The 56,029-nt window shown below is 58.5% G+C and carries 55 protein-coding genes, 1 tRNA gene and 1 pseudogene (2 of these 57 running past the window's edge); 23 read left to right on the forward strand and 34 right to left on the reverse strand.

Going from position 1 to position 56,029, the window contains the following annotated elements; genetic code table 11:
- The 12 genes and pseudogenes from trpA to cobA form a co-directional block, all read left to right on the forward strand.
- Positions 1-175, forward strand: the 3' portion of a protein-coding gene (trpA, locus tag AC13DJ_RS13730; protein ID WP_094624052.1) for a tryptophan synthase subunit alpha. Its footprint begins 635 nt before the window's first position; only the last 175 of its 810 coding nucleotides appear in the window; the start codon falls outside the window, past its left edge; its stop codon occupies positions 173-175.
- Positions 176-213: 38 nt separating this feature from the next.
- Positions 214-1,143 (forward strand): acetyl-CoA carboxylase, carboxyltransferase subunit beta, encoded by a 930-nt coding sequence (accD, locus tag AC13DJ_RS13735; RefSeq protein WP_286816751.1) that lies wholly within the window; start codon positions 214-216, stop codon positions 1,141-1,143.
- Complete coding sequence (gene folC, locus AC13DJ_RS13740) at positions 1,124-2,434, forward strand: bifunctional tetrahydrofolate synthase/dihydrofolate synthase (protein WP_474539107.1); 1,311 nt, start codon at positions 1,124-1,126, stop codon at positions 2,432-2,434. Before accD ends, folC begins: the two co-directional genes overlap by 20 nt.
- Before the next feature lie 90 nt (positions 2,435-2,524).
- Complete coding sequence (locus AC13DJ_RS13745; RefSeq protein ID WP_482933491.1) at positions 2,525-3,184, forward strand: SPOR domain-containing protein; 660 nt, start codon at positions 2,525-2,527, stop codon at positions 3,182-3,184.
- A 103-nt stretch (positions 3,185-3,287) separates the two neighbouring features.
- On the forward strand, positions 3,288-3,857 hold the full coding sequence (locus AC13DJ_RS13750) for a CvpA family protein (RefSeq protein ID WP_289101733.1): 570 nt from the start codon (positions 3,288-3,290) through the stop codon (positions 3,855-3,857).
- Between the two features lie 34 nt (positions 3,858-3,891).
- On the forward strand, positions 3,892-5,415 hold the full coding sequence (gene purF, locus AC13DJ_RS13755; RefSeq protein ID WP_289101732.1) for an amidophosphoribosyltransferase: 1,524 nt from the start codon (positions 3,892-3,894) through the stop codon (positions 5,413-5,415).
- A gap of 21 nt (positions 5,416-5,436) precedes the next feature.
- On the forward strand, positions 5,437-6,660 hold the full coding sequence (locus tag AC13DJ_RS13760) for an O-succinylhomoserine sulfhydrylase (protein WP_232901083.1): 1,224 nt from the start codon (positions 5,437-5,439) through the stop codon (positions 6,658-6,660).
- A 23-nt stretch (positions 6,661-6,683) separates the two neighbouring features.
- On the forward strand, positions 6,684-9,260 hold the full coding sequence (locus tag AC13DJ_RS13765; protein WP_474539109.1) for a DNA translocase FtsK: 2,577 nt from the start codon (positions 6,684-6,686) through the stop codon (positions 9,258-9,260).
- A 34-nt stretch (positions 9,261-9,294) separates the two neighbouring features.
- Positions 9,295-9,948: an outer membrane lipoprotein periplasmic chaperone LolA gene (gene lolA / locus AC13DJ_RS13770; protein WP_058340856.1), complete on the forward strand. Its 654-nt coding sequence runs from the start codon at positions 9,295-9,297 to the stop codon at positions 9,946-9,948.
- Positions 9,948-11,282 carry a replication-associated recombination protein A gene (locus AC13DJ_RS13775; protein WP_482933492.1) on the forward strand — a complete coding sequence of 445 codons (1,335 nt, stop codon included), beginning with the start codon at positions 9,948-9,950 and terminating at the stop codon, positions 11,280-11,282. Before lolA ends, AC13DJ_RS13775 begins: the two co-directional genes overlap by 1 nt.
- Positions 11,283-11,400: 118 nt before the next feature.
- The gene (serS, locus tag AC13DJ_RS13780) at positions 11,401-12,675 is read left to right on the forward strand and encodes a serine--tRNA ligase (protein WP_094624044.1); all 1,275 of its coding nucleotides are present in this window, start codon (positions 11,401-11,403) and stop codon (positions 12,673-12,675) included.
- A 38-nt stretch (positions 12,676-12,713) separates the two neighbouring features.
- Positions 12,714-13,529: pseudogene (gene cobA / locus AC13DJ_RS13785) on the forward strand (uroporphyrinogen-III C-methyltransferase); the annotation flags it as partial.
- A gap of 71 nt (positions 13,530-13,600) precedes the next feature.
- On the opposite strand, the gene AC13DJ_RS13790 reads toward cobA, so the two are convergent.
- The 8 genes from AC13DJ_RS13790 to gloB all read right to left on the reverse strand — a co-directional run bounded on the left by AC13DJ_RS13790 (position 13,601) and on the right by gloB (position 23,946).
- On the reverse strand, positions 13,601-14,674 hold the full coding sequence (locus AC13DJ_RS13790) for a 3-deoxy-7-phosphoheptulonate synthase (RefSeq protein WP_473801324.1): 1,074 nt from the start codon (positions 14,672-14,674) through the stop codon (positions 13,601-13,603).
- Positions 14,675-14,791: 117 nt separating this feature from the next.
- Positions 14,792-15,577, reverse strand: coding sequence for an enoyl-ACP reductase FabI (locus tag AC13DJ_RS13795; protein WP_482933493.1), 786 nt, complete (start codon positions 15,575-15,577; stop codon positions 14,792-14,794).
- A gap of 69 nt (positions 15,578-15,646) precedes the next feature.
- The gene (locus AC13DJ_RS13800; RefSeq protein WP_474539116.1) at positions 15,647-17,245 is read right to left on the reverse strand and encodes an ABC transporter ATP-binding protein; all 1,599 of its coding nucleotides are present in this window, start codon (positions 17,243-17,245) and stop codon (positions 15,647-15,649) included.
- Position 17,246: 1 nt separating this feature from the next.
- Positions 17,247-18,269, reverse strand: coding sequence for an ABC transporter permease (locus tag AC13DJ_RS13805; protein ID WP_058340863.1), 1,023 nt, complete (start codon positions 18,267-18,269; stop codon positions 17,247-17,249).
- Positions 18,269-19,354, reverse strand: a complete 1,086-nt coding sequence (locus tag AC13DJ_RS13810) for a microcin C ABC transporter permease YejB (RefSeq protein ID WP_289101724.1) — start codon at positions 19,352-19,354, stop codon at positions 18,269-18,271. The genes AC13DJ_RS13805 and AC13DJ_RS13810 overlap by 1 nt, the downstream gene beginning before the upstream one ends.
- Positions 19,355-19,400: 46 nt before the next feature.
- Complete coding sequence (locus tag AC13DJ_RS13815; protein ID WP_289101723.1) at positions 19,401-21,233, reverse strand: extracellular solute-binding protein; 1,833 nt, start codon at positions 21,231-21,233, stop codon at positions 19,401-19,403.
- Positions 21,234-21,245: 12 nt separating this feature from the next.
- Positions 21,246-22,985 (reverse strand): LysM peptidoglycan-binding domain-containing protein, encoded by a 1,740-nt coding sequence (locus AC13DJ_RS13820; RefSeq protein WP_482933494.1) that lies wholly within the window; start codon positions 22,983-22,985, stop codon positions 21,246-21,248.
- A 166-nt stretch (positions 22,986-23,151) separates the two neighbouring features.
- Positions 23,152-23,946: a hydroxyacylglutathione hydrolase gene (gene gloB, locus AC13DJ_RS13825; RefSeq protein ID WP_482933495.1), complete on the reverse strand. Its 795-nt coding sequence runs from the start codon at positions 23,944-23,946 to the stop codon at positions 23,152-23,154.
- 118 nt (positions 23,947-24,064) lie between these two features.
- Here gloB and AC13DJ_RS13830 point away from each other — a divergent pair, with 118 nt between their 5' ends.
- From AC13DJ_RS13830 to AC13DJ_RS13845, 4 genes are all read left to right on the forward strand, one after another.
- Positions 24,065-24,865: a methyltransferase domain-containing protein gene (locus AC13DJ_RS13830; protein WP_482933496.1), complete on the forward strand. Its 801-nt coding sequence runs from the start codon at positions 24,065-24,067 to the stop codon at positions 24,863-24,865.
- Positions 24,866-25,309, forward strand: coding sequence for a ribonuclease HI (gene rnhA, locus AC13DJ_RS13835; protein WP_199457563.1), 444 nt, complete (start codon positions 24,866-24,868; stop codon positions 25,307-25,309). It abuts the gene before it with no gap.
- 44 nt (positions 25,310-25,353) lie between these two features.
- Complete coding sequence (gene dnaQ, locus AC13DJ_RS13840; protein ID WP_482933497.1) at positions 25,354-26,064, forward strand: DNA polymerase III subunit epsilon; 711 nt, start codon at positions 25,354-25,356, stop codon at positions 26,062-26,064.
- 132 nt (positions 26,065-26,196) lie between these two features.
- A complete protein-coding gene (locus AC13DJ_RS13845; protein ID WP_482933498.1) occupies positions 26,197-27,903 on the forward strand; it encodes a FimL-related protein in 1,707 nt (568 codons plus the stop codon).
- A gap of 87 nt (positions 27,904-27,990) precedes the next feature.
- Here the strand turns inward: AC13DJ_RS13845 and AC13DJ_RS13850 are convergent, their stop codons facing one another.
- Entirely contained in the window at positions 27,991-28,305 is a 315-nt protein-coding gene (locus AC13DJ_RS13850) for an SCP2 sterol-binding domain-containing protein (protein ID WP_058340870.1), read from the reverse strand.
- A gap of 177 nt (positions 28,306-28,482) precedes the next feature.
- Between AC13DJ_RS13850 and sohB the strand changes: the two genes are divergently transcribed.
- Entirely contained in the window at positions 28,483-29,547 is a 1,065-nt protein-coding gene (gene sohB, locus AC13DJ_RS13855) for a protease SohB (RefSeq protein ID WP_482933499.1), read from the forward strand.
- 9 nt (positions 29,548-29,556) lie between these two features.
- On the opposite strand, the gene AC13DJ_RS13860 is transcribed toward sohB, so the two are convergent.
- The 4 genes from AC13DJ_RS13860 to metH all read right to left on the reverse strand — a co-directional run bounded on the left by AC13DJ_RS13860 (position 29,557) and on the right by metH (position 36,009).
- Positions 29,557-30,063 carry a DUF934 domain-containing protein gene (locus AC13DJ_RS13860; RefSeq protein WP_058340872.1) on the reverse strand — a complete coding sequence of 169 codons (507 nt, stop codon included), beginning with the start codon at positions 30,061-30,063 and terminating at the stop codon, positions 29,557-29,559.
- Positions 30,056-31,708, reverse strand: coding sequence for a nitrite/sulfite reductase (locus AC13DJ_RS13865; RefSeq protein ID WP_482933500.1), 1,653 nt, complete (start codon positions 31,706-31,708; stop codon positions 30,056-30,058). Before AC13DJ_RS13865 ends, AC13DJ_RS13860 begins: the two co-directional genes overlap by 8 nt.
- 343 nt (positions 31,709-32,051) lie before the next feature.
- On the reverse strand, positions 32,052-32,294 hold the full coding sequence (locus AC13DJ_RS13870; protein ID WP_289101714.1) for a DUF2970 domain-containing protein: 243 nt from the start codon (positions 32,292-32,294) through the stop codon (positions 32,052-32,054).
- A 16-nt stretch (positions 32,295-32,310) separates the two neighbouring features.
- Positions 32,311-36,009, reverse strand: coding sequence for a methionine synthase (metH, locus tag AC13DJ_RS13875; RefSeq protein ID WP_482933501.1), 3,699 nt, complete (start codon positions 36,007-36,009; stop codon positions 32,311-32,313).
- A gap of 243 nt (positions 36,010-36,252) precedes the next feature.
- Between metH and nfuA the strand changes: the two genes are divergently transcribed.
- Both nfuA and AC13DJ_RS13885 read left to right on the forward strand, forming a co-directional pair.
- Complete coding sequence (nfuA, locus tag AC13DJ_RS13880; RefSeq protein WP_058340876.1) at positions 36,253-36,840, forward strand: Fe-S biogenesis protein NfuA; 588 nt, start codon at positions 36,253-36,255, stop codon at positions 36,838-36,840.
- A 183-nt stretch (positions 36,841-37,023) separates the two neighbouring features.
- Positions 37,024-38,175, forward strand: a complete 1,152-nt coding sequence (locus AC13DJ_RS13885; RefSeq protein ID WP_482933502.1) for a DUF445 domain-containing protein — start codon at positions 37,024-37,026, stop codon at positions 38,173-38,175.
- Positions 38,176-38,188: 13 nt separating this feature from the next.
- On the opposite strand, the gene AC13DJ_RS13890 is transcribed toward AC13DJ_RS13885, so the two are convergent.
- The 5 genes from AC13DJ_RS13890 to AC13DJ_RS13910 form a co-directional block, all read right to left on the reverse strand.
- The gene (locus AC13DJ_RS13890; protein ID WP_289101711.1) at positions 38,189-38,515 is read right to left on the reverse strand and encodes a TusE/DsrC/DsvC family sulfur relay protein; all 327 of its coding nucleotides are present in this window, start codon (positions 38,513-38,515) and stop codon (positions 38,189-38,191) included.
- Between the two features lie 3 nt (positions 38,516-38,518).
- The gene (gene tusB / locus AC13DJ_RS13895) at positions 38,519-38,809 is read right to left on the reverse strand and encodes a sulfurtransferase complex subunit TusB (protein WP_473801333.1); all 291 of its coding nucleotides are present in this window, start codon (positions 38,807-38,809) and stop codon (positions 38,519-38,521) included.
- A gap of 12 nt (positions 38,810-38,821) precedes the next feature.
- Positions 38,822-39,172: a DsrE family protein gene (locus AC13DJ_RS13900; protein WP_482933503.1), complete on the reverse strand. Its 351-nt coding sequence runs from the start codon at positions 39,170-39,172 to the stop codon at positions 38,822-38,824.
- 2 nt (positions 39,173-39,174) lie between these two features.
- Positions 39,175-39,582: a sulfurtransferase complex subunit TusD gene (tusD, locus tag AC13DJ_RS13905; protein WP_482933504.1), complete on the reverse strand. Its 408-nt coding sequence runs from the start codon at positions 39,580-39,582 to the stop codon at positions 39,175-39,177.
- Between the two features lie 102 nt (positions 39,583-39,684).
- Positions 39,685-40,386 (reverse strand): Bax inhibitor-1/YccA family protein, encoded by a 702-nt coding sequence (locus AC13DJ_RS13910; RefSeq protein ID WP_058340882.1) that lies wholly within the window; start codon positions 40,384-40,386, stop codon positions 39,685-39,687.
- Positions 40,387-40,642: 256 nt separating this feature from the next.
- On the opposite strand from AC13DJ_RS13910, the gene AC13DJ_RS13915 reads away from it, so the two are divergent.
- Together AC13DJ_RS13915 and AC13DJ_RS13920 are read left to right on the forward strand one after the other, a co-directional pair.
- Positions 40,643-40,733, forward strand: a tRNA-Ser gene (locus AC13DJ_RS13915).
- A 114-nt stretch (positions 40,734-40,847) separates the two neighbouring features.
- Positions 40,848-41,072: a hypothetical protein gene (locus tag AC13DJ_RS13920; protein WP_199457552.1), complete on the forward strand. Its 225-nt coding sequence runs from the start codon at positions 40,848-40,850 to the stop codon at positions 41,070-41,072.
- A 34-nt stretch (positions 41,073-41,106) separates the two neighbouring features.
- Here AC13DJ_RS13920 and AC13DJ_RS13925 read toward each other — a convergent pair whose 3' ends face one another.
- Genes AC13DJ_RS13925 through AC13DJ_RS13945 form a run of 5 tightly spaced genes read right to left on the reverse strand, consistent with a single transcriptional unit; the run spans position 41,107 to position 44,368 of the window.
- Positions 41,107-41,844 carry a 5-oxoprolinase subunit PxpA gene (locus AC13DJ_RS13925; protein ID WP_482933505.1) on the reverse strand — a complete coding sequence of 246 codons (738 nt, stop codon included), beginning with the start codon at positions 41,842-41,844 and terminating at the stop codon, positions 41,107-41,109.
- A 29-nt stretch (positions 41,845-41,873) separates the two neighbouring features.
- Positions 41,874-42,986, reverse strand: a complete 1,113-nt coding sequence (hemH, locus tag AC13DJ_RS13930; RefSeq protein WP_482933506.1) for a ferrochelatase — start codon at positions 42,984-42,986, stop codon at positions 41,874-41,876.
- 23 nt (positions 42,987-43,009) lie between these two features.
- Positions 43,010-43,438, reverse strand: a complete 429-nt coding sequence (locus AC13DJ_RS13935; RefSeq protein WP_482933507.1) for a protein tyrosine phosphatase family protein — start codon at positions 43,436-43,438, stop codon at positions 43,010-43,012.
- Positions 43,439-43,458: 20 nt separating this feature from the next.
- Complete coding sequence (locus AC13DJ_RS13940) at positions 43,459-43,926, reverse strand: DUF6691 family protein (RefSeq protein WP_482933508.1); 468 nt, start codon at positions 43,924-43,926, stop codon at positions 43,459-43,461.
- A 4-nt stretch (positions 43,927-43,930) separates the two neighbouring features.
- On the reverse strand, positions 43,931-44,368 hold the full coding sequence (locus AC13DJ_RS13945; protein WP_482933509.1) for a YeeE/YedE family protein: 438 nt from the start codon (positions 44,366-44,368) through the stop codon (positions 43,931-43,933).
- A gap of 355 nt (positions 44,369-44,723) precedes the next feature.
- Between AC13DJ_RS13945 and AC13DJ_RS13950 the strand changes: the two genes are divergently transcribed.
- Positions 44,724-45,146 carry a phasin family protein gene (locus AC13DJ_RS13950; RefSeq protein ID WP_058340887.1) on the forward strand — a complete coding sequence of 141 codons (423 nt, stop codon included), beginning with the start codon at positions 44,724-44,726 and terminating at the stop codon, positions 45,144-45,146.
- A gap of 3 nt (positions 45,147-45,149) precedes the next feature.
- Here the strand turns inward: AC13DJ_RS13950 and AC13DJ_RS13955 are convergent, their stop codons facing one another.
- From AC13DJ_RS13955 to AC13DJ_RS14000, 10 genes are all read right to left on the reverse strand, one after another.
- Positions 45,150-45,779, reverse strand: coding sequence for a TetR/AcrR family transcriptional regulator (locus AC13DJ_RS13955; protein WP_022988201.1), 630 nt, complete (start codon positions 45,777-45,779; stop codon positions 45,150-45,152).
- Between the two features lie 18 nt (positions 45,780-45,797).
- Complete coding sequence (xthA, locus tag AC13DJ_RS13960) at positions 45,798-46,610, reverse strand: exodeoxyribonuclease III (RefSeq protein WP_289101705.1); 813 nt, start codon at positions 46,608-46,610, stop codon at positions 45,798-45,800.
- Between the two features lie 78 nt (positions 46,611-46,688).
- Positions 46,689-47,426 carry a hypothetical protein gene (locus tag AC13DJ_RS13965; protein WP_482933510.1) on the reverse strand — a complete coding sequence of 246 codons (738 nt, stop codon included), beginning with the start codon at positions 47,424-47,426 and terminating at the stop codon, positions 46,689-46,691.
- Positions 47,423-47,947: a DUF2878 domain-containing protein gene (locus AC13DJ_RS13970; RefSeq protein WP_022988204.1), complete on the reverse strand. Its 525-nt coding sequence runs from the start codon at positions 47,945-47,947 to the stop codon at positions 47,423-47,425. Before AC13DJ_RS13970 ends, AC13DJ_RS13965 begins: the two co-directional genes overlap by 4 nt.
- On the reverse strand, positions 47,944-49,218 hold the full coding sequence (locus tag AC13DJ_RS13975; RefSeq protein ID WP_482933511.1) for a class I SAM-dependent methyltransferase: 1,275 nt from the start codon (positions 49,216-49,218) through the stop codon (positions 47,944-47,946). The genes AC13DJ_RS13970 and AC13DJ_RS13975 overlap by 4 nt, the downstream gene beginning before the upstream one ends.
- Positions 49,206-50,102 carry a DUF1365 domain-containing protein gene (locus AC13DJ_RS13980; RefSeq protein WP_482933512.1) on the reverse strand — a complete coding sequence of 299 codons (897 nt, stop codon included), beginning with the start codon at positions 50,100-50,102 and terminating at the stop codon, positions 49,206-49,208. Before AC13DJ_RS13980 ends, AC13DJ_RS13975 begins: the two co-directional genes overlap by 13 nt.
- Before the next feature lie 2 nt (positions 50,103-50,104).
- Positions 50,105-51,370 (reverse strand): NAD(P)/FAD-dependent oxidoreductase, encoded by a 1,266-nt coding sequence (locus tag AC13DJ_RS13985; RefSeq protein ID WP_482933513.1) that lies wholly within the window; start codon positions 51,368-51,370, stop codon positions 50,105-50,107.
- A gap of 42 nt (positions 51,371-51,412) precedes the next feature.
- Positions 51,413-52,201, reverse strand: coding sequence for an SDR family NAD(P)-dependent oxidoreductase (locus AC13DJ_RS13990; RefSeq protein ID WP_482933514.1), 789 nt, complete (start codon positions 52,199-52,201; stop codon positions 51,413-51,415).
- Positions 52,198-52,668, reverse strand: coding sequence for a nuclear transport factor 2 family protein (locus AC13DJ_RS13995; RefSeq protein ID WP_094624016.1), 471 nt, complete (start codon positions 52,666-52,668; stop codon positions 52,198-52,200). The genes AC13DJ_RS13990 and AC13DJ_RS13995 overlap by 4 nt, the downstream gene beginning before the upstream one ends.
- Positions 52,665-53,627, reverse strand: a complete 963-nt coding sequence (locus AC13DJ_RS14000; protein ID WP_232901041.1) for an acyl-CoA desaturase — start codon at positions 53,625-53,627, stop codon at positions 52,665-52,667. The genes AC13DJ_RS13995 and AC13DJ_RS14000 overlap by 4 nt, the downstream gene beginning before the upstream one ends.
- An 8-nt stretch (positions 53,628-53,635) precedes the next feature.
- On the opposite strand from AC13DJ_RS14000, the gene AC13DJ_RS14005 reads away from it, so the two are divergent.
- The gene (locus AC13DJ_RS14005; protein WP_482933515.1) at positions 53,636-54,646 is read left to right on the forward strand and encodes an NAD(P)/FAD-dependent oxidoreductase; all 1,011 of its coding nucleotides are present in this window, start codon (positions 53,636-53,638) and stop codon (positions 54,644-54,646) included.
- Here the strand turns inward: AC13DJ_RS14005 and AC13DJ_RS14010 are convergent, their stop codons facing one another.
- On the reverse strand, positions 54,647-56,029 hold the 3' portion of the coding sequence (locus AC13DJ_RS14010; RefSeq protein ID WP_058340897.1) for an HD domain-containing protein. Its footprint extends 102 nt past the window's final position; only the last 1,383 of its 1,485 coding nucleotides appear in the window; its start codon lies beyond the right edge, outside the window; its stop codon occupies positions 54,647-54,649.

A 56,029-nucleotide genomic window follows, 5' to 3' on the forward strand; every position in this document is an offset into this window, starting at 1 on the left:
TGGTATCCGCGATGCGGAAACTGCCGCCGCAGTAGGCAGAGTATCCGATGGTGTAATTGTTGGCAGCGTGCTGGTGGATACAATAGCCCGACACCAGACAGATCCGGACGGTCTTCGTAAGGCTCTGACCGATCTGTTGCACCCGATGCGCGAGGCTCTGGACAGTCTCTCCTGAGTTAACGGCGTCCAGGCATCAAAGGACAGGATGAAAGCATGAGTAACTGGCTGGAAAAGATCATGCCGAGCAAGATTCGCTCGGAATCACGGCAGCGTACCGGCGTGCCGGAAGGTTTGTGGAAAAAATGCCCCAAGTGTGGCGCCTTCCTGTACAAGCCGGAGCTCGAGAAGAATCTCGACGTTTGCCCGAAGTGTAACCACCACATGCGGGTAAACGCCCGTCGTCGGCTGGATATCTTCCTGGACAAAGACGGCCGTGAGGAAATCGCTGCGGATCTCGAGCCTTCCGATCGCCTGAAGTTCAAAGACACCAAGCGTTACAAGGATCGCCTGTCGGCAGCCCAGAAAGCCACGGGCGAGAAAGACGCACTGGTGGCCTTCAAAGGCACGACCATGGGTGTTCCGCTGGTTGCCTGCGCCTTTGAATTCAATTTCCTGGGCGGTTCCATGGGGCAGGTCGTGGGTGAGAAGTTCGTCCAGGCTGCCAATGTGGCCCTCGAGCATCGCATTCCCTTGGTGTGCTTCTCTGCCAGTGGTGGTGCCCGTATGCAGGAAGCGATTCTGTCGCTGATGCAGATGGCCAAAACCGCTGCGGTTCTGGAGCGCATGAAGGAAGAGGGCATTCCCTACATTTCCGTGCTCACAGACCCGGTATTTGGTGGTGTGTCTGCCAGCCTGGCCATGCTGGGCGACCTGAACATTGCCGAGCCCTATGCGCTGATCGGTTTTGCCGGCCCGCGGGTTATCGAGCAGACCGTGCGCGAGAAACTGCCGGAAGGCTTCCAGCGCAGCGAATTCCTGCTGGAGCACGGTGCCATCGACATGATCCTGCACCGTCATACCATGCGTGAGCGTATTGCCCACCTGCTGGCCAAGTTCACCGGCGGTGAGAAGCCGGGGACCGAGGCTCCGATCGAATTCGAAATTACCGAGAAACCCGATACAGATGAACCCTCCGGGCACTGATCCCTCTCCGGCGCCGGCATCCAGCCCCGGCGCCGGGGCTTCCGTTCAGGACTGGCTGACCTGGCTCGAAGCCATCCATCCTGCCGAAATCGACCTTGGCCTGGACCGCGTTCTGGTGGTTCTTCGCCGCCTGTTCCCGCGCAAGCCCAATGCCCGGATCATTACCGTGGCGGGTACCAATGGCAAGGGCACCACAGTTGCGACCCTGGAAAAGCTGTTACAGGCAGCGGGCCGCACCACCGGGGCTTACACCTCTCCGCATCTCCAGGACTACAACGAGCGGGTTCGCCTGAACGGCACAGATATTTCAGACCCGGTCTTGGTGAGTGCTTTCGAGAAAGTGGAAGAGGCCCGGGGCAAGGTATCCCTGACGTATTTCGAGTTCGGCACCCTGGCTGCGTTTGTCGCATTTGCCGATGCCGGCGTGGAAGACTGGATAGTCGAGGTTGGCCTGGGCGGCAGGCTTGATGCTGTGAACGTACTCGATGCTGATTTCGCAGTCATTACCTCCATTGATATCGACCACATCGGCTTTCTGGGTGATAACCGGGAAGTGATCGGTTTTGAGAAGGCCGGCATTTTACGGCCCGGAATCTTTGCCGTGTGTGCCGACCCGGAGCCACCGGCTTCCGTTCTTCAGCAAGCGGCCGCGCAGAAAGTGAACCTTCAGGTAACCGGAAGGGATTACCAGCTGGCACCGGCCAATGGTGATGCCAATACCGTTGAACTGACCGTAGCGGGAGATCACATCAAGCTTCCGGCCGGCCCCCTGCCGGTACAAAGTGTTGCCGCAGCGGTTGTGCTGGCGCGTAAGTTGCTGCCAGATGTGGCGCCGTCATCGCTGGGTGATATTGCCCGAACGGTCAGTGTTCCCGGGAGATTCGAGCTGCTCGCTAGAAGTCCGTTTGTGCGGGCAGACGTTGGCCATAATCCCCATGCGGCGCGCTGGCTTTCCGGGCAGGTCTCGGCCAGTCGCCTTACAGGCTCAAAGGTGCATGCGGTCTATGCGGCACTGGCAGATAAAGACGTAGAAGGCGTGATGACGGCCATGAAGTCTGTGGCCGATCAGTGGTATTTCGCCGGGCTGGATGTTCCCCGCGGCCTTGCCGTTGACCAGCTGGTTTCCCATGCGCGCGCCTGTGGCATCACCGATGGTGAGGGCTATGGCTCGGTCAGTCATGCGTTGGATGCGGCTATCGCCAATGCCCGTCCGGATGACTGTATCGTGGTGTTCGGTTCTTTCTATACCGTTGCCGAGGCCCGGGCGAAGTTGGCGGGTGCCGGTTCTTAAACTTTGTCCATTCCCGTGCGGTGGGCTTGGACTTGGCGCAGGTGGCGGTTAGTATCGTGGTGAACGGATAATGAACGGGAGCCGTCAACGGTGGATGGATTGAAGCAACGGATAATCGGCGCGCTGGTACTGATTTCACTGGCGGTTATTTTTGTCCCGATTATTTTTGATGAGCCGCACTCGGAACGTCAGTCCACACCGATCACCATCCCCGAAGAGCCGCCGTTCCCGGAAGTGGATATGCCGGCCCAGCCGGATCCCCGGAATTTCGAAGAGCCTGAAGCAGGCGGTTCGAGCGTCGGTTACCGAATGGTTGAAGAGCCTGCAGAGGCCGATGCCGCGGTGGCGGAAACAGTTGAAGAACCAGCTTCTCAAACAACTGCGGAAGCAACTCCTGCACAAACAGCTTCGCAGGCAGAACCACAGCAAGCGCCAGAGCCACAGCAGGCAACCGAACCGGTGGCCAGTGCCAGTGAGCCCGAGCAACCCAAGGAGTTCTCCAAAACCCTTGAGGGAGCCTGGATTGTCCAGCTTGGCAGCTTCGGCAACGCCGATAATGCCCGTCGCCTGCGGGACAAGGTGATCGAGATGAAGTACGGAGCGCACCTGCAGCAAGTGACCCGTGGTGACACCGAATTGACCCGCGTGTTCAGCGGCCCCTTCGTGAACGAAGCTGAAGCCAGGAAGGCAAAGGCCGTACTCGACAAGGAATTCAATCTGAACAGCCTGGTGACCACTGGCGGTAAATAATCTGCCGGCGCCGGAAATCAACCGCTGTTTTGGGCACTCTGCAGTTTGGTGCGGTGCGGTTTCCTGATAGAATTCGCGTTTCCTTTTCTACACCGGGATGTTCATGGAAACGCTGATCTGGATTGACTGGGTCATCATTGCCCTCATTACAGTTTCCACGGTTATCAGTCTTAAACGTGGCTTCGTCAAAGAAGCCCTTTCGCTGTTAACCTGGATTGGCGCGTTTATCATCGCCCGAACCTTTCACCCCCAGATGCAATCGCTGCTGGAATCTTCGGTTGAAACACCGTTAGTGCGGCTGATCGCCGCGTTCGCGATTCTTTTTTTCGGCACCCTGATTATCGGTGCGATCATCAATAACATGATCGGCCACCTGGTCCGGGCCACCGGTTTGTCCGCGACAGACCGGGTGCTGGGCATGGGGTTTGGCCTGCTGAGGGGCGTGGTGGTGGTTATCGTCGCTATCGCATTTACCCGATACACGCCGCTGGCACAGGATACCTGGTGGAAAACCTCAGTGATGATTGACCGGCTTGCAGTAGTCGAAGACTGGTCACGCCGGACACTGGGGGATGAATTTGCCCGTTTTCTCGGGCCGGCAGACAAAGCGCAGGAACAACCCGTACCTGCTAACGAAATCGAAGACGTGCAACCCGCGTCTGCATCCCGATAACATTCAGTTCTAACACTCGGAGAGTTGCCCAGCCATGTGTGGCATTGTCGGTATTGTCAGTACTTCCAACGTTAATCAGCTGCTTTACGATGCGCTGACCGTTCTTCAGCACCGTGGCCAGGATGCGGCGGGAATTGTGACCTTCCAGGACAACCGGTTTTACCTGCGCAAGGACAACGGGCTGGTTCGGGATGTATTCCACACCCGGCACATGCGCCGCCTGGCGGGTAACGTGGGCATCGGCCATGTCCGTTATCCGACTGCCGGCAGCTCAAGCTCGGCAGAAGCCCAGCCGTTCTATGTGAACAGCCCCTACGGCATTACCCTGGCCCATAACGGCAACCTCACCAACGCCGACGACCTTGCCGAGGACCTGTTCCGCACCGACCTGCGCCATATCAACACCAATTCAGACTCCGAAGTCCTGCTGAACGTGTTCGCCCACGAACTGCAGAAGCAGGGCAAGCTGAACCCCACCAAGGATGAGATCTTCTCGGCGGTGCGGGCCGTGCACAAGCGCTGTCGCGGTGCCTATGCCGTTATCGCCATGATTACCGGCTACGGTATTGTCGGATTCCGTGATCCCAACGGTATCCGCCCGGCCTGCTACGGCGTGCGCGAGAACGAAAACGGCCAGAAGGAATACATGATCGCTTCTGAAAGCGTGGCCCTGAACGCGGCCGGCTTCACCATGGTGCGCGACATTGCACCGGGCGAGGCGGTGTATATTGAAACCGACGGCACCCTCTACAGCGAGCAGTGCGCCGAGGCGCCCAAGCTATACCCCTGTATTTTCGAGCACGTTTACTTTGCCCGCCCGGATTCCATCATGGACCGCGTATCTGTGTACAAGGCCCGCCTGCGCATGGGTGAAGTGCTGGCAGATAAAGTGCTGCGCGAACGCCCGGAACATGACATCGACGTGGTGATTCCGATTCCCGACACCAGTCGTACCTCTGCCATGCAGATGGCTTACCAGCTGGGCGTGAAGTACCGCGAAGGCTTCATCAAGAACCGTTACATCGGCCGTACCTTCATCATGCCGGGCCAGAAGATGCGCAAGAAGTCCGTGCGCCAGAAGCTGAACCCGATTGACCTGGAATTCCGCGGCAAGAACGTGATGCTGGTGGATGACTCCATTGTCCGCGGCACCACCTGTAAGGAAATCGTGCAGATGGCCCGGGACGCCGGCGCCCGTAACGTTTACTTTGCCTCGGCCGCGCCCCCTGTTCGCTACCCGAACGTGTACGGCATCGACATGCCGTCTGCCAATGAACTGATTGCCCACGACCGCACGGTTGAGGAAGTTCGCGACCTGATTGGCGCTGACTGGCTGGTATACCAGGACCTTGAAGACCTGGTGGCCTGTGTGGACGACGTTAACGATGATATCGATGGCTGGGAATGTTCGGTATTTACCGGCGAATACGTGACCGGTGATGTCGATGCCGCCTACCTGGCGCGCCTGGAAGACCTGCGCAACGACACCAAGCGTTCCGGTGGCCAGGTGATGGACGAAGATAACGGTATTATCGACCTGCACAATGATGAAGACTGACGCTAGCACCAGGAGAACCCGATGACTTACGGCCGCGAAGAACAGCTCTGGATTCCGGAATCGGACCTGGACGGCATGTCTGTGGACACCCTGGCGGTCAGGGCAGGGCAGATCCGTACCGGGCAGCTGGAACACAGTGATGCGATTTTCCCGACATCCAGCTTTGTCTACGGCAGTGCCGCCCAGGCGGCGGCGCGCTTTGGAGGCGAGGAGCCGGGTAACATCTATTCCCGCTTTACCAACCCCACGGTGCAGGCCTTCGAAGGCCGGATTGCGGCGATGGAAGGCGGCGAGAAAGCCGTCGCCACCGCCTCCGGCATGGCGGCGATTCTCAGCACCTGTATGGCGCTGCTGAAAGCCGGGGACCATGTGATTTGCTCCCGGGGCGTGTTCGGCACCACCAACGTGCTGTTCCAGAAGTACATGGCGAAATTCGGGGTGGAAACCACCTTTGTGTCCCTGACCGATATGGAGCAGTGGCAGGCCGCGGTGCGGCCGGAAACCCGCATGCTGTTTATCGAAACCCCTTCGAATCCTTTGTGCGATGTGGCCGATCTTGCTGCACTGTCGGCACTGGCCCATGCCAACGATGCCCTGTTTGTGGTTGATAACTGCTTCTGCACCCCGGTGCTCCAGCGCCCGCTGGAACATGGCGCAGACCTGGTAGTGCATTCGGCCACCAAGTACCTGGACGGTCAGGGCCGTTGTGTCGGCGGCGTGGTTGTTGGTCCGGCAAAGTACCTGGACGAAATTTACGGTTTCATCCGTTCTGCCGGCCCCACCATGAGCCCGTTCAACGCCTGGGTGTTCCAGAAGGGCCTGGAAACCTTACCGATTCGTATGCGAGCTCACTGTGCCAATGCGTTAGAGTTGGCTCGTTGGCTGGAACAGCAGCCGGAGGTGGAAAAGGTGTTTTATGCCGGCCTGGAAAGCCATCCCCAGCACGAGCTGGCCAAACGCCAGCAAGATGGCTTTGGCGGTGTGGTGTCGTTCCAGGTGAAAGGCGGGCGGGAGCAGGCGTGGCGGTTTATCGATGCCACCCGGATGATTTCCATCACCGCAAACCTGGGCGATGTGAAAACCACCATCACCCATCCGGCAACCACCACCCACGGGCGGCTGGCGCCGGAAGACAAGGCCAAGGCAGGCATCACCGAAAACCTGATTCGGTTGTCTGTTGGCATAGAAGCCATAGATGACCTGAAAACCGATCTGGATCGAGGTTTTCAGGCACTGAAAGATTAAACTCACTGACGGTTTGGGCATTCATGGCGGAATCCGCTAAAGCGAAAAAAGCAGTATCAGCCGAGCTGACGGAAAAACAGAAACGCTTTCGCCGCCTGATGGCACAGGGCGCCCGTGAAGGGGCTGTCATCGGCCTGATAGTGCTTTGCATCTATCTGGCCATGGCCCTGTTTACCTTCAGCCCGTCTGATCCCGGCTGGGCCAGTATCGGCCACGACACCAGCGTACAGAACTACGCAGGGCGTACCGGCGCCTGGCTGGCTAGCCTGCTGATGGATTTCTTCGGCCATGTTTCCTGGCTGTTTCCCGCCATGATTGCCGGTTATGCGGTCATGCTTATTCGCCTGCGTAACCAGTCACTGGATCTGCACTGGCCGTTGTTCATGGTGCGCTTCGGTGGCTTCCTGCTGATCCTGCTCTCTGCCACCAGCCTGTTGTCCCTGTATTCGGTGTTCGGGCTGGGGGAATCCTCCGGTGGTGTCATGGGCATGGCGGTGTCGGAAGCCATGGTGCGCTTCTTTAACTTGCCAGCCACTACACTGCTGCTGATTGCTATCTTCCTGTTTGCCCTGACGGTCACCATTGGTTTGTCCTGGTTCCGGCTGATGGACCAGGTGGGGGCCTTAACCCTGAAAGCCGGACTGGCCGTGAAGGCGCTGTTTACCCGCGCGGGTAACAAAGCCGAGAAACCCGAACGGCCCGCAAAGCCGGAACCCGAACCGCCGGTTATTCGGGACAAGGTGGCTGATGAAGGTGCGGACAGCACCCAACCAAAATCCGGGCGTTGGTGGAACCGTCTGTTCCGCCGCCGCGCCAAGGTCGCCAACAGAGAGCAGAAGGCGCCTGCACCGAAAGTCCGTAAAGAACCCGGGCTGGAGGGCCTTGCCAATGTAGACCCGGAACCGGTGCAGCTGGAAAGCTTCAGCTCCCGTGAAGTCGACGAGCCCCGGCCCGAGCCGGCTCTCAGCTCCGACAAACCGGCTCCTCAAGCCAGCCGGTCCCTGAAGATTTCTCCGTTCAAGAAAGACGAGCAGAAACCGTCGGATAAGAAAGCTTCCAACAAGCAGGCATCTCTCCTCGAGGACATCGAGAGCCCGATTCCGCCCATTTCCCTGCTGGACCCGGCCGAAGAGCACAAAGAAAAAGGCTACTCGGAGGAATCCCTGGAACACATGTCCCGCTTGCTGGAAGAAAAGTTGGCCGATTTCGGGGTGTCCGTCGAGGTTGTAGAAGTGAACCCCGGGCCGGTCATTACCCGGTTCGAGATCAAGCCGGCGGCCGGGGTGAAGGTCAGCAAGATTTCCAACCTGGCCAAAGACCTTGCCCGCTCTCTGGCGGTACTCGCCGTTCGGGTCGTGGAAGTGATTCCCGGCAAATCCGTGGTGGGTATCGAGATTCCGAACGAAGCGCGTGAGATGGTGCGCCTGAGCGAGGTGCTGGGCGCCCGGGTATTCACCGAATCGTCGTCTGCGCTGACCCTGGCATTGGGTAACGACATCGGTGGCAACCCCATGGTGGCCAACCTGGCCAAGATGCCTCACCTGCTGGTGGCCGGTACTACCGGTTCCGGTAAGTCTGTGGGTGTCAATGCCATGCTGCTGAGTATGCTGCTTAAGGCGACTCCGGAAGAAGTCCGCTTCATCATGGTAGACCCGAAGATGCTGGAACTGAGCATCTACGACGGCATTCCCCACCTGCTGGCGCCGGTCGTAACCGACATGAAAGAAGCCGCCAACGCATTGCGCTGGTGTGTGGCCGAGATGGAGCGCCGCTACCGCCTGATGGCGAATCTGGGCGTGCGTAACATTGCCGGTTACAACAAGAAGGTGAAGGATGCCCGCGCCGAAGGCGAACCTTTGCTGGATCCGCTCTGGAAACCGGACGAATACCTGGCCAATGACGAGCAGGAACGCCCGGAACTCGACACCCTGCCGTTTATCGTGGTGGTGATCGACGAATTCGCCGACATGATGATGATTGTCGGCAAGAAGGTGGAAGAGCTGATTGCCCGTATCGCCCAGAAAGCCCGGGCGGCGGGTATCCACCTGATCCTGGCCACCCAGCGGCCGTCGGTGGATGTGATTACCGGCCTGATCAAGGCCAACATCCCGACCCGGATTTCGTTCCAGGTGTCGTCCAAGATCGACTCACGCACAGTACTGGACCAGGGCGGGGCAGAGCAGCTGCTCGGCCACGGTGACATGCTGTACCTGCCGCCGGGCTCCGGCCTGCCGGTTCGGGTTCACGGCGCCTTTGTGGACGATGACGAAGTGCATCGGGTCGTCAGCGCCTGGAAAGCCCGGGGCGAACCAGAATACGTGGACGACGTTCTTAATGGTGCCGAGGGCGAGAATCTGCCGGGCGTTCCAACCCTCTCTGAAGGGGGCGGTGGAGACGAAGGGGATGCCCTGTTTGACGAGGCGGTGGCCTTTGTCACAGAAAACCGGCGGGTGTCGATCTCGTCGGTGCAGCGTAAATTCAAAATCGGCTACAACCGGGCCGCCAATCTGGTGGATGCCATGGAAGCTTCCGGTGTGGTCAGTCCGGCGGGACACAATGGCGCACGTGAAGTGCTGGCGCCCCCGCCGCCACGAGACTAGGAGATTAACTATGCTAGGTGCTTTGAAGGGTACTATGATCAGATCACTGCTGGCCGGGTTCGCGTTGGTGACGGCCCTTGGCTCGGCAGCACCGGCCCTGGCCGACAGCGAGCAGGAATCCCTGAAAGCGGCAGAGCAGCTGTCCGCCATGCTGCGCAGCTACGAAACCTACCAGGCCCGGTTTATCCAGATTGTGGTGGACTCCAGCGGTGGCCGCGTGCAGGAAACCCGGGGCAACCTGAAGGCCAAGCGCCCGGGCCTGTTCTACTGGGAAACCGGTGCGCCGCTGTCCCAGTTCATTGTCAGTGATGGTGAAAAAGTGGAGGTTTACGATCCGGACCTGGAGCAGGTAACCATCCATACCCTGGACGATCGTATCCAGACCACCCCGGCGCTGTTGCTCAGTGGCGAAGTGGGTAACCTGAATGAGAGCTACAGGGTGTCTGGCCGCAGTATCGGGGAAGATACCCGGGAATTTACCCTGGAGCCTCGCAGCGCCGATTCGCTGTTCACCTCGTTGCGCCTGAGCTTCTACGATGGCGAACTGCAGGAAATGCGCATGGAGGATTCCCTGTCCCAGATGAGCATTCTCAGCTTTGACGAGATCCGCCTGAACGAAGACATTGAACGCAGCGCCTTCCGGCTGGAATACCCGGAGGAGGTTGATGTTATCCGGGACGGCGTCTGATGCAGGACAGCCTGTTTCAGACTGAAGCCGGTTTCCAGCCGCTGGCCGCCCGCATGCGGCCGGCAACCCTTGATGACTACGTAGGCCAGAAGCACCTTGTTGGCCCCGGCAAACCCCTGCGCCGGGCCGTAGAACAGGGCCAGTTGCACTCCATGATCCTTTGGGGGCCGCCCGGGGTGGGCAAAACCACCTTTGCCCGGTTGCTGGCCAATGTTGGCGAGCTTTCCTATGAAACCCTGTCTGCCGTACTTAGCGGGGTGAAAGAAATCCGCGAAGTGGTGGAGCGGGCCCGCAATCGCAAACAATCCCAGGGGCGGGAACCCCTGCTGTTTGTGGATGAAGTACACCGCTTCAACAAAAGCCAGCAGGACGCGTTTCTTCCCCATATCGAAAACGGCACCTTTATCTTTGTGGGCGCCACTACGGAAAACCCTTCCTTCGAGCTGAACAGCGCCCTGTTATCCCGCACCCGGGTTTACGTGCTCAAAAACCTTGAACGGGATGACATCCTGCAACTCCTGCACCGGGCGCTCACCAGTGACGCCGGTTTTGGCGGCAGGCTGCTGATTGATGAAGACGTACTGGACACCCTGGCCGAATCCGCCGGTGGCGATGCCCGCCGCGCCCTGAATATCCTGGAAGTCGCGGCCGACCTGGCAGACCCGGAAGGCCCCGAATCCAGTCGCATTACCGCCGCCACCCTGGAACAGGTGCTGCAAACCAGTTTGCGCCGCTTCGATAAGGGTGGCGACGTGTTCTATGACCAGATCTCCGCCCTGCACAAATCCGTGCGTGGCTCCAACCCCGACGGCTCCCTGTACTGGCTGTGCAGGATGCTCGACGGCGGTTGCGATCCCCTCTACGTGGCGCGCCGGCTGGTGCGCATCGCCAGCGAAGATATCGGCAACGCGGACCCCCGGGCGCTGCAGATCACCATGCAGGCCTGGGACGCACAGGAAAGGCTCGGCTCTCCGGAAGGGGAACTGGCCCTGGCCCAGGCGGTTACCTACCTGGCCATGGCGCCCAAGAGCAATGCGGTCTACAAGGCCTATAACCAGTGCATGGCCGACATTCGCAAAGACCCGGATTATGAAGTGCCGGTACACCTGCGAAATGCCCCGACCAAGCTCCTCAAAAGCATGGGCCATGGCGAGGAATACCGTTACGCCCATGACGAGCCGGATGCCTTCGCCGCCGGCGAATCCTACCTGCCGGAAGCCATCCACCAGCGCCGTTATTACGAACCGGTGATGCGCGGGCTGGAAATCAAGCTGGCCGAAAAACGCCAACGGCTCGACGCCCTGGATGCCCAGAGCCCGAAAAAGCGCTATTGATACCCCCGGTTTACTGAATTTGTGGCGGGCGCAGGGCAGAAGGTGGCCAGCAGCACTCCGGCAGGTATAATGCCGCTATATTCTAATTCATTCGTTAACCGGAAAATTCAGGAAGATCATGCTCGATCCGAAACGTGTCCGTACCCAGACTGAAGAAATCGCCCGCCGGCTGGCCATTAAGAACTTCGAGTTTGATGTGGCTACCTTCGAACGGTTAGAGGAAAGCCGCCGAGCCATCCAGGTTCGTACGGAAACACTGCAGAGCGAGCAGAACAAGCGTTCCAAGTCCATCGGCAAGGCCAAGGCATCTGGCGAGGATATCAAGCCTTTGCTGGAGGAAGTGGACAACCTGAAGCGCCAGAAGGCTGAAGCGGAAGACGAATTGCGTTCCGTCCAGGAATCCCTGAATGCCTTCTTCGCCGGAATTCCAAACCTGCCGGACGAAGACGTTCCGGCGGGCAAGAATGAAGACGACAACGTCGAAACCCGCCTGTGGGGCACGCCCCGGGAATTCGACTTTGAGCCGAAAGATCACGTGGCACTGGGTGAAGACCTGAAAGGCCTGGATTTCGAGAAAGCCAGCCAGCTGGCCCATTCCCGGTTTGCCGTTATGCGCGGCCAGCTGGCCCGTCTGCACCGGGCCCTGGCCCAGTTCATGCTCGACCTGCACACCGAAGAGCATGGTTACACCGAGGCCTATGTGCCGTACCTGGTGAATGCCAATACCCTGTTTGGTACCGGTCAGTTGCCGAAGTTCGAGGAAGACCTGTTCCGCACGGCCGGTGACAACCCGCTGTACCTGATTCCCACGGCGGAAGTGCCGGCCACCAACCTGGTGTCTGACACCATTCTGGATGATGCGGAGCTGCCGCTGCGCCTGGTTTGCCACACACCCTGTTTCCGCAGCGAAGCCGGCTCCTACGGCCGCGACGTGCGGGGCATGATTCGTCAGCACCAGTTCGACAAGGTAGAGCTGGTTCAGGTGGTGCGCCCGGAAGACTCCGCCAAGGCGCTGGAGCAGCTCACCGGCCACGCCGAGAAAGTGCTGCAACTTCTGGAACTGCCGTACCGGGTGATGACCCTGTGTGGCGGCGATATGGGCTTCTCTGCGGCCAAGACCTTCGACCTGGAAGTGTGGCTGCCGGGGCAGGGCAAGTACCGTGAAATTTCTTCCTGCTCCAATACCCGCGATTTCCAGGCCCGCCGTATGCAGGCCCGCTGGCGCAACCCGGAAACCGGCAAGCCGGAGCCGGTACACACCCTTAATGGCTCCGGCCTGGCGGTGGGCCGTGCCATGATTGCGGTGATGGAAAACTACCAGCAGGCGGACGGCAGCATCCTCGTTCCGGAAGTGCTGAAGCCGTATATGAGAGGCCTGGACAGAATCCAATGAGCCAGAATAAAGAAGGTACTCCATCGCCAGGAGCGATTGGTGTGGCCTCTGCCGCACCAAGGTATCGGGCGAATCCGATTACCGAAAACCCGAACAACTCTGCCGGAGAGGTTGCCCTGGTGGGCGCCGGGCCCGGCGACCCCGAGTTGCTGACCCTGAAAGCCTGGCGGCTGATTACCAACGCGGAAGTGGTATTGTACGACCGCCTGGTGTCACCGGAAATCATGGCGCTGATTCCGGAAACTGCCGAGAAGATCCATGTCGGCAAGCAGCGTGCTAACCATACCCTGCCGCAGGATCAGATTAACCAGCGCCTGGTGGACCTGGCCCGTGAAGGGCATAAGGTAGTACGCCTGAAGGGCGGCGATCCGTTTATCTTCGGCCGTGGTGGCGAGGAAATCGAAACCCTGGCCCAGGCCGGGGTGCGGTTTCAGGTCGTGCCGGGTATCACCGCCGCCTCTGGTTGTTCGGCCTACGCGGGAATTCCGTTGACCCATCGGGACTATGCCCAGTCGGTCCGGTTTATTACCGGCCACCTGAAGAACGACAGTTGTGATCTGCCCTGGGCTGATTTTGTGCAGACCAGCCAGACCCTGGTGTTCTACATGGGGCTGGTGGGCCTGCCGATTATCAGTCGGGAGTTGATCGCCCACGGCATGGCGCCGGATATGCCGGTTGCACTGGTGTCAAAGGGCACCACGCCGGAGCAGGAAGTCATTACCGGTACGCTGGAGACCATCGTGGGTATCATCGAAAACCGGGAAGTGGCCGCGCCCACGCTGGTGATTATTGGCGAGGTGGTCACCCTGCGCAACCGCCTGGACTGGCTGGGCGTACAACCCGAGCCATATTGAGTTTGGCCAAACATCAGGCATAAAAAAACCGGGCTGAATGAGCCCGGTTTTTTTATGCCTCGCGAATCGAATCAGTCGATTCGCTTGGGCAGTACGTCCTTGAGCTTTTCACGCATGGTGCGGATTGCTTTCTCGGTGGTTTCCCAGTCGATACAGGCGTCGGTCACCGACACGCCGTACTTCAGGTCTGCCAGGTTTTCCGGAATAGACTGGTTGCCCCAGTTGATGTTGCTTTCCACCATCAGGCTCTGGATAGACTTGTTGCCTTCCAGGATCTGGTGGGTAACGTCCTGCATTACCAGCGGCTGGATGGCCGGGTCTTTGCTGGAGTTGGCGTGGCTGCAGTCCACCATGATGGACTTGCGCAGATCGGCTTTCTCCAGTGCCTGCTCACACAGGGCAACGTTCACAGAATCGTAGTTGGGCTTACCACCGCCACCGCGCAGTACTACGTGACCGTAGTTGTTGCCCTTGGTGCGGATGATGGCGCCTTTACCCTGCTGGTCGATGCCCAGGAAGCTGTGAGGATGGGAGACCGACTTCATGGCGTTAACAGCAACATCCAGGCTGCCGTCGGTGCCGTTCTTGAAGCCGATAGCCATAGACAGGCCACTGCTCATTTCCCGGTGGGTCTGGGATTCCGTGGTACGGGCTCCGATGGCAGACCAGGCGATGGTGTCCTGCAGGTACTGCGGAGAAATCGGATCCAGCGCCTCGGTTGCCGTTGGCAGGCCCAGTTCATTGATATCCAGCAGCAGGCGACGGCCGATGTGCAGGCCCTGTTCGATGTCGAAGGTATCGTTCAGGTGCGGATCGTTGATCAGGCCTTTCCAGCCAACGGTAGTCCGCGGCTTTTCAAAGTAAACCCGCATCACCAGCAGCAGGGTATCGCTGACTTCGTCGGCCAGTTTCTTCAGTCGGTCGGCATAGTCCCGGGCCGCGTCCACGTCGTGGATAGAGCAGGGGCCAACTACAATGAACAGACGGTGGTCTTTGCCGTCCATGATGTCGTAGATTGCCTGACGGCCGTTGGCCACGGTTTCTGCAGCGGTATCTGAAAGCGGCAGTTCGCTTTTCAGGGCTTCAGGAGTGATCAGTGGTTCCTGGCTGGCCACGTTCAGGTTTTCCAGTTTCTTGCCCGACATCTTGTAGTGCTTCCCCGGTGACTGAAGATTAACGCAAATGGTGCCGGCAGGCGGTTGTCCGCCCGCCGGTGAGTTGGTTAGTCTGCGTTATTTGGCAGTGCTTTTCAACGGCGGTGCTCAGTCGTCCAGCGAACCCATGCCGGAGATATTGGCGCCGGCGTCTACGTACAGAACCTCGCCGGTGATACCGGAGGCCAGGTCAGACGACATAAACGCAGCGGCGTTACCTACTTCAATGGTGGTCACGTTACGACGCAACGGAGCGCGCTTGGCGTTCTCGCTCAGCATACGGCGGAAGCTGGCGATACCGGAGGCGGCCAGGGTCTTGATCGGGCCGGCAGAAATCGCGTTCACCCGGATGCCTTCTTCGCCCAGGCTGGCGGCCATGTAACGGACGTTGGCTTCCAGTGAGGCCTTGGCCAGGCCCATCACGTTATAGTTCTGCAGGACACGCTCGGCACCCAGGTAGCTCAGGGTCAGCAGGCTGCTGCCTTCGTGCAACATCTTGCGGGCACCCTTGGCCAGCGCCACGAAGCTGTAGGAGCTGATGTCGTGGGCAATCTTGAAGCCTTCGCGGGTGGTGACATCCACATAGTTGCCGTTCAGCTCGTGGGCCGGGGCAAAGCCAACGGCGTGGATGATGATGTCGATGTTGTCCCAGTGCTTGTTCAGCTCGGTGAACACATTCTCGATTTGCTCGTCGCTGGCGACATCGCAGGGCAGGGTGATGGTGCTGCCCCACTGTTCCGCGAATTTCTCAACGCGGGACTGCAGCTTTTCGTTCTGGTAGGTGAAGGCCAGTTCGGCGCCTTCACGGGCAAACGCCTCGGCAATGCCGTAAGCGATGGAATGCTTGCTGGCTACGCCAACAATCAGTGCTTTCTTGCCACTGAGAATTCCCATGGGTATCTGCTCCCTGTGTTCCTGTGATTTGCGCGTATTATCCCCGACCGGGGTACACGCGGGTAACGGTCAATTGGTCGTAGTCTGGTAGAAGAAGGCTGCGTTCAGCAATTCCCGGGTATACGGCTGTTCCGGTTGCCGGAAGATCTTCTCCGCATCGCCGTACTCCACGATGCTGCCATGATGGAGCACCAGCAGCTTGTGGCTCAATGCCCGGACGACGGCCAGGTCATGGCTGATAAAGATATAGCTTAACCGATATCGCTGCTGTATATCCCGCAACAGTTCGATCACCTGTTTCTGCACGGTTCGGTCCAGCGCGGATGTCGGCTCGTCCAGGATAATCAGCTCAGGTTGCAGAACCAGGGCACGGGCGATGGCAATGCGCTGGCGTTGCCCACCGGAGAACTCATGGGGGTATCGGTGCCTGGCTTCCGGGTCCAGGCCGACATCCTGCAAGGCCCGGATGACACGGGCTTCGTGCTGGTCCTGGTTGTCCGGGTCGTGAATCGTCAGGCCTTCGCCGACAATTTCGGCAATGGACATGCGCGGGCTCAGGCTGCCGAACGGGTCCTGGAACACAATCTGGATACGCTTGCGCCAGGGCCGGAAGGCTTTCTGGGTGAGGTTGCCGATGTCGGTGCCACCCAGCTGGATGTTGCCGGTTGCGCCGGTAAGCTTTAACAACGCGTGGCCGATGGTGGTCTTGCCACTGCCGCTTTCGCCGACAATGCCCAGGGTTTCCCCGGGGCGCACTGTGAAAGCCACGTCCCGAACGGCGTGGTAGCTCTCTTTTACCCGGCCAAACAGGTCCTTTTTGATGGGGAAGTGCACGTTCAGCTTATCGACTTTGATCAGCTCAGGGCCGCCGGTTTCTGCCGCAACCGGGTGTTCCGGTGGCTCCGCATCAATCAGCTTGCGGGTGTAGGGGTGGGATGGCGATTCAAACAGGGTGGCGACCGGTGCTTCCTCGACCCGTTTGCCGCGCTCCATAACCACCACGTTATCGGCATACCGGCGCACCAGGCTCAGGTCATGGGTAATCAGCAGCATGGCCATACCGAGCTTCTGCTGCAGGGATTTCAGCAGTTCCAGCACCTGCTTCTGTACGGTGACATCCAGAGCGGTGGTGGGTTCGTCTGCAATCAGTAACTCCGGCTCGTTGGCCAGGGCCATGGCAATCATGACCCGTTGCTTCTGCCCACCTGAAAGCTGGTGCGGATAACTCTTGAGGCGACGTTCCGGTTCCGGAATGCCCACCAGCGCCAGCAGTTCCATGCATCGCGCCCGGGCTTGCTCGCCCCGCAGGCCCATGTGCAGTTCCAGCGTTTCGGTGATCTGCTTCTCTACCGTGTGCAGCGGGTTCAGGGAGGTCATGGGCTCCTGGAAGATCATGCTGATCTTCTGCCCCCGGATTTGCCGCAACCGTTTTTCCGGGGCCTTCAGGAGGTCTTCGCCCTGATAGGTGATACTGCCTGACGGATAGTCGGCGTGGCGCTCGTCCAGAAGGCGCAGTACCGACAGGGCGGAAACCGACTTACCGGAACCGCTTTCACCCACCAGCGCCAGGGTCTGGCCTTTGTTGATGGATAGCGACAGGTCATCCACCACCAGCGGGCCCTTGTCGAAACGGATGGAAAGCCCCGAGATGTTCAGTAGTTCGCTCATATCAGTTCTTTCTCGGGTCAAAGGCATCACGCACGGCTTCACCGGTAAACACCAGCAGGGTCAGCATTACGGACAAAGACACGAACGCTGAAATGCCCAGCCAGGGTGCGTGCAGGTTGGACTTGCCCTGGGCGATCAATTCCCCCAGGGATGGCGACCCGGACGGCAGGCCGAAGCCGAGGAAATCCAGCGAGGTCAGGCCGGTAATGGCACCGGTCAGGATAAAGGGCAGAAAGGTGAGGGTGGCGACCATGGCGTTGGGCAGTATGTGCCGGAACATGATGTGACGGTTCTCCAGGCCCAGGGCACGGGCAGCCTTCACGTACTCGAAGTTACGGGCCCGCAGGAACTCGGCGCGCACCACATCCACCAGCCCCATCCAGCTGAACAGCAGCATGATGCCCAGCAGCCACCAGAAATTGGGTTGCACAATGGCTGACAGGATAATCAGCAGGTAGAGCATGGGCAGGCCGGACCAGATTTCGATGAACCGTTGCCCGAACAGGTCAACCTTACCGCCGTAATAGCCCTGAATGGCCCCCACGATCACGCCTACAATACAGCTGGCAATGGTGAGGGTCAGGCCGAACACCACGGAAATCCGGAAACCATAGATAACGCGGGCGGCGACATCCCGGCCCTGGTCATCGGTACCCAGCCAGTTCTCGGCACTGGGGGGCGCTGGTGACGGTACATCCAGGTCGTAGTTGATGGTGTTGTAGCTGAAGCGGATCGGCGGCCAGATCATCCAGCCGTTGGCGTTGATTTCCCCGGCGATAAAATCATCCCGGTAGTCCGTTTCGGTGGGCAGGAAGCCGCCAAAGGTTTCCTCCGGTACGTTCTGTACTACCGGGAAATACCAGTCGCCCTGATAGGACACCATCAACGGCTTGTCGTTGGCGATCAGCTCGGCGGCCAGGGACAGGCCAAATAGCAGCAGGAACAACCACAGGCTCCAGTAGCCGCGCCGGTTGGCCTTGAAGTTACGAAGCCGTCGCTTCTGTATGGGAGAGAGTGTTGGCACTACGCACCCTCCCGGCTTTCAAAGTCGATACGGGGGTCTACCAGTACGTAGGTGATGTCGCTGATCAGCTTCAGGACCAGGCCCATCAGGGTGAAGATGTACAGCGTTCCGAAGATGACCGGGTAATCGCGATTGAGGGCGGCCTCGAAACCCAGCAAGCCCAGCCCGTCCAGGGAGAAGATAACTTCAATCAGCAGGGAACCGGTAAAGAACAGCGACACCAGTACCCCGGGCAGGCTGGCAATCACAATCAGCATGGCGTTACGGAATACATGGCCGTAAAGCACCTGTTTTTCCTCAAGGCCCTTGGCCCTGGCCGTAACCACGTACTGCTTGCCGATTTCATCCAGGAAGGAGTTCTTGGTGAGCAGGGTCAGGGTGGCAAAGCCGCCAATGACGTTGGCGGTTACCGGCAGGGCCAGGTGCCAGAAGTAGTCACCGATCTTCTGGTACCAGGTCATCTGCTCGAAATCGGCGGAGGTCAGCCCCCGCAGCGGGAACCATTCGAAGTAACTGCCACCGGCAAACAGCACGATCAGCAGGATAGCGAACAGGAAGCCGGGAATGGCATAGCCCACCACGATGGCGGAACTGGTCCAGACGTCGAAGCGCGAGCCGTCCGAGACCGCTTTGCGAATACCCAGGGGAATAGAGATTAGATAGATGATGAGGGTAGACCAGAGCCCCAGGGATACCGAAACGGGCATTTTATCGATGATCAGTTCGATGACCGTACGGTCCCGGAAGAAAGACTCGCCGAAATCGAAGGTGGCGTAGTCCTTTAACATCATCAGAAAACGTTCATGGGCCGGTTTGTCGAAGCCGTACATTGCCTCGATTTCTTGCAGCAGTTCCGGTGGCAGGCCCCGGGAACCCCGGCTGTCAGAAGAGCCGGTCGCCACCTCGCCGCCGGTGTCTCCACCACCGGCCCGGGCCAGGGCGCTGCCGCCGTGGCCTTCCATTTCAGCGATCAGCTGTTCTACAGGCCCGCCGGGCGCCGCCTGCACGATAATAAAGTTCAGCAGCATTATCCCGACCAGGGTCGGGATAATCAGGGCCAGCCTGCGGAGTATGTAAATGCCCATTGAGGGGAGGAGTCCTTCCGTTACTGCTGTGGAATAAACCGGCGGATCAGGGTTTGACCCACCAGTTGTTCAGGTCGATACCGTTTTTCGGTGTGACCTCCGGGCGCTGCAGTTTGTTCCAGTACGCAACCCGGTCCCTGGTCAGGTGCCAGTGGGGGATCACGTAGTGGCCGTGCAACAATACCCTGTCCAGGGCGCGGACGCGGTATACCAGTTCGTCCCGGTCCGGTGCCTGGATGACCATCTCCACCAGGCGGTCCACCACCGGGTCACTCACACCCATGTAGTTGCGGGAACCGGACACATCCACGTTGGATGAGTGCCAGTATTCGCGTTGCTCATTGCCCGGAGAATCGGACTGGGGCAATACCTGGGTGATCATGTCGAAATCAAAATCCCGTACCCGCTGAACATACTGGTTGCTGTCCACCAGCCGCACGGATACGTCAATCCCGAGGCGCTCAAGGTTCTGCCGGAAGGGCAGGACAACGCGCTCGAAACTTTTCTGAAACAGCAGCACCTCAAAGGCCAGTGGCTTGCCGGTTTCCGCGTGCACCATCTTGCCGTCGCGGACGCTGTAGCCGGCTTGCTGCAGCAGTTGCATGGCCGTGCGCAGGTTATCCCGCATGGAGGTGCCGTCACCGGTCGTCGGAGGCGTGTAGGTCTCGGTGAAAACAGCCGGGTTCAGCTGATCCCGGAACGTCTCGAGAATCTCCAGCTCGCGGCCGGAGGGCAAGCCGGAGGAGGCCAGGTCGCTGTTCTCGAAATAGCTGTCGGTGCGGGTGTACTGATCGAAGAACAGGTTGCGGTTGGCCCATTCAAAGTCAAAGGCATAGGCCAGGGCCCTGCGTACCTTCGGGTCTTTGAACACTGCTTTACGAGTGTTGAAAACAAAGCCCTGCATGCCGCTGGGGCGGTGGTGTTCAACCGCTTCCTTGGTGATTTCGCCGTTGTCGAAGCCGCGCCCGGTGTAGGCAGTGGCCCAGTTCTTGGCGGAGGTCTCCACCCGCAAATCGAAGTTGCCGGCCTTGAAGGATTCCAGGGCGACGGTGTCGTCGTTGTAGTACTCGTACTTGATGCGATCGAAATTGAAACGGCCCTTGCGGATGCCCAGGTCTTCCGCCCAATAGTCATCGACCCGCTCATAGGTTACCGAGCGCCCGGCCTCGTAGCTGTCGATGCGGTAAGGGCCGCTGCCAACCGGGACATCCAGGCCGTTACCTTCGAACTTTCGGTCGGCCCAGTAGTGGGCCGGCATCACAGGCATCTGCCCGAGGATCAGGGGCAGTTCACGGTTTTCGGTTGCACCGAAATCAAAGCGGATACGATGGCTGTTTTCGACGGTGACCTTGCTCACGTCCGCATAGTAGTTGCGGTAAAAAGGGTGGCCTTCGGTGGTGAGTATCCGGTACGAGAATTCAACGTCTTCGGCGGTAATGGGTTCACCGTCCTGGAAGCGGGCCTGCTCCCGCAGGTTAAAGATCACGTAGCTGCGGTCTTCCGGTACTTCAACGCTCCCGGCGATCAGTCCGTATTCGGAAAACGGTTCGTCGGCAGAGGATTCCAGGAGGGTGTCGTAAACGTAGGTACTGACGCCAGCTGCCGCAACACCCCGGATAACAAACGGGTTGAAGCTGTCGAAGCCGTTGGCGACCACAGACATACGCAGGGTTCCGCCCTTCGGGGCGTCCGGATTTACGTAGTCAAAGTGGCTGAAACCTTCCGGATACTTCAGCTCGCCGTGCATGGCAATGCCGTGCACGGGAGCGGGATTCGAAGCCGCCGGGGTTTCCGCAACGGTGGTTGCTGCGGTGGCCATCAGGGCCAGGGAGGTGAAAATACTGGTCAGTGAAAAGGCGGCTTTCCGTGTTTTTATCATGGTTCTCGCACGTTAAGGGCTGTTTCTTATGTCAACGTAGAGTACCAGACTTTGTCCGGGTTGCAGATAACGCTTGGTATTAAGATCGTTCCATGATGCGATGTCCCGCACATTCACCGAGAAACGGCTGGCAATGGCAGACAGTGAGTCGCCACTGCGGACCCGGTAGCCCACCTTGCGAACCATCGCCTTGCTGCGGGCAGAGTTGTTGGAGGCCACGGTGGGTTGTGCGCTCTTGGACCAGATAACCAGCTTCTTGCCGGGAATCAGCGGGTCGCCGGGGGCCATGCCGTTCCAGGCAGCCACTTCACGCACCGATACCCGGTGTTCGCGGGCGATGTCCCAGAAGGTGTCACCGGAACGCACGGTATAGGAAACCTTGTTGCCATCCCGCTTGCGTGACTGGGTGCGATGCAGGCGCTGGGACTGGCTCAGGGCATAGGCATCAGCGCCGCGGGTTGAGGATGGAATCAGCAAGCTCTGGCCAATGCGGATCAGGTCGGAATCCAGCTTGTTCACCTGGCGCACCACGGACGTAGTCGTTCCGAACTTCCGGGCGATGCTGTTCAGGTTGTCGCCCTTGCGGACCTTGTAGTTCTGCCAGGATACACGCTGTTCTTTCGGGAAATTCGCGAGGGCCTGGCGGAACTCTCCGGCATTCTGTTTCGGAACCAGGAGACGGTGCGGACCTTCCGGGTTGGAGGCCCAGCGATTGTAAGACGGGTTCAGCAGGTAGATTTCATCAATATCCACCCCGGCCAGCTCGGCAGCCTGGGCCAGGTCCAGCTGTGAGCCGGTATCCACCACTTCGAAGTAGGGCTCGTCGTCCAGTGCTGGCAACTCGATGCCATAGGCTTCGGGGTTGTCGAAGATCTTTGCCAGTGCAATCAGCTTGGGCACATAGTGTCTGGTTTCCTTGGGCAGTGACAGAGACCAGAAATCCGTCGGTTTTCCGGCATTCCGGTTACGCCGCATGGCGCTGGATACGGTGCCGCCACCGGCATTATAGGCGGCCAGGGCGAGGGTATAGTCACCGTCAAACCGCTTCGCTAGACGGTCCAGGTAGGTCAGGGCTGCGTCGGTTGCTTCCAGCACATCACGGCGGTCGTCGTGCCACCAGCTTTGGGTCAGGCCGAAGTATTTGCCGGTAGAAGGAATGAACTGCCAGAGGCCGGCTGCCCGGCCATGGGAATAGGCAAACGGGTCGAACGCACTTTCGACAATCGGAAGCAGGGCCATTTCTGTCGGCAAACCCCGTGCCTCGGTTTCTTCCACAATATGGTGCAGGTAACGGGAGCCCCGTTCGACAACCCGCTTGATGTAGCTCGGGTGGCGGGCGTACCAGTCGAGTTGCGATTTGACCCTGGCGTTGTCGACAGCGTGGTCCATGGCGAAACCTGAACGCATCCGGTCCCAAAGGTCCTGGCTGTCGGCACTGGCATCTGCCCGGGTTTTCGGATCATCCAGCTTTTGCCGGGCATCCTTCGCCTTGGCGCGCAGTTCCGGGGATATGGCGTCATCCAGCGGGGCATCCGTGGCTTCATCGCTATTGCCGGCAGCCACCGAGGCTTTCAGGTCTTCGTCTCCCCGGGCTACCACTACCTTCTCGGAATCCACCGGGTTGCCTTGCTGGTCAGTGTCCGATCCGAACCAGGCTGATGGGGAGTTCCAGTTCTCCATGATCTGGGGACTGCTGCAGGCAGAAAGCAGCGAGGAAGCGAGTAACACATATGAGAGTCGTTTGACCGGCATAAAAGAGTTCCGAGTAGCGCCGGCAGCGTCATGTATAAAGGGCCGGCAGAAATGACTGGTTACGGTCGATAGCAGGTTGGGATTCTAAGAAAGCCCTTTCACGGCGGTCAAGAATTGCCGTGTTACAGCTGTGACAAGAACTGTTAACCGGCAGCGCCGGAAAGGATCAGAAATGATCCTTTCCGTGCCGGACAGCTGCAAAAATTTCGCTATCCGAGCCGGAGGGCAAACCCTGCTCGGCACAGTACCGATGGGCGGCTTCTGCCACTGCTGGGTCGTCCCAGCGCAGGAACAGGTTCAGCGATTTCTCGGCGGCTATGGTTGAGGGCACGGTGGGCAGGCCCTGGTCACGGCGTGCCTGGCACTGTTGCTCGAAATCTGCCAGGGCCTGGTCGTCGGGCAACCAGCTGCGGGCAAAGCGCAGGTTGGCCAGGGTGTATTCATGGGCACAATACACAGCTGTATCCCCGGGCAGGTCCCGGAGGGTGCTCAGGGACTGGTGCATTTGTTCCGCCGTGCCTTCGAACAAGCGACCACAACCGCCAACGAATAAGGTGTCGCCACAAAACAGAAGCGGCTTGCCATCGACCTGTGAGGGGCTGAAATAAGCCAGGTGGTCGAGGGTGTGGCCCGGCACGGCCAGCACATCAAAGGTCAGCCCCTGCCAGACAACTTCGTCACCGGGGTGGACCGGGTGATTGCTGCCCTTGAACGGGGATTCCGACGGCCCGACCACGCGCACGTCTGGCCATGCTTGCTGCAGGTCTTTGATGCCGCCGACGTGGTCCGGGTGATGGTGAGTAACCAGGATGGTGTCTGCAGCCAGATTGTTGGCGGCGAGGTAGTCCATCACCGGCTGCGCCTGCCCCGGGTCTACAATCAGTGCCTTGCCGGTGTCCTGGTCTGCCAGGCACCAGATATAGTTGTCTGAAAACGCCGGAATCGGGTGAATACTGAACATGGTGACCCCATGTGCTCGATGAATGTGCCTGTTATGATAATGCAACCGTGCTGTCATCCCAAGAAGCGCGCCCGTGAATCCGGCCCGGAACAGGGGCGCTGATGCTGGAGAAATCCTGGTGAAAGGTTTGCAGCCTGTAGATTATTCCGCACGCCACGAAAGTTTCGAGCGCTGGATACAGACCCCGCTTGGCCGCGCCCTGCTGGCCAGCCAGCGGCGTGTCCTGGACCATCACCTGGATGGATTAACCGGCGCCCGACAATTGCAGGTGGGGCTGAGCCATCGATTGCCCCTGGCCAGCGGTACCGACTTCTCCCAGAAAATCATCACCACGCCAGCCTGGTATCCCCATATGCCGGACGGCGTAGCGGTTTGTGATGCGGACGAGTTGCCGTTTCCCGGGGATTCGATGGACCTGGTCATCCTCCACCACACGGCCGACTTTTCACCGGATCCACACCAGGTGCTCAGGGAGTCGGCCCGGGTGTTGCGGGGAGAGGGGCACCTGGCCTTGATCGGATTTAACCCGCTCAGTCTCTGGGGTGCCCGCAAGCTTGTTTCGCGGAACCAGCTCGGCCCATGGGGCGGTCGTTTTCTGCTCAGGGCGAGGATGGAAGACTGGCTCAGGTTGCTGGGGTTTCAGCTGGAGGGCAGCGCCACGTTTTTCTGTACCCTTCCGCTACAAAGAAAGGGCAACTATATAAGCCGGCAAAGCAAAGACCCGGATTGTCATGGACATTTCCTGCCAGTCGGGGCCTATTACTGTATCCTTGCCCGCAAACGTGTCTATGCCCGGTTGCAGCGGCGGGTGCCGTGGCGTAAAACCCGGGTCGTGTCGTTACCCGGGGCTGTGGGTTCCCACGGAACCTGCGCCAGCACCGGTACGGTAAAGAAACGGCAAAACAGTTCAGGAGTGTGAATGGCCGGCAAGGTAGTGATGTATACCGATGGAGCCTGTAAAGGTAACCCGGGCCCCGGTGGGTGGGGTGTATTGTTGCGTTATGGCGACGCCTGCAAAACCATGCACGGCGGAGAGGCGCAAACCACCAATAACCGCATGGAACTCATGGCCGCCATTCAGGGCTTGAGGGCGTTGAAGCGGGAGTGCGAGGTGGAACTGTACACCGATTCCCAATACGTCCGTAAAGGCATCACCGAATGGATGGCCGGCTGGAAGCGTAACGGCTGGAAAAACTCGGCCAAAAAACCGGTGAAAAACGCCGACCTCTGGCAGGAGCTTGATGCTGAAGCCGCCCGGCACAAGGTAAGCTGGCACTGGGTCAAAGGGCATTCCGGCCACCCGGATAACGAGCTGGCGGATGAGCTGGCGAATCGTGGCGTGGCTGAGTTGTCCGGCAGCTGAACCGGCATTTTCTAAAGTCTGATGGGTATTTCTGAAGGTAAGCAATGAGACAGATCGTACTGGATACCGAAACAACGGGTATTGATCCCAACGACGGCCACCGGATTATCGAGATTGGTTGTGTTGAGGTGGTCGAGCGGGAGCTGACGGGCAGGAACTACCACGTTTACATCAATCCGGAACGGGAAGTGGAAGCCGAAGCCATAACCGTTCACGGCATTACCAATGAATTCCTGACAGACAAACCGAAATTTGCGGAGATTGCCGACGAGTTCTTCGAATTCATCAAGGGCGCAGAGCTGGTCATCCACAACGCGGCGTTCGACGTCGGTTTCATGGATTCCGAGTTTGCACGCCTGAAGCCTGTCCGCAAAACGGCGGACCACTGCGGTGTTGTCGATACCCTGGCTATCGCCCGGGCCAAGCATCCGGGCCAGAAGAACAACCTGGACGCACTCTGTAAGCGTTACGGCGTAGATAACAGCAACCGTGATCTGCACGGCGCTTTGCTGGATGCCGAAATACTGGCGGATGTCTATCTGCTGATGACCGGCGGCCAGACTGCGCTGTCACTGGACAGCGGCGCCGGTGATGATGGCAGCGCCGGAGGCCTGCGCAGGATCAGTTCAGAGCGACAGCCGCTGGCCGTTGTGCGCGCCAGTGATGAAGAAGCCGAAGCCCATGAGGCATTCATGGCAATGATGGAAAAACAGGCCGGCGGAACGGTTTGGAGCAAGTTACAGGGAACAGAATGAGAACTGGGTCAGGGTGTACCAAATGTTACATTCCGGCTTTCTTGAGGTACTTGAATTCTGTGTTATAAGTAATGGGAAGTTCGCCAGTTTTTTGGTAACTGATTATTCTTTGTAAGGAAGCAGGAAACGTTTATGGTTCAATCGTCTCTGGCGACGAAATCGCAGTCGTTTGATCTGGTCAAAAGCGAAATCGAACAGACCATCAAGCAGGCCGAGGCCAGCCTTGAACGTTTCCAGGAAAACCGCGAGAGCGGGGAAGACCTGCAAAACTGTGTCGATTACCTGAACCAGCTTCGCGGCATTTTCCTGTTGGTGGAGCTGCGCGGTGGCACCCTGCTTTGCCAGGAAGCCGTCAGCCTGGCCAACGATGTACCTGTTGGCGCCAACGACGACAAAAACATTCTCCTGACCACTCTCAGCGGTGCGCTGTTTATCCTTCGCCGCTATGTGGAGTATTACCACCAGCAGCGGGAAGACCATCCCGAACTGTTGCTGCCGGTGATAAACGATCTGCGCGAAGCCCGCCGCGAAAAACCTTATCCCGAATCCTGCTTTTTTGACCTGGAGGTCAGGGAGCGTCCGGATTTCTGCAAGGGCAAGGCGATTCAGCCGCTGGAAGGTGGCGAAGCGGAATACGAAATCCTTGCCCGGCGCATGCGCCTGACCTTCCAGGTGGCGTTGCTGGGTGTTCTCCGGGACAGGAACGAAGTGGTCAGCAAAAAACTGATCGCCCGCTCGGCCCGGGGCTTTGCAAGGTTATGCCAGGGCGCACCCATGGGGCAGCTGTGGTGTTTGCTGGCCACTGTGGCGGACACCATGCTCGACCGGGCGATGGTGTTCAATAAAGCCCGCAAGCGGCTGCTGATGCGTATTGAGAAATACGCCCGAGAAGTGGTGTATGTGGGCAAGGTTGCTACCGCAAAAGACGCCCCTGACTCCCTGATTCGTGACCTGGTCTACCTGCTGTACCGCAGTGGTTCCGGCAACCCGGAAGTCGCCGAAGTCTTGTCAGCCTGGCAGGTAGCACCGTCTGACTTCCCGGACTCCCTGCTGGAAGCCCACTCCCGCCGGTTATATGGCCCGGGTTCCGACGTCCTGAAATCCCTGTCGGAAGCGCTGCAGGAAGAGCTGAACCAGCTCAAGGACAAACTGGATATCATCGAACGGGGCATCGAGCCAGACCTGGCTGAACTGGTGTCCATTGCCGAGTCTCTCGAACGCCTGGCCAATACCCTGGTGATGCTCGACCTGAACCGTCTGGCGGGTGTTGCCCGTGAAGAAGCTGGCAAGCTTCGCCAGTGGCAAAAAGAGGATCGCTTGCCGGAGGAAGACGAACTATATCGCCTGGCCGATTCGGTACTGGGTGTTGAAGACGCGGTGATGCAGATTGTGTCCCGTGGTATTACCTCTGAAACCGACGCCCTGGCTACCAGTGAGCGCAAAGCAGAAGAGTCGATTTACCTGCAGGAAGCGGTCTGGGTGGTAGCAGACGAAGCCCGAAGTGCACTGACCCTGGCCAAGCGGGCGATTACCGCGTTTATTGAATCTGACTACGACAAGCTGCACCTGGCAAACCTGCCCGGAACATTGCGAAGCATCTGGGGTGGCCTGGTGATGGTCAACGATCCGCAGGCCGCGGATGTGATCGCACGCGTTTCGGCTTCTATCCAGGAGCGGCTGCTGGATGCCCGCGAAGCGCCGGTTTCCCAGGTGCTGGAAGCGCTGGCGGATGCACTGACCTCGCTGGAATACTACATTGAAAGCATCGGCCGCCGGGAAGATCGCAATACCGATCTTCTGAAGCTGGCGGAATCATCGCTGGATGACGTAGGGCTGTAACAGCCGGCCCGCTTTTCGGGCTTTTGTCCAGCCACAAAAAAACCTGCGACTTGCGCAGGTTTTTTTTGTGGAACGTTCTGCAGGGGATTAGCCCATGTTGAACAGTTCGCCCAGCTTGGTAGCCAGCATCATGTCGCCTTCGGCGCGCAGCTGACCAGCCATGAATGCTTGCATGCCGTCAGTTTCGCCGGAAACAATGCCCTGAAGGGTTTCAGAGTTCATGATCAGGGTAACGGAAGGATCATCGTGGGCACCTTCGTTCATCTTGCAGGTACCGTCGTTGATTTCCAGGTTGTAGGTCTTGTCGTCTTCGATATCGAATTGGAAGACCAGGTCCAGGCCCTGTGCCGCGTCTGCGTTGAAGTTCTGTTCCAGCTTTTCAAATACCTGAGCTACAGACATTGTTTTACCCTTTTTGGTGGTTGTCTTGTCATGGTGACTTCGCAATTCGACTTTATGGGCACAGAGGGTGCGTGTCAAGCTTGATCGAACGCTTGTTTTAATTTTCTTTCGGGCTTATCACACTTGGCCCGAGCGGGTACACTCTTGGCTTTGCGAAACACTTCCGGAGACTGCATTTTGGAATTTCTCACCGAATACGGCCTGTTCCTTGCCAAGGTTGCCACCTTCGTTGTGGCGGCCATCATTCTTGCCTCTATTATCTTTTCAGCTGCCCATCGTGATCGCGATGACCACGAAGGTGAAGGTGAGCTGAAAATCCGCAAGCTGAACGACCAGTACCGCAAGTTAAAAGAGTCTATCCAGACCCGCCTGATGTCCGATGCGGAATACAAGAGCTGGTCGAAGAAGAAAAAGAAAGAAGACAAAGCCGAGAAAAAAGCCGCAAAAAGCAGCAGTAAGGAAGGTGAGGGTGAGCAGCCCGGCAAGCCACGGATCTATGTGATCGACTTTGATGGTGACATCAAAGCCAGCGACACCGACACCCTGCGCCGTTCAGTGTCTGCGGTGCTCAGTGTGGCAGACCCGAAAACCGATGAGGTGGTGGTGCGCCTTGAAAGTGGCGGCGGCCTGGTACACGCCTACGGCCTGGCTGCTGCGCAGCTGGACCGCATCCGCAGCAAGGGGGTTCCGCTGACCGCCTGTGTCGACAAGGTGGCCGCCAGTGGTGGTTATATGATGGCCTGCGTTGCCGACAAGATTGTTGCTTCGCCCTTTGCGGTGCTTGGCTCCATAGGCGTGGTGGCACAGCTTCCCAACTTCCACCGGTTCCTGAAGAAGAACGACGTGGACTTCGAAGTGCTGACAGCCGGCGAGCATAAACGCACCCTGACCGTGTTTGGTGAGAACACCGACAAAGGCCGCCAGAAGTTCCTGGAAGACCTTGAAGACACTCACGGCCTGTTCAAGGAATACGTCAGTGAGCGCCGTCCTGACCTGGATATCCAGGCGGTGGCGAACGGTGACATCTGGTTTGGCAAGCGGGCGTTGGAGGTCAAACTGATTGACGAGATCAAAACCTCAGACGAATACCTGATCGAGGCTTGTGATCGGGGGGATGTCGTGTCGGTATCTTTCCAGCGCAAGCGGACGCTGCCGGAAAAACTCGGGCTGGCCACCAGTGCCGCGCTCGAGCACACCGTCTGGAAAGTGCTGAGCGCGTTCCGTAACCAGAAGATCCAGTAACGGGCTTCCTCAGGAAGCCCGGCGGCGAAACAGCGGCACGTCGGTGTCGGCTGCCGCCTGGTAGGTCTGGGAGAAGAAGTTCAGGCAGCGGGCTGCCTTGGTGGCGTCTTTGTCAGCCCGAAGCACAAAGGCATCGAAGCCGCAGCGTTTCATGAATTGCAGCTGGTCCAGCAGCACATCACCTATGGCCCGCAGCTCGCCGCTGTATCCGTACCTTTCCCGGAGCAAGCGGCCAATGCTGTAGCCCCGTCCATCCACGAAGCGTGGGAAGTTAACGGCTATTACCGGCAGCTGGTTGGCTTTGTCGGCCAACAGTTCTGGTTCGTGATGGCTGTCGAACCATACGCCGATATCTTTCCGCCCGGCATAGTGTTCAGCGCCGGCCAGCCAGAGATCCACCGGGATCAGTGCCGGCTGGCCCTCTGGAATGGCCAGCGATTCGCCGGCTTCCGGGCGGGCAACCACGGCCCAGTTGTCGTTACGAAGGGTGCCGTCAACGGCAATGACATCAGGCATAAACCCGCTCCTTGAAAGGATCCAGACCAACCCGGCGATAGGTATCCAGGAAAGTCTCTTCTTCTGTGCGTTTCTCAACAAACACGTCAATAATCTTCGCAACCACATCGGGCATTTCTTCCCGGGCAAATGATGGCCCAAGGATCTTGCCGATGGCGGCGTCGTGATGGGAAGCACCACCAAGGCTTACCTGATAGAACTCTTCGCCCTTCTTGTCGACACCCAGGATGCCGATATTGCCGACATGGTGATGGCCGCAGGCATTCATGCAGCCGGAGATGTTCAGGTCGATCGGGCCCAGGTCGTACAGGAAATCCAGGTTGTCAAAGCGGCGCTGAATGGCTTCCGCGATGGGGATCGACTTGGCATTGGCCAGGGCGCAGAAGTCGCCACCCGGGCAGCAGATGATGTCGTTCAGGGTGTGCAGGTTGGCGGTCGCAAAGCCCATCGGGGTAATGCGCTGCCAAAGCTCGAACAGTCGGTCCTGGCGGACATCGGCGAGGACAATGTTCTGTTCATGGGTGGCCCGAACTTCGCCGAAGCTGTATTCATCGGTCAGGTCTGCAATGTCTTCCAGCTGGGCGTCTGTTACATCGCCCGGAGGTGTGCCGGTTTTCTTGAGGGTCAGGGTGACGATGGCGTAACCGGGCTTCTTGTGCTCGTCCACGTTGTGGGTCAGCCACTTGTCGAATTCCCGGTTCTCAAAACGTTGCTTGCCCAGCAGGTCGCTGGCGTTTTCCAGTGTTTGATAGTCCGGCTCGGTAAAGTAGCCCTGAAACTTCGTGATCGCGTCAGGGGTGAGACGGGTGGGGGAATCCTTGATCTGTGCCCACTCAGCCTCGACCTTTTCGGCGAACCCGGCCGGTGTCAGGGCTTTTACCAGAATCTTGATACGCGCCTTGAACTTGTTGTCCCGGCGGCCATAGCGGTTGTACACCCGAACGATGGCCTCGAGGTAAGTGAGCAGGTCCAGTTCCGGCAGGAACTCCCGGATAACGGGCCCAACCATGGGGGTGCGGCCGAGACCGCCGCCGGCGTGAACCCGGAAACCCAGCTCACCCTGTTCATTCCGGACCAGTTGCAGGCCGATGTCATGAATCTGGATGGCGGCCCTGTCGGTCTTCTCCGAAGCGTTCACTGCAATCTTGAACTTGCGGGGCAGGAAGGCGAATTCCGGATGAAAGGTAGACCACTGCCGGATGATTTCGCAGTAGGGCCGCGGATCGGCAATTTCGTCCGCCTGCACGCCGGAGAACTGGTCTGTGGTGGTGTTACGAATGCAATTGCCGCTGGTCTGGTTGGCATGCATTTCCACTTCGGCCAGTTCCGCCAGGATATCCGGCACATCTTCCAGGTTCGGCCAGTTCAGCTGGATGTTGGTCCGGGTGGTTACGTGGGCATAGCCACGGTCGTAATTCCGGGTAATCCGGGCAAGCCGGCGCAATTGGTCAGAGCGCAGCATGCCGTAGGGCACGCAGATGCGGAGCATGGGGGCATGACGCTGAACATAGAGACCGTTCTGGAGGCGAAGGGGAAGGAATTCCTCTTCGGAAAGCTCGCCGGCCAGCGCGCGTTCGGTCTGGTCCCGGAACTGGGCCACGCGCTCGGCTGCGATTTGCTTGTCGTGTTCATCGTAAACGTACATAGGGTAACGTCCTGCCTGCTACATCTGAGTGTCTGCATTTTCGGGCGCGAAGTGGAGCGCCTTATTCCTGATGGGCAGGATATCACCGTGTTTTTATTCTCAAAATGATTATTTCAACATAACATTATCGATTCAGGCGATAAGCGAGGTTTGTCGAGGCTGGACGAATATCAATTAACTGCTTAACTGAAGGTGGAACCACCGGGAATAACAACAAACCAAGAGGTGAGGGTAACCATGAGCAAATCTGCAGGTTCAGACAGCAAGGCCGATGCCGTAGCCGCCGTTCTGCTGGTGATGTTAACGGTGTCGTTTGCCGTGTTCTGGGTAGCCGGCCAATAGCTTACTGCCCGGCCAGTACCAGGTTCACCACAAGGATCAGGCCGCCTACGAAGGCGGCCGTAAACAGCAGCCCCGCGATAATGTAGGGGGCGGGGCTGTGGCTTGAGAAGTCTTCCTGCCGCCGGCGGTCGGATTGCACACCGAGGGCGCCGGCCAGGATGCTTTGCATGATTTTCAGAACACCCGGCGAACCGGGTTTTTGGTCTTCGTTGTCCTTTTTGTTTTTGTTGGCAACGTCAGTCATGGTTTACCGCCCTGATTTATTCTGCGGGATCATAGGCCAGGCTCGGCATCAGCCAGCGTTCGGCTTCCGCTTTTGACAGCCCCTTGCGTTCAGCATAGTCCTCAACCTGGTCCACGCCAATTTTGCCTACGGCAAAGTACTTGGATTCCGGGTGCGCGAAATACCAGCCGGAAACCGCAGCGGTCGGGAACATGGCGAAATGTTCCGTCAGCTCGAGGCTGGTGTTGGCGGTGGCATCCAGCAGCTTGAACAGGGTGGCTTTTTCCGTGTGGTCCGGGCAGGCCGGGTAGCCCGGTGCCGGGCGGATACCGCGATAGCGTTCCTTGATCAGGTCGTCATTGGCCATTTGCTCGTCGTTAGCATAGCCCCAGAACTCCTTGCGCACCCGCTCGTGCATGCGCTCGGCAAAGGCTTCGGCCAGGCGGTCCGCCAGGGCTTGAACCATGATGGCGCTGTAGTCGTCGTGGGCGTTCTTGAACTCGGTGGTGAGTTCATCCACGCCAATGCCGGTGGTGACCGCAAAGCCGCCCACATAGTCACCCAGGTGCGAACTCTCCGGGGCCACGAAATCAGACAGGGCCATCATCGGCTTGCCCGGGGCCTTCTCATCCTGCTGGCGCAGGTGGTGAAGGGTGGTGAGTTCCTCGGTGCGGGTCTCGTCGGTGTACACCACGATGTCGTCGCCCCGGCGGTTGGCCGGCCAGAAGCCGATCACGCCACGGGCACTGATCCGCTTCTCCTCAATCATCTGCTTGAGCAGTTTCTGGGCGTCATCGAACAGGTTACGGGCGGCTTCGCCACGCTTGGGGTCGTCGAAAATCGCCGGGTACTTGCCTGCAATGTCCCAGGAGATAAAGAACGGCGTCCAGTCGATGTATTCCGCCAGTTCGTTCAGGTCATAGTCTTCGAATACCCGTACGCCGGTAAACGCCGGCTTGGGCGGCTGGTAGTTTTCGAAATCAATCTCCGGCGCCCGTGCCCGGGCTTCTTTCAGGGACACCAGCTTGGTGCGGTCGCCACGGTTCTTGCGGCGCTCACGGATTTCGTCGTATTCGGTGCGGGCTGCTTCCACAAAGGCCGGCTTGGCGGTCTTGCTCAGCAGCTGTGACGCCACGTTGACGCAACGGGAGGCATCGGACACGTACAGGGCAATGTCGTTCTTGTAGTGAGGCTCAATCTTGACCGCAGTATGGGCCTTGGAGGTGGTGGCACCACCGATCATCAGCGGAATCTTGAAGTCCAGCCGCTGCATTTCACGGGCAACGTGCACCATTTCGTCCAGCGATGGAGTGATCAGGCCGCTCAGGCCGATGATGTCGACGTTTTCTTCCTTTGCTTTTTCCAGGATCTTGTCGCAGGGCACCATCACGCCCATGTCGATCACTTCGTAGTTGTTGCACTGGAGCACCACGCCCACGATGTTCTTGCCGATGTCGTGCACATCGCCTTTCACCGTGGCCATCAGGATCTTGCCCTTGGCTTGCTGGTCTTCGGTTTTTTCCGCCTCGATGTACGGAATCAGGTGGGCGACCGCCTGCTTCATAACCCGGGCGCTTTTCACCACCTGGGGCAGGAACATCTTGCCATCGCCAAACAGATCGCCGACCACGTTCATGCCGTCCATCAGCGGGCCTTCGATCACCTCGATCGGATGGCTGGCATTCTGGCGACAGGCTTCGGTGTCTTCGATGATGAAGTTGGTGATGCCTTTAACCAGAGCGTGCTCAAGCCGCTTCTCAACCGGCCATTCACGCCAGGCCAGGTCTTCTTCTTTAGCCTGGCCGCCTTTGCCTTTGAACTTCTCGGCCGCTTCCAGCAGGCGGTCGGTGGAGTCTTCGCGGCGGTTCAGCACCACGTCTTCCACCAGTTCTTTCAGGTCCGGCTCGATTTCATCGTAAATCACCAGCTGGCCCGGGTTTACGATACCCATGTTCATACCGGCCTTGATGGCGTGGTACAGGAACACCGAGTGGATGGCTTCGCGCACGGCATCGTTGCCGCGGAACGAGAAGGACACGTTGCTGACGCCGCCGGAAATGGATGCGTGGGGCAGGTTCTCTCTGATCCAGCGGGTGGCGTTGATGAAATCCACCGCGTAGTTGTTGTGTTCCTCGATGCCGGTAGCGATGGCAAAGATGTTCGGGTCGAAGATAATGTCGCCCGGGTTGAAGCCGATGCTGGTCAGCACATCGTAGGAACGTTTGCAGATCTCGGTCTTGCGCTCGTAGGTATCGGCCTGGCCGTCTTCGTCAAAGGCCATAACCACCACGGCGGCGCCGTAGCGCATGCAGTCTTTTGCCCGCTTGATGAATGCCTCTTCGCCTTCTTTAAGGCTGATGGAGTTCACTACCGCCTTGCCTTGGATGCAGCGCAGGCCGGCTTCGATCACTTCCCACTTGGAGGAGTCGATCATGATCGGCACGCGGGAAATGTCCGGCTCGGAGGCAACCAGGTTCAGGAAGGTAACCATTACCTCCTTCGAGTCCAGCATGCCCTCGTCCATGTTGATATCGATAATCTGGGCGCCGTTTTCTACCTGGTCCCGGGCAACGCTGAGGGCCTCTTCGTACTGCTCTTCCTTGATCAGGCGCAGGAAACGCTTGGAGCCGGTCACGTTGGTTCGTTCACCCACGTTGATAAACAGGGTGTTTTCGTCGCCGGTAAAGGGCTCAAGGCCGGCCAGGCGCAGGGCCTTCGGGCGCTCGGGAATCTGCCGGGGCGGATATTTCGAGACCGCGTTGGCAATGGCTTCAATGTGTTCCGGGCGGGAACCACAGCAACCGCCGATGATGTTCAGGAAGCCGTCTCTGGCGAAGCCTTCGATGATCTCGGCCATTTCTTCCGGAGTCTGGTCGTACTCGCCGAATTCGTTGGGCAGGCCGGCGTTCGGGTGGGCGGAGACATAGGTTTCCGCTTTGTTGGACAGTTCTTCCACATAGGGGCGCAGGGCATCCGCACCCAGGGCGCAGTTCAGGCCAATGGAAATCGGCTTGGCGTGGGCCACGGAATTGTAGAACGCCTCGGTAGTCTGGCCGGACAGGGTGCGGCCGGAAGCATCGGTAATGGTGCCGGAGATCATGATCGGCAGTTCAATGCCGGAATCTTCGAAGAATTGCTGGGTAGCGTAGATGGCTGCCTTGGCGTTCAGGGTGTCGAAAATGGTTTCAATCAGGATGAGGTCAGAACCGCCTTCCACCAGGCCTGACACAGCCTCGTAATAATTATCCACCAGAGTCTGGAAATCGACGTTGCGGTACCCCGGGTTGTTCACATCCGGCGACAGCGACGCGGTACGGGAGGTGGGGCCCACGGCACCGGCCACAAAGCGGGGCTTGTCGGGATTCTTCGCGGTGTATTCATCAGCGATTTCCCGGGCCAGCCTGGCCGAAGCCACGTTCAGCTCCCTTGCCAGCTCTTCCATGCCGTAGTCGGCCTGGGACAGGCGGGTAGAGTTGAAGGTGTTGGTTTCGATAATATCGGCGCCGGCATCCAGGTATTCTGCGTGGATATTGCGCAGCAGGGCAGGCTGGGTAAGGTTCAGCAGGTCGTTGTTGCCCTGGACTTCCCGATCGTAGTCTTTGAACCGGTCGCCACGGAACGCGGCTTCATCCAGTTTCTGGTTCTGGATCATGGTGCCCATGGCGCCATCAAGAACAATGATGCGTTCCTTGAGTGCCTTTTTAAGCTGGTCCAGACGGGTGTTGCGATCGGTCATAGGGAAATCTTCCGGATGTCGTGAATAACGTCTAATACGGTTAATGGCGCGGGATCATAGCAAAAAGCGAGCAGTTCGTCTTAGTACGGATGATCATTATCAAGTGCCTTGCCGTGCGCGGCGGTTAGCCGGGTCATAAGGGAAACTCATTAGCCCGATTAATGCCCGACTATTTTACTTGGTCTTTTAAGTTCCTGCGAACTCTCCTAAAATGGAGGTCACATTTGAAAACAGGTAGGAAGCATGGCTCTGGTAACTGTTACTGATTCTGCAAGGGACTATCTTGCACAACTGATCGAAAAGCAGGATGTCGAAGGTATGGGGGTTCGTATCTTTGTGACCCAGCCCGGCACTCGTAACGCAGAAACCTGCCTGGCCTACTGTCCGCCGAACGAAATTGTCCCCACCGACGAAACGGTAGACCTGCAGAAGTTTACGCTGTACCTGGATCACAACTCGGTACCCTTCCTGGAAGAAGCCTACGTGGATTATTCCAAGGATCAGATGGGCGGCCAGCTGACCATCAAGGCGCCGAACGCCAAGGTACCCCAGGTATCTGACGATGCACCGCTGCCGGACCGGGTGAACTACGTACTGGCCTCCGAGATCAACCCCAACCTGGCGGCTCACGGTGGCGATGTATCGCTGGTCGAGATTGTTGAAGAGTCTGTGGCCGTGCTGCGTTTTGGCGGTGGCTGCCAGGGTTGTTCAGCGGTGAGTCTGACTCTCAAGCAGGGTGTCGAGAAAACCCTGAAAGAACGCGTGCCGGAAATTACCGCCGTGCGTGACGTAACGGACCACACCAACACCGAAAACGCTTACTACCAGTAAGCGACTGCTGTGGCAGGCTGACTTCCCGAGCCTGGACAGTCTGCCACAGACACCCCTCCGCCGTGGCTACACGGCCAATGCCCGAGAGTGCCTTCTGTTTCATTATTCCCGCCATCAACAGAATGACTTGGTATTTACTCGGGGTAAGTCTTGTCGGACCTAACACTTCTATCCGTGCCAGTGATGGCTGCCGTAGTTGGCTGGTTTACTAACTGGCTGGCTATTCAGATGTCGTTCTATCCGGTTCAGTTCATCGGTTTCGGCGTCGTTGGCTGGCAGGGCGTGATTCCCCGCAAAGCCGAGAAAATGGCCCACATCTGCATCGACCGCACCCTGCAGCATTTCGGCGACCTCAACTCGGTGTACCAGAAGCTCGAACCCCAGCGCATTGTCCAGCAGGTTCTGACCCAGGTATCGCCGCGCATGGACGAATACATCGATGAAGTGATGTACGAAGTGCAGCCGGTGCTTTGGGACAACCTGCCGATGTTTGTGAAAGGGCGCATTTACCAGTGGGCGCGACAGCAATTGCCATCGCGCATAGAGGAGCTGGTGGAAGACTTTGGTGACGACCTGGACGACCTGGTAGACCTGAAAGCGCTGCTGAGCCGCGAACTGCAACACCATCCGGACCTGATGAACCGCATTTTCAAACAGGCCGGTGCCGTGGAATTGCAGTCCGTGATCAACCGGGGTGCGCTAATCGGTGCCTTGCTGGGCGCTCTGCTGGTGCCGTTCTGGATATCTTACCCGCAGCCGTGGGTGTTGCCGGTGGGTGGCTTTGCCATCGGTTTTATCACCAACTGGCTGGCCATCAACCTGATTTTTGCCCCGCTCAGGCCGCGCCGGATGCTGTTCTGGAAGTTTCAGGGCCTGTTTTTGCAGCGACAGGACGAAATCAGCGACATCTGGGCGCAGCTGGTGGCCGAGGAACTGATTACCGTGGAGAAGGTGGCGGATGCCATGATTAATGGTCGCCACGGCGCCCGTACCCGCTCCATTTTGCAGAAACACCTGCGCCCGATGCTGGATAACTCCATGGTCATGCGACTGGCTGCGCAGGTGACCGTGGGTATGTCCGGTTACACCGACCTTAAGCGGGCCATGAATGACAAGGCGGTACTGGCTACCCGGGATGTCTTCTCTGACCCGGCATTCAACAAGGAACGGGCACCGGTCGTTGCAGGAGTTCTGGCGGGCCAGATGAAAGCCCTCAAGCCTGAAGAATTCCAGGAAATCCTGCGCCCGGCGTTTCGGGAAGAGGAAATCCAGCTGATGCTGATCGGTGGCTTGTTCGGGGCGATTGCGGGCTTTATCCAGTTTGTACTGATCTGATCGCAGCTCAGGCTTACAGGCAATTGGTGGGGCGGGGCAGGCCTGCTATCCGGCACGCGGTTTTGGCCGGTGTGCCGGGGAACAGCTGCATCAGGTAGATGCTGTTGCCTTTTTCTTCGCCCAGTGCTTCCTTTACCGCCTTTACGAACAGCCGGTTTGATGGCGGCGACATTTCATGTGATTTATAAAAATCCCGCAGAAACTCTATGATTTCCCAGTGCTTTTCTGATAGCTCTATTTGGTCATCTGCGGCAATCTGGCAGCCCACCTCCGGTGTCCACTGATTGGCGTCTTCCAGGAAACCTTCGTTATTGCGGGGCGGCATGTCAGTTATGGGCATGGTTTACCAGCTGATGATGCGTGAATGTTCGGCGGTCAGGCGTACCAGTTCGGCGTAGTCGATCGTTCCTGTCCGGGCTTGCTCATCCAGTGCCCTGGCGTCGACATCCGCTTTCATGGCCTTACAGGCGTCAGGCAGGGCGACGGAATGATCGGCCAGGGCAAGTACCGCGTTTTCGGTAAGTACCAGCTGATCGCCGTCCTGGATGGCCTGGAGGCAGGTTTCAAACCGGGGGTGTCCCGGTGGCTTGTTCAGAATGTGCAGTGTCGGGTTTGCTGGCTGCGTGCTTGTCATTATCTTCCTGCCTCAGCCCGCAAAGGCCACGTTGGTGTGGGCGTTCATGACGTCTTGCAGGTTTTCGGCGAGGGTGACACCGGAAACCAGTTGCTCCTGCCCAAGCCCAAAACGCTCGCAGGATGCCGCGTCTGCCAGGATTTCTTCCACGCCGAACATGGGCGCTGCCGAGAGGTTTTTCTCCACGGATTTCTGGCCAATGGCGTCGGGAGCCTGTTGCTTGCGCAGCCAGTTGACCCCGGCGCCGGTAAAGAGCAGGGCAGCCGGCTGGTCGAAGGCGGCCAGCGAGAACACCATGTCCAGGGCCTCGCGACCGACCCAGTTACCGTATGGAGGCTGGTCTACTATGATCAGCGTGCTCACCGTCAGTTACTCCCGTGGAAATAGATAATCCGGTCCGATTTCACATTACCTTCCACCCATTCACCAAGGCCGGCAATGCCAAACGGCTCCAGCAAATTGTTGCCGGGCAGTTCGTAGCGGGCCTGTTCGGTATCATCAATGATTCCGCGGCGCAGCGCCGAGGCAATACAAACGGTGGCATGGATGGCGTTGTCAGCCAGGAAGTCGGCCCACTGCTTCGGCCAGTTCACCTCGTCAGAGGGTGGCGTCGCCAGCGCCGAGGCCAGCAATACGCCCTCACCATACAGGAATACCCGGTCAATCCGTTGGCCCGCAACAAGCAGTTCCCGGGCAAAGGCCAGGGCGCTCTGGGGGGCCTGGGAAGACCAGGGGGCTCCGGTGATTACGAGGGTATAGCTCAGTGGCGTCATGGCGTCCTGCACCCGGGAGTGAATCTTGAGGATTTGAAGTGTACCTAAAGCAGAAACCCCGGCAAAGGCCGGGGTTTCTGGAAGCGAGGGACTGAGCGGAGATCAGTCTTCGCCGCTGAATGCCGCCAGCAGGTGCAGCAGGCTGACAAACAGGTTGTAGATGGATACATACAGACCAACGGTGGCAATGATGTAGTTACGCTCGCCGCCTTTGATGATCTGGCTGGTTTCAAACAGGATCATGATGGAGGCGAAGATGGTGAAGCCTGCAGACACCGCCAGGTGCAGGGCAGAGCTTTCCATGAAGAACGCCAGCAGCATGGCACCAATCAGCACAAATGCGCCAGCGGTGAGGAAGCTGGACATGAAGCTGAAGTCTTTCTTGGTGATGATGGCTGTCGCAGACAGGCCAACAAAGGCAACGGCTGTCAGCGTCAGGGCCTGGGCCACAATCTGGGAGGCGCCGGCCGCCACAAACGCACCGATGATCGGGCCAAGGGTATAACCCATGAAACCGGTCAGGGCGAAGGTGGTTACGATGCCCCAGGGGCTGTTCTTCAGTTTATAGGTAGCGAACAGCAGGCCAATGTAACCCACGATGGTGATCAGGAAGCCCGGATGAGTGCCGTTCATGTTCAGGAACGCAGTCAGGGCTGAGAAGGCGAGGGTCATGCCCAGCAACATGTAAGTGTTGCGAAGCACCTTCATGGCATCATCGCTGATACCCGCAGTGACCTGGCTTCTTTCCCCGGTCGTGTCGTAGGCAGCCTGGTTGTTCTGAACGCCGAAACGTCTGTCTTCCATTGTCATCTCCGTTTAGTGAAACTGGATACTATGTCCCATCATAATGTTGAATCCGCAACTTTCAATCATTTACGACAGTAATTCGCCTTCTGGATTCCATTAAACCGCTGTAATCTTGTTTATGGATTGTTCAGAAGCTCCGGAATTTACATCGTTTTTTCTACAGGGCGTTGACAGCACAGGCAAATCCGGTATCATTCCACCCGCTGTCGCAAGGCAGCTGAGGAAAGGCGAGTCATCGCCGATCCAACAAGACGGTGGGCTGGCAGAGTGGCTGAATGCAGCGGTCTTGAAAACCGCCGACGGTTAATAGCCGTCCCGGGGTTCGAATCCCTGGCCCACCGCCATTTTTCTCTCAGACACACCTTCCCGAATACGCATTTTCCTCCGCTTTACCAATCAATTCCGAATTTGCCATACACTCACTGCTGAACCGTTTACCGAAAACAGCAGGTGTCGATATGGACGAACATCAAACTCCTGAAACCGAAAACGAGCGCAAGAATCGCCGCTTTGCCGTGTCTGCCAATCGGGGCAAGGCCAGCCATCGCATTCGTTACGTGGAAACGGGTGGGGCGGCAGTGGATGCTGAAGAGTGCACCTTCTGCCAGGCGGTACCGGACCTTGAAGATGACGCCAGCGTAAAATCAACCCGGGTAACCGGTCATTCGCACCCTGCCGAGTAATCAGGGGCTTCCGTCGGTTTCCTGGCGCCGGGCTTTATGCCGCTTTGCCGAGTGCTGTCCGTATGGCGCGAACGGCTTCAAGGGCGGCTTCGTTGTCGCCGTGAACGCACAGGCTGTCGGCGGGTAAATTCAGCCATTTGCCGGTAGCGCTGGTGACTCCGCCATTGCGGGCAAAAGACAAGGCCTGCTTTACGATCAACTCCGGATCTTCGTGCACAGCACCGGCCTGGCGGCGGGGCACCAGTTGGCCCTGATCGTCGTAGGCGCGGTCGGCAAAGGCTTCCAGCAGCAACGGCACACCCAGGTTCTCAGCCAGGGCCTGATGCTCCCGATAACTCAGAGTTACCGGAATCATCAGCGGCAGGCCTTCACGGAAGGTCCGTACCGCTTTCATAACCACTGCCAGGGTGTCCTTATCCTTCATCATGTCGTTGTTGAGGGCGCCGTGGGGTTTTACATAGCTCACGGCCAGGCCTTCGCTGCGGCACATGCCTTCCAGTGCCCCTAATTGATAAAGCATCAAGGCTTCGATTTCATCCGGGGTGTGATGGATGGAGCGTCGGCCGAAGCCTGGAAGGTCGTGATAGGAAGGGTGGGCACCGATTTCAACCTTGTGCTGTGCTGCCAGTGCCAGGGTGTGCCGGATCACCATCGGGTCTGCGGCGTGAAAGCCACAGGCCACGTTGGCCATATCAATCAGCGGCATAACCAGGTCATCCTGGCCCATTTGCCAGGCACCATAGCTTTCGCCCAGATCACAGTTCAGCTTCATGGCACCCCCTCCTGATGCTATCGGCCCGTTCAGAGGTCGTCCCGGCCGGGCCAGGTTGCCTGCTTGCGCTCGCTGGCCAGCGCGGCCCTCTGCTCAAGCACTTCCGGTCTGCTTTCAGGTGCGGCCCAGCCCTGCAGGTTATCTTCTACCAGTTGCACCAGTGCGTCTATATGGCCTTGGGTGGCGTTCAGGCAGGGGATGTAAGCAAAGCCTTCGCCGCCGGCTTCCATGAAGTATTCGCGGTTCTCTTCGTTGATTTCCTCGATGGTTTCCAGGCAATCGGAAGAGAAGCCGGGGCAGAACACATCAATGCTCTTCACGCCTTTGCCCGGCAGGGATTTCAGGGTTTCGTCGGTATAGGGCTGCAGCCACTCTTCACGCCCGAAGCGGGACTGGAAGGTGGTCATGTATTCGTCCGGCTTAAGCGCCAGTCGCTCAGCCAGCAGGCGTGAAGTCTTGTGGCATTCGCAATGGTACGGGTCGCCCCTCTGCAGGTACTTGAGCGGCACCCCGTGGTAGGACAAGATCAGCTTTTGCTTGCGCCCGTGCTCGGCCCAGTGGCTCTCAATGTGCTTCGCCATGGCTTCAATATAGGGAGGGAAGTCATGGTAATGGGAAACAAACCGGAAATCCGGCAACCAGCGCCGCTTGGTGAAATCACCAGCAATGGCATCAAAGGTTGAGGCCGTGGTTGAGGCCGAATACTGGGGGTAAAGTGGCAGCACCAGCAGCTTGCGTACACCTTGTTCCTGCATCTCGTCCAGTACGCGGGGAATAGACGGGTTGCCATAACGCATGGCAAAGCCCACTACCACGTCGTTGCCATATCGGGCTTGCAGGGCTTTGCGGATGACCTCCGCCTGGTTGGCGGTGTGGATCAGCAGGGGTGAGCCGTCTTTGTCCCACACGCTGGCGTAGGCTTCAGCACTTCTCTTCGGACGGATGCGCAGAATAATGCCATGCAGGACCAGCCACCAGATGGGGCGGGGAACTTCAACCACCCGGGGGTCCCACAGAAATTCCCCGAGATACCTGCGCAGTGCCGGGGTAGTGGGAGCATCCGGTGTGCCCAGGTTGGTGACCAGAACGCCAAGGCGCTCCGACTGCTTGTGGCTGAAGTTCTCTGTCCCTTTATATGGCATTGAAGCTTTCCGGTGTTGGGTAGTTAGTGCTGGTCTGCCTGCTGCTGAAGCCGCGGAATCAAGCCGGTAATGTCGTAGCCGGCCCGGTGGGCCCTGGTCAGGATTTCCCGTGGGTCAAGCTCGCGGGCGGCGCTCAGGGCCCATAGTACGGTACAGCGGGTGCCAGATCGACAGAAAGCGAATACGGGTTTGTCGGCATCCCGGATCATCGGGGCAAAGTTGTCGACATCGGCATCGGTAATGTTACCGGACGCCACGGGCAGGTAGACCCACTTGAGCCCGTGCTCGGCGGCAGCGGCTTCAATATCGGCCATGGACGGCTGGCCCGGCTCTTCGCGGTCCGGCCGGTTGGCAACCAGGGTTTTAAACCCCAGACGGGCGATTTCTGCGACATCCTGCACCGCAATCTGCGGTGCTACGGAGATGTTGTCATCGATCTTTCTGATTTCCACTAGCATTCTCCAACGTTCTGTCAGGCGGCATCGCTGCCGGCGAATTTTTGATCGGTTTCAGAGCCGGCCCGGGCACGATTGCGTTCGAACAACTCGAACAGCACCATGCCGGCTACCATCGATGCGACGAACACGGCGCCCTTGATTTCGCCAGCCCCCAGTGCCACGAGGCCAGGGCCCGGGCAGAAACCGGCAATGCCCCAGCCGATGCCGAACATCATACTGCCGATAACCATGCGTTTCTCGATTCGGTTATTGGTCGGCAACTTCATGTTGAAGCCGAGGAACGACAGGGTGCGTTTTCGGGCTACGGCAAAAGCCACCAGCCCAACGATGATGGCGCCCCCCATGACAAACGCAAGGGAAGGATCCCACAGACCGGCGATGTCCAGGAAGCCCAGTACCTTTTCCGGGTTGGCCATGCCGGAAACAATCAGGCCCATACCGAAGACCAGGCCGGCAAAAAGCGAGGCGAAGGAATATTTCATGGCATCAGGCTCCGATCAGGTGGCGAATAACGAAGACGGTAATGAAACCGGTGGCCATAAAGCTCAGGGTGGCAGCCAGCGAGCGCAGCGACAAGCGGGACAGCCCGCATACGCCATGGCCGCTGGTGCAGCCGGAGGCGTAGCGGGTACCGATGCCCACCAGCAAGCCAGCCACGATAAGTGCCGGATAGCCGGCATTGATTTCAACCGGCGGTAGCTGGGCGAACAGGGCCCAGACCGCTGGCGCGCCGATCAGGCCGGCCAGAAAGGCAACGCGCCACAGGATGTCGGTGCGAACGGGGGCGAGCAGCCCGCCCAGAATTCCACTGATGCCGGCAATACGCCCGTTCAGAAGCAGGAAGCTGGCCACTGCCAGGCCGATAAGGATACCGCCCGTGAGGGCTGCGCCAGGGGTAAATTGGCTCCACGCAATATCAATCATTCAGAATCTCCGGATTGAATGGTTGGTTTTGGAATAAGGATATAATGGGGTGTGATAATAACAAAAAAAGCCCGGCAAGGGATGCCGGGCAGAGGCGTGCGAGTAGTATCCATGAAAGACTTCCAGACAAACCGGCATCAACTCGGATACCGGTATCGAGAAGTATTGACCATAATTTGAGCAGTTCAAGCCAGAGGCCCTTTCGTTTGAAAACATTTTTTCATATCGCACCCGTGTTTATACTGCGGCCTTTTCCCATGCGGGTTTCAGGGCCGCCCAAGGTAACACTGAAATCGCGGTATAGCTGTAATACAATGGGCGCTGAACACCCTTTGCCCGCATTCAAGAGGTAGCTATGTCCGACCAAGACCAAAATTCGCCGGAGAATGATCCGCAGCTGGCAGACAAAATCAAGGGCTCTGCCCGTCAGATCTGGCTGGCCGGGCTGGGCGCCTACACCAAGGCTGAGGAAGACGCCGGCAAATTTTTCGACCGTCTGGTTCAGGAGGGTGAACAACTGGAATCGAAAACCCGTGGTGTGGTCGGCAAGCAGATCCGTACCGTGGAAGACCGGGTTGGCGAAGTTCGCGAGCGGGCAACCGGTACCTGGGACAAGCTCGAGCACATGTTTGACCAGCGGGTGTCCGGCGCGCTCCGGCGCCTGGGCATTCACCGCCGGGAAGAAATCGAAGCCCTCGAACATCGTATTGCGGCCCTTGAATCTGAATTGACCCGCCTTCGCGATTCCGACTCACTGGCCCGTGACGAAGAAGAATAAGCCTTACAGATACGTGTGGCTGGTGAGACGGATCTGTTCCTGCTCCTCAGCCGCCATATAGGGCAGTATCAGGTGCAGCATCTGGTACACCCCTTTGCCTGGATCCACCGACTCCCGGTTATCCAGGTGTGACAGCGTGTCGAAACTGCTCCAGTAGCACACGGTCAGCGTGAGCTGTTCACACAGGGATTCCAGTTCTGCCTCTTCAATGGCCATGGTCTGCTGGCCGCGAAAACTCTCGCACAGGGTACGAAACGCTGTCGTTTTCTTTTTGAGAATGCGCCGGAAACGGACCTGCAACTGGCTGTAGCGCGACAGCACGTTGACCAGGTCCTGGTACATAAACCGGTAACGGGCTACCGCCTCGAACAGCATGTGCAGGAAGAACCCGAACTGGTCCAGTGAAATCTCCACATCTTCCGGCACCGCCAGCAGGTCGAGCATCTCGGCCTCAAAGCCGTCGAACAGCTCCTCGACAATGTCGCCCTTGCTCTTGAAGTGGTAATACAGGTTACCCGGGCTGATCTCCAGTTCGTCGGAGATCAGCAGCGTGGTGACATTGGGTTCGCCCAGGCTGTTGAACAGTTGCAGGCTGGTGTCGAGAATCCTGTCTCTGGTTTTGACCTTTTTCATAAGGGCAGTGGCGCGCCTTTACAGCTCGAAGCTGGCCCAAACCGGGCAGTGGTCGGATGGCCGCTCCATGGCACGGATGTCGTAGGACACCCCGGCTGCCCTGGCTTTCGGCAGCAGGCTGTCGCTGGCCATGATCAAGTCGATACGCAGGCCCCGTTTCGGCTCCCGCTCGAAGCCCTTGCTACGATAGTCGAACCAGCTGAAGGTATCGGTTTCATCCGGGTGCAGGTGGCGGAAGACGTCGGTGTAGCCACGTTTTTCCACTTCTCCCAGCCATTCCCGTTCTTCCGGCAGGAAGCTGCATTTTCCGGTGCGCAGCCAGCGCTTGGCGTTGTCCGGGCCGATGCCGATGTCTTTGTCGGTGGGGGAGATGTTCATATCACCCATCACCACCACATGGCCCGGTTGTTGTTTCAGGTCGTCCAGATAGGCCATCAGGTCCGCGTAGAATTTCTGCTTGGCCGGGAACTTCACCGGATGGTCGCGGCTTTCGCCCTGGGGGAAGTAACCGTTGATGACCGTCAGCGGCTCACCATTTACGGTAAAACGGCCGGTAATCAGGCGGCGCTGGGAATCCTCGCCATCAGACGGATAGCCTTTAACCACATGCTCCGGTTCCATCCGCGACAGCAACGCCACGCCATAGTGGGTTTTCTGGCCATGGAAATGCACGTGGTAGCCCAGCTGGCGGATGGCTTCTTCCGGAAATTCCGCATCGGTCACCTTGGTTTCCTGCAGGCCGATAAAGTCAGGATTCAGCTCTTTAATCACGGCTTCAAGCTGGTGCAGGCGGGTGCGGATACTGTTTACGTTAAACGACACAAACATCATGGCGTGGAATCTCCGGATCAGTTTGCCCGGGAGTTTACCATAAGGGATGGTCTATGCCGTGTGGCTGAAGGGGCGCAGTCAGTCTGTCAGTTCACACTCCGGGTATCGGATGACCCGGTAGTTGATTGCAGCGGTGTGATTGGCATCTGCGTTCTTGCGAATGTTGGTCAGCCCCAGGTAGTGGGTCAGGGCGCCCTGGCGGTTGTAGCCGAGCACAATCGGATCAACCAGCACTCTCAGCATCAGGCTGGTGGGGCGGATTTGCACCACAATGTCGGCATCTACCCGGTTTTTCGGGCCGGGTTCCAGCACAAAGCCGTAGTAATCGCCCCGTGTGGGTGCCAGGAAATCGAATTCCACAGACTGACCGCTGGTTACCGCGGCCCAGTTGGCGCGTACGAACTGGTCAAAGCCGGCATCCACCACCAGTTTGCTGCCAAAGCGCAGCTCGACCATGGCGGTTTCGCTGGAAGGTTTCTGCCAGGTGATGTCCAGCAGGTTGGCTTCAGGGTAGCTGATCTCCAGGCGCTCGTTGAACTCCGGCTGGTGAAAATCCACCTCCGGCAGCTGGACAGATTGCCGGTAAGTCAGTTGCTTGCTGGCAAAGCCCGTGTCGTCGCTGGCCCTCAGGTAATCGACCCGGTGTTGCTCCGGAACGAATACGCCGGGTTCACAAGTGCCGCTGACGGCATGGTGTTCCTGGTAGATCGGCCTGTCGTCATCAAGGCTCCGGGCGCTGCCATGGAACTCGAAGACAGCGGCACCGGCATGACTGCAACCGAGCAGGGCGCCAACAACCGCTGTTGTCATTTTCATGGCTCAAGCTCCGTGTACAAACTTTTCCGGATAAACAGCAGCAGCGGGAAGATCACCAGCCAGCCCAGCGCGATGGCCGCTACCGACAGGGCAGTGTCCGGCAGTGTGACTGCGCCTAGCTTGGCGGCAGACCAGTAAGCCAGTGCCCCGGCAAACGGTGCCAGCACAAACGGCAGCCATCGGTGCTGGCCGATCCACGCCAGTGAGTGACACAGGGTGGTCATGAACAGGGCCCAAATAGCCACCAGCCAGGGCGGCACAACGGCAATTTCTTCGATACCCGGGATGCCGAGAATGCCAAGCCGGAACCAGAGCGTGTCCAGCAGCCCGCCAAGTACAACACCGACCCCGATAAACTGCAGTTCCGAAAAGCGCTTCTGGCTCACCAGCAGCATATGGACCATGAAAAGCCCCAATGCCAGGGCTGTCACCGGCAGCCCCGGGTACAGCACACAAGCGAACCAGCCGGCCTGGAACAATACGAAGTTCAGGACATTCCGGACCGTTTCCGAGGTGATCATAGGCTGATGATGTTGGCGCGCTTGTTGGCGGGCTTGGCCATCAGCAAATGGGCCACACCAATGGCACGCTCACTGAAGCCTGCTTCGCAGTAAGCGAAATAGAAGTGCCACAGGCGCTGGAAAGCGGTGTCGTAGCCCAGGGCATCCAGCTCACTGCGCTTTGCCATGAAGCGTTCACACCAATCCCGAAGCGTGCGGGCGTAATGGAAGCCGAAGTCTTCGTTATGGGTGAGTACCAGGTCTGACCCGCGGCCCATGGACTGCAGGATCGCCCCAAACGAAGGAATAAAGCTGCCCGGGAAGATATATCGCTGGATAAAGTCCACGTTCTTCAGGGCACGTTCATAACGCTGTTCCGGCATATTGATCGCCTGCACCAGGGCCAGGCCATCCGGCTTCAGTAACTTGCTGATCTGGGACAGGTAGCTGTCGAGGAACTGCGGTCCTACCGCTTCGATCATTTCAATAGAGACCAGCTTGTCGAACTGGCCGGTGAGGTCGCGGTAATCATCGAACAGCAGGGTAATGCGATCTTCCAGCCCTTCGGCCTTCACCCGTTCCCGGGCCAGCTCCAGCTGTTCTTTGGAGATAGTGGTTGTGGTTACGTGACAGCCGTAATGTTTGGCGGCATGGATAGCAAAGCCGCCCCAGCCGGTGCCGATCTCCATCACCTTGTCGCCGGGTTGCAGGTCGAGCTTTCGGCAAATGACATCCAGTTTGTGAACCGCAGCCTGTTCCAGTGTGGACTCCTCGCCCGGATAAATGGCGGAGGAATACATCATGGTGGGGTCAAGGAACAGCTGGAACAGGTCGTTGCCCAGGTCGTAGTGGGCGCTGATGTTCTTGCGGGAGCCTTCCGGGGTATTGCGGTTCAGCCAGTGCAGGGCCTTCAGGGCCGGTTTGCTGATCCAGCTGAACTTGTCCTCGAAGGCGTTCATGGTATCGAGGTTACGGGTGAAGAATCGCATCAGGGCGGTCAGGTCCGGTGAACTCCAATCCCCGGCCACGTAGGATTCCGCGGCACCCACGCTGCCACCGGTAACCAGGTCCCGCCAGGTGCTGTGGTTGTGAATGATCAGTTCTGCGGTCGGGTAACGCTCGTCGTTGTCGCCGAATACCTGGTCGTCGTAACCTTGTTCACGTACCACCAGTTTGCCGTGCCCGAGCATGGACAATTGATGGCATACCAGCTTGCGGGCAACCCGGCTGATGGTGCCGGTGTTGGCAACGCTGGATTCCTGGCTGGTGACGGAGGTATTCAGGTTCTCCATGAGCTTACCCTTCCTGAAGGTTGTTCATTTGACGCGTTGATGGCCGGTTCACTGACATCGAACCCCTGATCTTCCAATCCCCGGCGGAACTCCGGTGCCTGTGGCTCCAGTTTGTCCGGGTGGGTGTAGAAGGGGGCGCCCTTGAGTTTCAGTTTCAGGGCGTTCCAGTAAATACCGGCGGTGCCTTTGAGAGTTTCCAGGGGGAAACGTCGCAGGCTTCGATGCAGGGTTTTACGATCAAGTACCTGCCGTTGGACTACCAGGGTGGCATCAAAATGTTTGTGATCTTCCTGTTCCACGTTCATGTGGATGCGCAGTTCCGGGCCCCGGAAGCTGAATAGCCACTGGTAGTGCTGGTTCATGCCGTTAAACGGCGACACGTGGAAACGCTTGCTGAAGGAAAAACGCTCGGTTTGCCAGTTGCTTGCATCGCCTGGCCCGTGATTTCGGCATTCCAGGCAATACACGTGGCGTTCCTTCCAGGGGGTATTGGTAATCTGGGCCAGAATCACCCGGGGCACGTCTCCCCGGGCCGGGTCCTGGCCCTTTTCGTAGCACAGGTAAAAGCTGACCGGGTTGAACACGTAGCCCAGATACCGCGGGTGGGTGATCAGCTGAACCGGACCGTCCGGCTGCCAGCCGGTGGCCTCCTGAACCCGTTGAACGACAGCCTGGTGCAGGTTCGGGATGTGCGGGTCCAGGTAATCTTTCCGGCAAAGCCCCAGCCAGTTGAACCGTTCCAGTGAAAAAAAGCGGCTGATGGACGTGACAGAAGACCACTCCTCAAGATCCAGTGCCAGCATGCCAATGCTGTACAGAAACTCATGCTGTACCGGCAACTTACGGCGATGTCTTATAGTGCCTTCTAGACACTGGCTGGCCATGCTCAAAGCTCCACACCAAAGGCCTGTGTCACCCGCAGGGCGCTGCGCACACCGTCTTCGTGAAAGCCGTTAAACCAGTACGCACCGCAGAAGTGCGTGCGGTTATGGTTGCCGATTTCGTCATAGCGCTGCTGTGCGGCAACAGCCTCCAGGGTGAACACCGGGTGGTCGTATTCGAACCGCTTGATCACTTTGCCCGGATCGATATCCCGGCTGCGGTTCAGGGTTACGCAGAATGTCTCCGTAGCGTCGTCGAAGTTCTGCAGGATATTCATATTGTAGGTGACAGATACCGGATGGGTGCTGTGCTCGGGAATCATGTAGTTCCAGGCCGCCCAGGCACGACGGTTGGAGGGCAGCACGCTGGCATCGGTGTGCAGCACCACGTCGTTCTTCTGATAGCCGATGGCGCCCAGAATGTCCCGCTCCTGTTCACTCGCGTCGCTCAGCATGGCCAGTGCCTGGTTGCTGTGGCAGGCCAGGATAACCTGGTCGAAGCGGTGGTTTTTCCCGTTAACAACCAGCGTTACGCCGTCGTCATCCCGCTGGATGGCGGAGACAGGACTGTTCAGGTGGGTTTTGTCGCCCAGTCTCTGCATCATGCGGGTGACATAGCTGGCGGAACCGCCGGAAATGACCCGCCAGGTGGGCCGGTCATCTACCGACAACATGCCGTGGTTGTTGAAGAACTGCAGGAAAAACCGGATCGGGAACTGCTCCAGCACGATTTCCGGCGCGGACCAGATGGCCGCCCCCATGGGCACGATGTAGTTGTTGCGGAAGTATCGGCTGTAATGGTTGCGGTTCAGGTACTCGCCCAGGGTTTCGCCTTCGGGAATGTCACCGGCGGCCAGGTCTGCCCGGGTTTCTTTGTTGAAGCGCAGGATTTCCCGGATCATTTTCAGGAAATGCAGGTTCAGGACGTTTTTTCGCTGGGCGAACAGGGTGTTCAGGCTGGTGCCGTTGTATTGCAGGCCGCTGGTGTGGCAGTCCACGCTGAAGCTCATATCGCTGACTTCCGAGGCCACGCCAAGCCGGTCCATCAGTTTGATGAAGTTCGGGTAGGTCCAGTCGTTGAAGACGATAAAGCCCGTGTTGACCGGCCAGGTACGACCCCCGGCCTGTACCAGCTCGGTGTTGGTGTGGCCGCCGGCATAGTCGGCGGCTTCGAACAATTCTACGTCGTGGTGTTCACTGAGCAGCCAGGCGGCGGTCAGTCCTGAAACACCGGCGCCAATAACTGCAATGCGCTGACGGTCCTGATTCATTGATGGTTTTCCTTAAGCGGTTTGTTCACAAAATAGGTTTGGTCAGGAATTCTGGTCGGCTTTGCGGGCCATGGATGCTGCCATGCGATCCACCACGCCCTGAGGCAAGGCGCCCAGTACTTTCAGCAGCCAGGTAAACCGCCGCGGGAAGGCAATCTCGTTGCGGCCTTTGGCCAGCCCGTTGGCAATCCTTTGTGCGGCATCATCCGCGGTCACCATAAACGGCATGGGAAAGTCGTTCCGATCGGTCAGCGGCGTTTTTACAAAACCCGGTGAGACCACCACCACATCAATGCCTTCGGCAGCCAGGTCTGCCCGCAGGGCATGGGCAAAGTAGGTCAGGGCGGCCTTGGATGCGCCATAACCTTCGGCCCGGCCAAACGGAAACCACCAGGCCGACGAGCTGACAATCACCAGGGTTGCTGGCTTGCCCTTTGCCCGGGTGGCCCGCAATGCGGGCAGGGCGATATCCAGGCTGCGGGCGGTGCCCAGCACGTTGGTAGTGATATTGGCCTCGATAACCTGGCTGTTGTAGTTGGCGACTTCCAGGTACTCGCAGGTACCGGCGTTCAGAATGGCCATGTCCAAGTCGCCAAAATGCTGGAGATCGCCCTGAATGGCAGACAAATCGTCCAGGCTGGTGGTGTCTGCCACGGCGGATGTAATCCGGTTCGGGTGCTGGCTGGCCAGCTTGTCCAGCGCCTCGGCCCGCCGGCCGGTAATGACCAGGTTGTGGCCGCGGTTTGCCAGTTCACTCACCAGGGCCTCGCCGATTCCGGAAGAAGCGCCGGTAAGCCAGATGTTCGATGCGGATTGCAGTCGTTTGTTCATCCTGCCTGCCTCTTCACCCAGCGGATGGCGCCACCGACCACCGGCAGGTTTTCGTAAAGCAGTTGCCCGGCGTCGAAATAGTCCCGATGGAAGCGCACCTTGCCGTTGCTGATTTCCAGGTGACTGATGCCGTCTACGAACACGGTCTTGCCGTTACGGATGCGCTTGTGGCGCAGCTCCATTACCCAGGGGATGGTGCACCATTGCTGCTGGATAACCGGCGAGCTGAAACGGAACCGGCAATGGAGTACGTTGCCATAAGCCCCGGCCATGTATTCGGTAAGCTCGTTCAACCCGGACACCTGGCCGAACGGATCCTGGAAGTGGATGTCCTGGCTGTACACGTCCTTGAGCTGGCTCAGGTTGCCTTTGTCGAGTTGGTTGTACAGTGTGCAGAAGCGCTCAAGCACTTCCGGTAGTTCAGCAACCGGTGTGCTGGTGTCTACGCTGGAAAGGTGTTGGCTCATTGGCTTGCCCTCCCGGTACGGTTGCGGTCGAGTTCGAGGGTTTCCTTACGGATATGGTCGGGGATCGGATTCAGGTCCCAGATAATGCCCAGTTTCGACAATACCCACAGGCCGTACCAGGTAATGTCTATTTCATACCAGCGGAAGCCCTGGCGAACCGCCGTCGGCCAGCGATGGTGGTTGTTGTGCCAGCCTTCGCCCAGCGTGATCAGTGCCAGCCAGAAGTTGTTGCGGCTGTCATCGCTGGTTTCAAAGCGGCGCTTGCCCCACACGTGGGATAGGGAATTAATAGAGACGGTGGCGTGAAACAGCACCACGGTGGAGATAAAGAAACCCCAAACCAGTAGTTGCAGGCCGTTGGTGCCCAGCCCGGGCGCCCAGGCAGCCAGTGATTCGCCAAGCAGGTAAATAGCAACTGCGAAGGCGGCAGGCACCAGGGAGTCGAAGCGATTGATAAAACGCAGTTCCGGGAACTTGAGCCAGTCCTTTACCCGGCGCTCGTTCATGGCAAAACCGGCATCGCAGGTAAACCATCCCACGTGGGACCACCAGAATCCGCCCTGGTGGGGGGAGTGAAGGTCTTCCTCGCGGTCTGAATGCTGGTGATGGTGCCGGTGGTGCGCCGCCCACCAAAGAGGGCCGCGCTGCGCGGCACTGGCGCCCAGAACGGCAAACACAAATTGCGCGGGCCGGCTGGTTTTGAAGGATTTGTGGGAAAAGTAGCGGTGATAGAAGCCGGTAATCGCGAACATCCGAACCAGGAAAAATCCAAGGGCAAACACCATCGCGAAGGTGCTTGTGCCGGTCACCAGTACCAGGAGACAGGCCAGGTGCAGGGCAATAAACGGGAGTACCCGTACCCAGTTAAAGGTTCGGGACGAGGTGTCCAGGTGATCTGATCCCGCTTCGGAATCGAACCATCTCAGAATATTTGTCAGCCAGTAATTCACTCGGGTCATAAATAACCATGCTCAATGTAACGTCAGACACCCCATCAATACGAAGTATCGCGATTATTGGTTCAGGGCTTGCGGGCCTTACCGCAGGAATTCTGCTTGGCCGAAAGGGCCATAATGTCAGGGTCTTCGAGAAAAGTCGTGGCCCCGGTGGCCGTATGTCGTCTAAACGGGTTTCGGGAAGCTCGTCGGACATCGGAGCCCAGTATTTCACGGCCCGTCACCCGGAGTTTCTGGCGTTTTTGAGGGCGTTTGCCGGAGCAGACAATTTTGGCCCCTGGCAGGGCCGTTTCGGCTTTCAGGGCGAGGATAAACAGTGGCAGGCGTTCCCCGAGGAAACCCGCTACGTAGGCGTACCCCGAATGACCGCCATTACCCGGGCGTTGTCCGAACACGTTCCGGTAACCGCGCAGGTACGGATTGCGAAACTGGAGCGGGTCGGGGAGCAATGGCGCTTGATCTGCACCGAAGGCAATGACCACGGCAGCTACGACCAGGTGATCATCACAGCGCCTCCGGCCCAGGCCCGGGATCTGCTGGAGGCGAGTGGGCTGAATGAACTGGCTGGCTACCTTGGCCATTCTGAAGACAGTATTCTGGCCTGCTGGGCAGTGGCCGCGCACTTTAAAGAAACTCCCAGCAATGAATTCGACGCCATGCGGCCGGATTCCGACGTGCTTTACTGGGTGGCTAACAACTCCTCCAAACCGGAGCGCAACGATCAGGGCCAGTGGTGGGTGCTGCATGCCACGCCGGAATGGACGCAGGCCCATGTAGAGGAGCCCGCCGAAAAAGTGTCGGAGCAACTGCTGGCAGCCTTTTACGAACTGACCGGGTATCAGGGCGCTGCGACCGATGCCGTAGCGCACAGGTGGCTTTACGCCCGCTCGGTGCAGCAGGAACAGCCCGGTTATCTGCTGGAGCCCGGGCTGGGCGTAGGTCTGGCAGGAGACTGGCTCAATGGCGGCCGGGTAGAGGGCGCCTGGGAGAGCGCCGCTCGCCTGGTTGAAGCCCTGGGCTGATTATTCCATCAGGTCGGAAGGGGCCCGGGTGGTCACTTCCGGCCGGTGGTAGAAGTGGGTGATGGTGCCATCGCCAAACTTGGAGAAGAACGCGCTGACATCGGTGATCTTCCGCAGCGACCGCTCCCGGCTGACTGGATTCTTCACCAGTACCTTGATGCCGTTGAAATTGTCCTGGATGTTGGAAAACCGGGCCCGCATGGAGCAGGTGACCACATCCACCGGGTTCAGGCCCAGCTCTCCGGCCAGCCAGTTGCCGTGTTGGGTAATCTCTGCCTTGGCCATGTTCTCCCGGGTGTCCAGGTGCTTGAGCTTCACCCGGTTCACAATGCTGAAGGAATAGCTCTTCGGCTGCCGTCTTGCCACTTTCCGGAACGCCTCCCAGAAGAAACTGTCGGTCAGTTCGGCGAAGTAGTTCATATCGCTCAGGCAGGTATCGATCCACTCAAAACTTTCCGGGTCTTCCAGGACTTCGTTAATCGCCTCGCGCAGCAGCCAGTCAAACCCCAGGGCGGTCTTGTGGGCATAAACCTTGCGGTACATCTGGTAACGGCTGTACACAAAGTCTTCCAGCGCGCCCAGGCCTTTCTGGGTAATGGCCAGCCCCATCCAGGGCTCGGTTACGTCCCAGCCAAATCGCAGGTTGCTGAGCAGGTGGTCCAGGTTAAAGCCACCGATGGTGACGGAGCTGTGGAAGCCGTCACGCAGCATATAGTCGGCCCGGTCGGCATCAATCTCGCCTGATACAATAGACGACAACAGTCCCATGACCAGCCCGGGTACGTCGCGTTCCGGAATCGCCCCGGCAACGGCATCGTCGCCGGCGATGAAATCCCAGAAGGTGCGTGCGTGGCGGCAGAAGGTGTCGCTGGGGGTGACGTCTGTGGTCTCCATAATGCCGATCACATCCACCGCATCCAGGCCGGCGCTTTCCAGGTCGACCGAGGTCAGCACTTCGTGTGCCACCCGCACAGAATAGTGCTCATGCTCCAGTTCGTCCGGCTCGCCCTGGTGGTAGCGGGAGTAATCCACGCCCTGCCAGAGGTCGGCAAACCGTCCGGGGCGGGACATCAGCTCCCGGATGCGCCGGGCCTGGGTAAACTGGTGGGAAAAGCTGGAATGGCCACTGTCGTGCAGCAGGCACCCCAGCCGGATGGTCTTGGCAAGGTAGTCGATGGCATCAAGCTGGCTCAGGCTCAGGTCCATGCGCTCACTCAGTTGCCGCTCCCGCAGGTAGGCATCGATCATCGAGCGGAACATCCGGGTGCCCACATGCATTACGCCAATGCTGTGCAGAAACCGGGAGTGGGTGGCACCGGGGAACACCAGGCTGAGAATGTCGTTCTGGCAAATGTTGCGTAAACGCTGGAACAGCGGGTGGTC

It is taken from the genome of Marinobacter sp. L-46 (assembly GCF_056859535.1).

Excerpts from the sequence above, each read along its gene's own strand:
- tusD (WP_482933504.1), bottom strand. The coding sequence starts at position 39,582 with ATGACGCCACTGAGCTATACCCTCGTAATCACCGGAGCCCCCTGGTCT.
- dnaQ (WP_482933497.1), top strand. The coding sequence starts at position 25,354 with ATGAGACAGATCGTACTGGATACCGAAACAACGGGTATTGATCCCAAC.
- AC13DJ_RS13790 (WP_473801324.1), bottom strand. The coding sequence starts at position 14,674 with ATGTCGGGCAAGAAACTGGAAAACCTGAACGTGGCCAGCCAGGAACCA.
- AC13DJ_RS13985 (WP_482933513.1), bottom strand. The coding sequence starts at position 51,370 with ATGAATCAGGACCGTCAGCGCATTGCAGTTATTGGCGCCGGTGTTTCA.
- AC13DJ_RS13765 (WP_474539109.1), top strand. The coding sequence starts at position 6,684 with ATGGCGGAATCCGCTAAAGCGAAAAAAGCAGTATCAGCCGAGCTGACG.
- AC13DJ_RS13750 (WP_289101733.1), top strand. The coding sequence starts at position 3,288 with ATGGAAACGCTGATCTGGATTGACTGGGTCATCATTGCCCTCATTACA.
- AC13DJ_RS13955 (WP_022988201.1), bottom strand. The coding sequence starts at position 45,779 with ATGAAAAAGGTCAAAACCAGAGACAGGATTCTCGACACCAGCCTGCAA.
- lolA (WP_058340856.1), top strand. The coding sequence starts at position 9,295 with ATGATCAGATCACTGCTGGCCGGGTTCGCGTTGGTGACGGCCCTTGGC.
- AC13DJ_RS13775 (WP_482933492.1), top strand. The coding sequence starts at position 9,948 with ATGCAGGACAGCCTGTTTCAGACTGAAGCCGGTTTCCAGCCGCTGGCC.
- AC13DJ_RS14000 (WP_232901041.1), bottom strand. The coding sequence starts at position 53,627 with ATGACCCGAGTGAATTACTGGCTGACAAATATTCTGAGATGGTTCGAT.
- AC13DJ_RS13885 (WP_482933502.1), top strand. The coding sequence starts at position 37,024 with ATGGCTGCCGTAGTTGGCTGGTTTACTAACTGGCTGGCTATTCAGATG.
- metH (WP_482933501.1), bottom strand. The coding sequence starts at position 36,009 with ATGACCGATCGCAACACCCGTCTGGACCAGCTTAAAAAGGCACTCAAG.
- AC13DJ_RS13865 (WP_482933500.1), bottom strand. The coding sequence starts at position 31,708 with ATGTACGTTTACGATGAACACGACAAGCAAATCGCAGCCGAGCGCGTG.
- AC13DJ_RS13910 (WP_058340882.1), bottom strand. The coding sequence starts at position 40,386 with ATGGAAGACAGACGTTTCGGCGTTCAGAACAACCAGGCTGCCTACGAC.
- AC13DJ_RS13945 (WP_482933509.1), bottom strand. The coding sequence starts at position 44,368 with ATGATTGATATTGCGTGGAGCCAATTTACCCCTGGCGCAGCCCTCACG.
- AC13DJ_RS13920 (WP_199457552.1), top strand. The coding sequence starts at position 40,848 with ATGGACGAACATCAAACTCCTGAAACCGAAAACGAGCGCAAGAATCGC.
- xthA (WP_289101705.1), bottom strand. The coding sequence starts at position 46,610 with ATGATGTTTGTGTCGTTTAACGTAAACAGTATCCGCACCCGCCTGCAC.
- AC13DJ_RS13995 (WP_094624016.1), bottom strand. The coding sequence starts at position 52,668 with ATGAGCCAACACCTTTCCAGCGTAGACACCAGCACACCGGTTGCTGAA.
- AC13DJ_RS13795 (WP_482933493.1), bottom strand. The coding sequence starts at position 15,577 with ATGGGAATTCTCAGTGGCAAGAAAGCACTGATTGTTGGCGTAGCCAGC.
- AC13DJ_RS13980 (WP_482933512.1), bottom strand. The coding sequence starts at position 50,102 with ATGGCCAGCCAGTGTCTAGAAGGCACTATAAGACATCGCCGTAAGTTG.
- AC13DJ_RS13975 (WP_482933511.1), bottom strand. The coding sequence starts at position 49,218 with ATGGAGAACCTGAATACCTCCGTCACCAGCCAGGAATCCAGCGTTGCC.
- AC13DJ_RS13990 (WP_482933514.1), bottom strand. The coding sequence starts at position 52,201 with ATGAACAAACGACTGCAATCCGCATCGAACATCTGGCTTACCGGCGCT.
- AC13DJ_RS13965 (WP_482933510.1), bottom strand. The coding sequence starts at position 47,426 with ATGAAAATGACAACAGCGGTTGTTGGCGCCCTGCTCGGTTGCAGTCAT.
- AC13DJ_RS13760 (WP_232901083.1), top strand. The coding sequence starts at position 5,437 with ATGACTTACGGCCGCGAAGAACAGCTCTGGATTCCGGAATCGGACCTG.
- AC13DJ_RS13970 (WP_022988204.1), bottom strand. The coding sequence starts at position 47,947 with ATGATCACCTCGGAAACGGTCCGGAATGTCCTGAACTTCGTATTGTTC.
- accD (WP_286816751.1), top strand. The coding sequence starts at position 214 with ATGAGTAACTGGCTGGAAAAGATCATGCCGAGCAAGATTCGCTCGGAA.
- hemH (WP_482933506.1), bottom strand. The coding sequence starts at position 42,986 with ATGCCATATAAAGGGACAGAGAACTTCAGCCACAAGCAGTCGGAGCGC.
- AC13DJ_RS13800 (WP_474539116.1), bottom strand. The coding sequence starts at position 17,245 with ATGAGCGAACTACTGAACATCTCGGGGCTTTCCATCCGTTTCGACAAG.
- nfuA (WP_058340876.1), top strand. The coding sequence starts at position 36,253 with ATGGCTCTGGTAACTGTTACTGATTCTGCAAGGGACTATCTTGCACAA.
- AC13DJ_RS13950 (WP_058340887.1), top strand. The coding sequence starts at position 44,724 with ATGTCCGACCAAGACCAAAATTCGCCGGAGAATGATCCGCAGCTGGCA.
- rnhA (WP_199457563.1), top strand. The coding sequence starts at position 24,866 with ATGGCCGGCAAGGTAGTGATGTATACCGATGGAGCCTGTAAAGGTAAC.
- AC13DJ_RS13810 (WP_289101724.1), bottom strand. The coding sequence starts at position 19,354 with ATGGGCATTTACATACTCCGCAGGCTGGCCCTGATTATCCCGACCCTG.
- AC13DJ_RS13925 (WP_482933505.1), bottom strand. The coding sequence starts at position 41,844 with ATGAAGCTGAACTGTGATCTGGGCGAAAGCTATGGTGCCTGGCAAATG.
- AC13DJ_RS13890 (WP_289101711.1), bottom strand. The coding sequence starts at position 38,515 with ATGCCCATAACTGACATGCCGCCCCGCAATAACGAAGGTTTCCTGGAA.
- AC13DJ_RS13850 (WP_058340870.1), bottom strand. The coding sequence starts at position 28,305 with ATGTCTGTAGCTCAGGTATTTGAAAAGCTGGAACAGAACTTCAACGCA.
- folC (WP_474539107.1), top strand. The coding sequence starts at position 1,124 with ATGAACCCTCCGGGCACTGATCCCTCTCCGGCGCCGGCATCCAGCCCC.
- AC13DJ_RS13820 (WP_482933494.1), bottom strand. The coding sequence starts at position 22,985 with ATGCCGGTCAAACGACTCTCATATGTGTTACTCGCTTCCTCGCTGCTT.
- AC13DJ_RS13870 (WP_289101714.1), bottom strand. The coding sequence starts at position 32,294 with ATGACTGACGTTGCCAACAAAAACAAAAAGGACAACGAAGACCAAAAA.
- AC13DJ_RS13845 (WP_482933498.1), top strand. The coding sequence starts at position 26,197 with ATGGTTCAATCGTCTCTGGCGACGAAATCGCAGTCGTTTGATCTGGTC.
- AC13DJ_RS13940 (WP_482933508.1), bottom strand. The coding sequence starts at position 43,926 with ATGAAATATTCCTTCGCCTCGCTTTTTGCCGGCCTGGTCTTCGGTATG.
- serS (WP_094624044.1), top strand. The coding sequence starts at position 11,401 with ATGCTCGATCCGAAACGTGTCCGTACCCAGACTGAAGAAATCGCCCGC.
- tusB (WP_473801333.1), bottom strand. The coding sequence starts at position 38,809 with ATGACAAGCACGCAGCCAGCAAACCCGACACTGCACATTCTGAACAAG.
- AC13DJ_RS13860 (WP_058340872.1), bottom strand. The coding sequence starts at position 30,063 with ATGCCTGATGTCATTGCCGTTGACGGCACCCTTCGTAACGACAACTGG.
- AC13DJ_RS14005 (WP_482933515.1), top strand. The coding sequence starts at position 53,636 with ATGCTCAATGTAACGTCAGACACCCCATCAATACGAAGTATCGCGATT.
- purF (WP_289101732.1), top strand. The coding sequence starts at position 3,892 with ATGTGTGGCATTGTCGGTATTGTCAGTACTTCCAACGTTAATCAGCTG.
- AC13DJ_RS13815 (WP_289101723.1), bottom strand. The coding sequence starts at position 21,233 with ATGATAAAAACACGGAAAGCCGCCTTTTCACTGACCAGTATTTTCACC.
- gloB (WP_482933495.1), bottom strand. The coding sequence starts at position 23,946 with ATGTTCAGTATTCACCCGATTCCGGCGTTTTCAGACAACTATATCTGG.